At 51.9% G+C, this 57,671-nt stretch carries 46 protein-coding genes, 1 tRNA gene and 1 pseudogene (1 of these 48 running past the window's edge); 25 read left to right on the top strand and 23 right to left on the bottom strand.

What is annotated here, in order from left to right; translation table 11 throughout:
• Positions 1-292 carry the final stretch of a radical SAM protein gene (locus AB1656_12510; protein ID MEW6236199.1) on the top strand. Its footprint begins 1,184 nt before the window's first position, so the window shows 292 of its 1,476 coding nt (coding positions 1,185-1,476); its start codon lies beyond the left edge, outside the window; its stop codon occupies positions 290-292.
• 10 nt (positions 293-302) lie between these two features.
• On the opposite strand, the gene AB1656_12505 is transcribed toward AB1656_12510, so the two are convergent.
• Together AB1656_12505 and AB1656_12500 are read right to left on the bottom strand one after the other, a co-directional pair.
• Positions 303-821: a DoxX family protein gene (locus AB1656_12505; protein MEW6236198.1), complete on the bottom strand. Its 519-nt coding sequence runs from the start codon at positions 819-821 to the stop codon at positions 303-305.
• 290 nt (positions 822-1,111) lie between these two features.
• On the bottom strand, positions 1,112-8,308 hold the full coding sequence (locus AB1656_12500; protein MEW6236197.1) for a choice-of-anchor Q domain-containing protein: 7,197 nt from the start codon (positions 8,306-8,308) through the stop codon (positions 1,112-1,114).
• Positions 8,309-9,040: 732 nt separating this feature from the next.
• Here AB1656_12500 and AB1656_12495 point away from each other — a divergent pair.
• A complete protein-coding gene (locus tag AB1656_12495) occupies positions 9,041-9,853 on the top strand; it encodes a cytidylate kinase family protein (GenBank protein ID MEW6236196.1) in 813 nt (270 codons plus the stop codon).
• A 12-nt stretch (positions 9,854-9,865) separates the two neighbouring features.
• Here AB1656_12495 and AB1656_12490 read toward each other — a convergent pair whose 3' ends face one another.
• The 5 genes from AB1656_12490 to AB1656_12470 form a co-directional block, all read right to left on the bottom strand.
• Complete coding sequence (locus AB1656_12490) at positions 9,866-10,282, bottom strand: response regulator (protein MEW6236195.1); 417 nt, start codon at positions 10,280-10,282, stop codon at positions 9,866-9,868.
• Between the two features lie 124 nt (positions 10,283-10,406).
• A complete protein-coding gene (locus AB1656_12485) occupies positions 10,407-13,043 on the bottom strand; it encodes a PEP/pyruvate-binding domain-containing protein (protein MEW6236194.1) in 2,637 nt (878 codons plus the stop codon).
• A 10-nt stretch (positions 13,044-13,053) separates the two neighbouring features.
• The gene (locus AB1656_12480; protein ID MEW6236193.1) at positions 13,054-13,845 is read right to left on the bottom strand and encodes a TIGR02186 family protein; all 792 of its coding nucleotides are present in this window, start codon (positions 13,843-13,845) and stop codon (positions 13,054-13,056) included.
• On the bottom strand, positions 13,846-14,775 hold the full coding sequence (locus AB1656_12475) for a sulfite exporter TauE/SafE family protein (GenBank protein MEW6236192.1): 930 nt from the start codon (positions 14,773-14,775) through the stop codon (positions 13,846-13,848).
• A gap of 2 nt (positions 14,776-14,777) precedes the next feature.
• Positions 14,778-16,331 carry an ATP-binding protein gene (locus AB1656_12470; GenBank protein ID MEW6236191.1) on the bottom strand — a complete coding sequence of 518 codons (1,554 nt, stop codon included), beginning with the start codon at positions 16,329-16,331 and terminating at the stop codon, positions 14,778-14,780.
• 975 nt (positions 16,332-17,306) lie between these two features.
• Here AB1656_12470 and AB1656_12465 point away from each other — a divergent pair.
• The 6 genes and pseudogenes from AB1656_12465 (at position 17,307) to AB1656_12440 (ending at position 20,117) form a co-directional block, all read left to right on the top strand.
• A complete protein-coding gene (locus AB1656_12465; GenBank protein ID MEW6236190.1) occupies positions 17,307-17,687 on the top strand; it encodes a hypothetical protein in 381 nt (126 codons plus the stop codon).
• Between the two features lie 19 nt (positions 17,688-17,706).
• Positions 17,707-18,588: a sigma 54-interacting transcriptional regulator gene (locus tag AB1656_12460; GenBank protein MEW6236189.1), complete on the top strand. Its 882-nt coding sequence runs from the start codon at positions 17,707-17,709 to the stop codon at positions 18,586-18,588.
• Between the two features lie 18 nt (positions 18,589-18,606).
• The gene (locus AB1656_12455) at positions 18,607-18,900 is read left to right on the top strand and encodes a helix-turn-helix domain-containing protein (GenBank protein ID MEW6236188.1); all 294 of its coding nucleotides are present in this window, start codon (positions 18,607-18,609) and stop codon (positions 18,898-18,900) included.
• A 237-nt stretch (positions 18,901-19,137) separates the two neighbouring features.
• Positions 19,138-19,623: pseudogene (locus AB1656_12450) on the top strand (AAA family ATPase).
• A 75-nt stretch (positions 19,624-19,698) separates the two neighbouring features.
• Positions 19,699-19,863 (top strand): P-II family nitrogen regulator, encoded by a 165-nt coding sequence (locus tag AB1656_12445; GenBank protein MEW6236187.1) that lies wholly within the window; start codon positions 19,699-19,701, stop codon positions 19,861-19,863.
• Entirely contained in the window at positions 19,854-20,117 is a 264-nt protein-coding gene (locus AB1656_12440; GenBank protein ID MEW6236186.1) for a hypothetical protein, read from the top strand. The genes AB1656_12445 and AB1656_12440 overlap by 10 nt, the downstream gene beginning before the upstream one ends.
• Positions 20,118-20,184: 67 nt before the next feature.
• On the opposite strand, the gene AB1656_12435 is transcribed toward AB1656_12440, so the two are convergent.
• The 3 genes from AB1656_12435 to AB1656_12425 form a co-directional block, all read right to left on the bottom strand.
• Positions 20,185-20,820 (bottom strand): hypothetical protein, encoded by a 636-nt coding sequence (locus AB1656_12435; GenBank protein ID MEW6236185.1) that lies wholly within the window; start codon positions 20,818-20,820, stop codon positions 20,185-20,187.
• 9 nt (positions 20,821-20,829) lie between these two features.
• The gene (locus tag AB1656_12430) at positions 20,830-21,213 is read right to left on the bottom strand and encodes a hypothetical protein (GenBank protein MEW6236184.1); all 384 of its coding nucleotides are present in this window, start codon (positions 21,211-21,213) and stop codon (positions 20,830-20,832) included.
• 111 nt (positions 21,214-21,324) lie between these two features.
• Positions 21,325-22,200 (bottom strand): hypothetical protein, encoded by an 876-nt coding sequence (locus AB1656_12425; protein MEW6236183.1) that lies wholly within the window; start codon positions 22,198-22,200, stop codon positions 21,325-21,327.
• Here AB1656_12425 and AB1656_12420 point away from each other — a divergent pair.
• A complete protein-coding gene (locus AB1656_12420; protein ID MEW6236182.1) occupies positions 22,188-22,436 on the top strand; it encodes a hypothetical protein in 249 nt (82 codons plus the stop codon). The genes AB1656_12425 and AB1656_12420 overlap by 13 nt on opposite strands.
• A gap of 631 nt (positions 22,437-23,067) precedes the next feature.
• Here AB1656_12420 and AB1656_12415 read toward each other — a convergent pair.
• The 3 genes from AB1656_12415 to AB1656_12405 form a co-directional block, all read right to left on the bottom strand.
• On the bottom strand, positions 23,068-23,304 hold the full coding sequence (locus AB1656_12415) for a type II toxin-antitoxin system HicA family toxin (protein MEW6236181.1): 237 nt from the start codon (positions 23,302-23,304) through the stop codon (positions 23,068-23,070).
• On the bottom strand, positions 23,301-23,555 hold the full coding sequence (locus AB1656_12410) for a type II toxin-antitoxin system HicB family antitoxin (GenBank protein MEW6236180.1): 255 nt from the start codon (positions 23,553-23,555) through the stop codon (positions 23,301-23,303). Before AB1656_12410 ends, AB1656_12415 begins: the two co-directional genes overlap by 4 nt.
• Before the next feature lie 158 nt (positions 23,556-23,713).
• Positions 23,714-23,787, bottom strand: a tRNA-Pro gene (locus AB1656_12405).
• A gap of 280 nt (positions 23,788-24,067) precedes the next feature.
• On the opposite strand from AB1656_12405, the gene AB1656_12400 reads away from it, so the two are divergent.
• Positions 24,068-26,119 (top strand): thioredoxin domain-containing protein, encoded by a 2,052-nt coding sequence (locus tag AB1656_12400; GenBank protein MEW6236179.1) that lies wholly within the window; start codon positions 24,068-24,070, stop codon positions 26,117-26,119.
• 217 nt (positions 26,120-26,336) lie between these two features.
• On the opposite strand, the gene AB1656_12395 is transcribed toward AB1656_12400, so the two are convergent.
• From AB1656_12395 to AB1656_12380, 4 genes are all read right to left on the bottom strand, one after another.
• A complete protein-coding gene (locus tag AB1656_12395; protein ID MEW6236178.1) occupies positions 26,337-27,626 on the bottom strand; it encodes a Gfo/Idh/MocA family oxidoreductase in 1,290 nt (429 codons plus the stop codon).
• 111 nt (positions 27,627-27,737) lie between these two features.
• Complete coding sequence (locus AB1656_12390; protein MEW6236177.1) at positions 27,738-28,025, bottom strand: PGPGW domain-containing protein; 288 nt, start codon at positions 28,023-28,025, stop codon at positions 27,738-27,740.
• Complete coding sequence (locus AB1656_12385) at positions 28,015-29,007, bottom strand: TerC family protein (protein ID MEW6236176.1); 993 nt, start codon at positions 29,005-29,007, stop codon at positions 28,015-28,017. Before AB1656_12385 ends, AB1656_12390 begins: the two co-directional genes overlap by 11 nt.
• A 220-nt stretch (positions 29,008-29,227) precedes the next feature.
• Positions 29,228-30,943, bottom strand: a complete 1,716-nt coding sequence (locus AB1656_12380; GenBank protein MEW6236175.1) for a sodium:solute symporter family protein — start codon at positions 30,941-30,943, stop codon at positions 29,228-29,230.
• A 338-nt stretch (positions 30,944-31,281) separates the two neighbouring features.
• On the opposite strand from AB1656_12380, the gene AB1656_12375 reads away from it, so the two are divergent.
• The 13 genes from AB1656_12375 (at position 31,282) to ftsZ (ending at position 47,070) form a co-directional block, all read left to right on the top strand.
• Positions 31,282-31,848 (top strand): hypothetical protein, encoded by a 567-nt coding sequence (locus tag AB1656_12375; protein MEW6236174.1) that lies wholly within the window; start codon positions 31,282-31,284, stop codon positions 31,846-31,848.
• 5 nt (positions 31,849-31,853) lie between these two features.
• A complete protein-coding gene (gene rsmH, locus AB1656_12370; GenBank protein MEW6236173.1) occupies positions 31,854-32,810 on the top strand; it encodes a 16S rRNA (cytosine(1402)-N(4))-methyltransferase RsmH in 957 nt (318 codons plus the stop codon).
• Positions 32,811-32,895: 85 nt separating this feature from the next.
• Positions 32,896-33,342, top strand: a complete 447-nt coding sequence (locus tag AB1656_12365; protein ID MEW6236172.1) for a hypothetical protein — start codon at positions 32,896-32,898, stop codon at positions 33,340-33,342.
• 162 nt (positions 33,343-33,504) lie between these two features.
• Positions 33,505-35,673: a penicillin-binding protein gene (locus AB1656_12360; GenBank protein ID MEW6236171.1), complete on the top strand. Its 2,169-nt coding sequence runs from the start codon at positions 33,505-33,507 to the stop codon at positions 35,671-35,673.
• Positions 35,674-35,862: 189 nt separating this feature from the next.
• Positions 35,863-37,338: a UDP-N-acetylmuramoyl-L-alanyl-D-glutamate--2,6-diaminopimelate ligase gene (locus AB1656_12355; GenBank protein MEW6236170.1), complete on the top strand. Its 1,476-nt coding sequence runs from the start codon at positions 35,863-35,865 to the stop codon at positions 37,336-37,338.
• A gap of 4 nt (positions 37,339-37,342) precedes the next feature.
• Positions 37,343-38,458 carry a phospho-N-acetylmuramoyl-pentapeptide-transferase gene (gene mraY / locus AB1656_12350; protein MEW6236169.1) on the top strand — a complete coding sequence of 372 codons (1,116 nt, stop codon included), beginning with the start codon at positions 37,343-37,345 and terminating at the stop codon, positions 38,456-38,458.
• A gap of 25 nt (positions 38,459-38,483) precedes the next feature.
• Positions 38,484-39,875, top strand: coding sequence for a UDP-N-acetylmuramoyl-L-alanine--D-glutamate ligase (gene murD / locus AB1656_12345; protein ID MEW6236168.1), 1,392 nt, complete (start codon positions 38,484-38,486; stop codon positions 39,873-39,875).
• Positions 39,872-40,999: a putative peptidoglycan glycosyltransferase FtsW gene (locus AB1656_12340; GenBank protein ID MEW6236167.1), complete on the top strand. Its 1,128-nt coding sequence runs from the start codon at positions 39,872-39,874 to the stop codon at positions 40,997-40,999. Before murD ends, AB1656_12340 begins: the two co-directional genes overlap by 4 nt.
• 27 nt (positions 41,000-41,026) lie before the next feature.
• Entirely contained in the window at positions 41,027-42,142 is a 1,116-nt protein-coding gene (gene murG, locus AB1656_12335; protein ID MEW6236166.1) for an undecaprenyldiphospho-muramoylpentapeptide beta-N-acetylglucosaminyltransferase, read from the top strand.
• A 5-nt stretch (positions 42,143-42,147) separates the two neighbouring features.
• Positions 42,148-43,545: a UDP-N-acetylmuramate--L-alanine ligase gene (gene murC / locus AB1656_12330; protein ID MEW6236165.1), complete on the top strand. Its 1,398-nt coding sequence runs from the start codon at positions 42,148-42,150 to the stop codon at positions 43,543-43,545.
• Positions 43,542-44,453 (top strand): FtsQ-type POTRA domain-containing protein, encoded by a 912-nt coding sequence (locus tag AB1656_12325; GenBank protein ID MEW6236164.1) that lies wholly within the window; start codon positions 43,542-43,544, stop codon positions 44,451-44,453. The genes murC and AB1656_12325 overlap by 4 nt, the downstream gene beginning before the upstream one ends.
• On the top strand, positions 44,450-45,688 hold the full coding sequence (gene ftsA, locus AB1656_12320; protein ID MEW6236163.1) for a cell division protein FtsA: 1,239 nt from the start codon (positions 44,450-44,452) through the stop codon (positions 45,686-45,688). The genes AB1656_12325 and ftsA overlap by 4 nt, the downstream gene beginning before the upstream one ends.
• 62 nt (positions 45,689-45,750) lie before the next feature.
• The gene (gene ftsZ, locus AB1656_12315; protein MEW6236162.1) at positions 45,751-47,070 is read left to right on the top strand and encodes a cell division protein FtsZ; all 1,320 of its coding nucleotides are present in this window, start codon (positions 45,751-45,753) and stop codon (positions 47,068-47,070) included.
• A 328-nt stretch (positions 47,071-47,398) separates the two neighbouring features.
• Here ftsZ and AB1656_12310 read toward each other — a convergent pair whose 3' ends face one another.
• The 5 genes from AB1656_12310 to AB1656_12290 form a co-directional block, all read right to left on the bottom strand.
• On the bottom strand, positions 47,399-48,778 hold the full coding sequence (locus tag AB1656_12310) for an aspartate aminotransferase family protein (GenBank protein ID MEW6236161.1): 1,380 nt from the start codon (positions 48,776-48,778) through the stop codon (positions 47,399-47,401).
• Positions 48,779-49,263: 485 nt separating this feature from the next.
• A complete protein-coding gene (locus AB1656_12305; protein ID MEW6236160.1) occupies positions 49,264-51,312 on the bottom strand; it encodes a hypothetical protein in 2,049 nt (682 codons plus the stop codon).
• Between the two features lie 529 nt (positions 51,313-51,841).
• Positions 51,842-52,090, bottom strand: a complete 249-nt coding sequence (gene csrA, locus AB1656_12300) for a carbon storage regulator CsrA (GenBank protein MEW6236159.1) — start codon at positions 52,088-52,090, stop codon at positions 51,842-51,844.
• Between the two features lie 30 nt (positions 52,091-52,120).
• A complete protein-coding gene (locus tag AB1656_12295; GenBank protein MEW6236158.1) occupies positions 52,121-52,711 on the bottom strand; it encodes a flagellar assembly protein FliW in 591 nt (196 codons plus the stop codon).
• 12 nt (positions 52,712-52,723) lie between these two features.
• Positions 52,724-53,479 carry an ABC transporter ATP-binding protein gene (locus AB1656_12290; protein ID MEW6236157.1) on the bottom strand — a complete coding sequence of 252 codons (756 nt, stop codon included), beginning with the start codon at positions 53,477-53,479 and terminating at the stop codon, positions 52,724-52,726.
• Between the two features lie 659 nt (positions 53,480-54,138).
• Between AB1656_12290 and AB1656_12285 the strand changes: the two genes are divergently transcribed.
• Together AB1656_12285 and AB1656_12280 are read left to right on the top strand one after the other, a co-directional pair.
• Complete coding sequence (locus tag AB1656_12285) at positions 54,139-55,242, top strand: hypothetical protein (protein ID MEW6236156.1); 1,104 nt, start codon at positions 54,139-54,141, stop codon at positions 55,240-55,242.
• A 131-nt stretch (positions 55,243-55,373) separates the two neighbouring features.
• Complete coding sequence (locus AB1656_12280; protein MEW6236155.1) at positions 55,374-56,471, top strand: hypothetical protein; 1,098 nt, start codon at positions 55,374-55,376, stop codon at positions 56,469-56,471.
• Between the two features lie 352 nt (positions 56,472-56,823).
• On the opposite strand, the gene AB1656_12275 is transcribed toward AB1656_12280, so the two are convergent.
• The gene (locus tag AB1656_12275) at positions 56,824-57,606 is read right to left on the bottom strand and encodes an HAD-IA family hydrolase (protein ID MEW6236154.1); all 783 of its coding nucleotides are present in this window, start codon (positions 57,604-57,606) and stop codon (positions 56,824-56,826) included.
• Between the last annotated feature and the right edge of the window lie 65 nt (positions 57,607-57,671).

The raw sequence follows: 57,671 nt of genomic DNA, 5'->3' as shown, positions 1-57,671 counted from the left end.
CTTGGAGCCGGAAGATTTCGATGATGAAAAGCATTTCTTTATGGCGAAATGGCCCTATCTCAACCAGAAGAACATCCCCCGCGAGGAGTTTTACGTCTATTACATGATCGGGAAGAAAATGGAGAAGATCGTCGATGAGATGACGCGGATGCGCCGCCAGATCGGCGGCGGCGACGGGCGTCCCGATCTGAAATACATTTCGGAAAACGTCTCCTTCTCCTCCATCGCTAAGGAAAAGGTCAAACGCAAACTGCGCGCGTTGATGCCTACGCGCCGGGATCCCCTACTGTAGGAACCATTCATTATTCGTCGATAAAGGAAGACGAAGCGGTTTCGGATGGCGGCGGATTTGTCCTGTTGCGCGCAAGCCTGGCATCCAATGACCATGCGCCTGCACCCTCCAAGATCAGGTACAGCGAGCCAAGCCACATGCAGAAATCCGTCCGGGCCTCATGAGCCATGCTCCAAAAACCAAAGCGGTCCATTTTGGGCGGCGCGAACGTCCAAAAACCATGCCCCAACAGGATCGGAATTTTCGTGGAAAGAATGGCCACGGAAATGTTGATAAGAAGCAGCAATGCCGCCGGTCGCGCGAAGAATCCCAGGATAACCAGCGTTCCGCAGACGATCTCGACGATGCCGACGAACGGCCCCATGAATTCCGGCGCAGGAATGCCGATGCGAATAAAACGTCCCGCTCCCAACTCGGAGGAAAATAGGAATTTCTGAAGACCCTCGGAAAGAAACACCGCTCCTACTAACGCACGGATCAATAGGATCGATGCCGGGGCGCTCGTGCGTTGCAGTTTGTCGATAAACATTCGATCGCTCCCTCCCTCGTAAATCGGATTAAGGCGCGCAAAATAAAGAAGGCGCGCCGCACGAGTCCGGAATACAAGCCACGCCCGTTCGCTGTTGCCACTGGCGCGTTAAACGATATCGAAGATCGTTATCGTTTTTCGATATAATATGCCAATCTTCTTATCCAAGAATCCAATGGATTTGCTAAATGCTGCAAAAATATCCGGATTGAAAGACTAAAGAAAAGCCTATTCTCCGTTTCTTTTTCTAGGAGACTGGAATTTCTTCCGCTCATATGCGCATTCCCAGATCAATACCGTTTCGGAGGCGTCGGCGTCGGCAACGCCATCGGCGGCGGCGTACTCGTTGGTTCGGGCGATAAATATCCTCGCAAGGCCTGTTTGCTAATGCTCTTCTTTTCGATACGTATCCCCCAACTTTTCGCGAAAAGGAACAATTCGTCCCGATCCACGCCGCCGTCATGATTCAGATCGAATATTTCAACGTATCGATCGAAAGCATTGATTAACATAAGCAAATCCCGGCGATCCACATAGCCGTCCCGGTTGAAATCGGGACTGAGGATCGGCCCCGCATGGAATGTCCATATCGGACCTTCGGTTTGTCCCGCGGCATTCTTGCTGACGACTTGCCACTTGTATTCCGTATAATTTGTCAATGAAGCGGAAGGATAGAAATGACTCCAGATTAAATCTCCGGCATATGGCTGCGCCGGTTTTGCTTGCGTAGAGGGCCACACATAAAGATCGTAAGCCGCCGCTCCCGCCGTCTCGTCCCAGTTGAAGTGCGTTTCCGGCTTGATTCCCTCGGATCCATCGGAGGGATAAGGATTGCGCGGTGCTTCCGGAGGCGAAGCGACGATCATATTCGTAACGGCGTTCGTAAGGATGGGTTCATTGACATCGAAAACAATCTCGGCGCTGTTGGTTATTTTCGTTCCCGTTGGAATATCGCTCTTGGCTCGAACGGAATAGACGACGTACCCTTGTCCCCGCCCGTACCCTTCCTGATCTTTCGCTGTTTCCGGGGGGAGGAATCCGGCGTAGGGATCCTCTAGAAAATCTTCCGTAGCTGGATCCAGGCAGGTAAAAGTCCATTCCGCCATTCCCGTTCGGGCATCCACGGAAGATTCGATATCCAGAAACGCTTCGCCGGAGACCGCCCAGCTGTTATCCGCAGCCGAATAGGTCCAAAGGTCAACCATTTCGCGCGTATAATGATGATCCAAGCCAGCGGGGACGGCGATGATGCGATCGCCGAAAGAATAGGATTTCATTTCGACGGTAGACCAATCCAGTTTGGAATCGAGCCGATCGGCGATACGCACTCGCGCAGCGGCCGCTGAGGCTGTGGATTGATTTTCGAAATAGACGATATATTCCAAGGGTTCGGTAATGGCGACGGCATAATCGGGAGCGCCTGCGCCCAACGGGCCAACTTTTTGGTTAGGATCTTTGGAGGCGACGACGCCGGGATTCTTTTCGTCTTTCTGATTGCTAGGTTCCCCTTGTTTGGGATCTTTGGGCGTCGGCGTCGGCGTAGGAGTTAAGCAGCACGTTGGGTCGGCTGGTTTATAGTCTAAAGGTTGTATATTTACAGAGAAGGATTGAACATTCGTCTTTGTTACGATCGCCGTTTCTACATTATCGGTAGGAATAATTTGGGGAGCAGACCATTTTCCATCCCACACGGAATAATATAATTTTGCGATATTGTTTTCCGTCTGTTGAGACCAAATCGCGATGGCTTTGTCATCGATGAATGCGCAAACCGGCGCGCTGCAAGCGGTCGAATCCGATATCATCTGAGGCGCCGTCCATTGGGAGCCATCCCAGATGGAAGCCATAATGATCGTCGCTTCTTCGGAATGAATATTATTCCAACAAGCCGCTACTTTACCTGCCTTATTGCTGGCCAGCTTGACGTCATTATCCGTTCCATCCAATTCCGCTAAAAGTTGCGGTTGAGTCCATGCGCCGTCGATCCGGCGGGAATAATAAAGATCGGATTGTTGAAAATTATCGAGAATCTCCTGCACGGGAGAATCGAGAGTTATATGGGCTTTGGCCTTCGACCAGACAATCATGGGCGTCCGATCGTTTTCATAGACGATAAACGGCTCCTCGTTGAAGTCTTTGTAGGAATCCACTTCAACAGGCGCACTCCACTTGCCGCCGTCGAAGGAAGAGAGCAATAGGGCGCCGCCGAGATTGGCGGCTGGATTAGGCGAATCTTTAACCCACGTCAATAAAATTTCACCGCTCCCGTTGATGGCTGTGGAGGGAGAGCCGTCATTTTTAAGATCGTTTCGGATATCTTCCAAAACGGGATCATATCCATAGACATTTTCCGTACCCGTAGCGTCTTTTATCGTATAAGTAATAAGTTCGTCCACGGGCTGCCCATCGATCATTATGATATTTCGGATGGTTGAATGATGAGGATCCCGCGCGATTTTTCCGACAAAATCTTCACCGGGGGGCGGGCATCCCGGACCGAATTGATATTGATAGGTACCTTCCCACCAGCCCTTTAAAAGACCGAATGAGAAAGTTATTCGAAAGCAATGTACGCCCTTAAGTCCTTCCTTGGAAACTTTTACGCCGGAGGTCAATAATAATCTAGCGATAATATAAGACCCCTTTAAATACTTCATCTTGGCGATACCTTCGCCTCCTACGCTGCCTGTTAAAGTGGCTGCTCCTTCATCCGGTTTAGTTAAAGGCCAAAAAGAAAAACCATTGTTCCATGTTGCATTAACGACTAAGGTTGCATTTAAAAATAGGCCGAGACGGTAAACAAAAAATTTAAATGGCGATTCCGGCGTCACCCATTTTCTCGTCCCGCTGACGCCGATGCTCCAGGTTGCCTTTCCAGGAACAAATACACACTTCGATCCAATGGTTTGGGCAGTGAACTCTTGTTGCGCTTGTCCCATTCCTCCAAAGGAAAAGGCGTCGCCGCATTGCACGTCTCCAATAAGTTGCGCTGTATTGGCAAAGGAACATAGCGACGTTTCGTAACAATATTCATCGATCAGTTTAAAGCCATATCTTCCCCCTATTTCCGGAAAAAGGCGAGGAATTTCGTATCCCTCTTCGCCGCCCCATTGCAAAGCCACGCACACTCCATGTTTCCCGGCCGCTGGATATTGACGAACAGGCCATTCCACGCGGTTCATCGCTTTTAACGAAGTCCACTGCATTTGATTGTAATCGGGATGAAGGACGACATAATAAAGATCCGTATCGTCTTGCGTTTCCCAGTCTTGTTTTTGAAAAACTAACAAAAGGGAGCCGTCTGCGGCGATCAAAGCGTCCATATTGCCGTCGCCATAGGAATCGTCCGTGATTCTTTGCGGAGAACTCCATTGGTAAGTTATTCCATCGGCTTTAGGGCGTCCCAAGCAGTACCATAATTCAGAATTGTTCAATACTCCATCTTGCCAAAAGACGGCGCACCCTTTATCGTTGTCCGGAATAAGGCGCTTATCGGATTTTACGATCAAGTCGGCGCCAGTGGCGTTAGGAATGGCGCCCGTAATTTTCCATTCGTTCCCTTCAAAAACCGCATGCCAGGCATCCTCTCCATGTCTCCACGCCAAATGCGCCTGTCCGGAAGAATCTGCGATTAAGGAAGGATCGGAGTCCGAGACAGTCGTTGGAGTAGGAATCGGAGTAGGCGCCGGAGTGGGATTCGGCGCAGCATAAAGAGTAATCCCGTTAATATCCTGACCGTCCGTTAGCGTTACCAAAAGGGGAGTAGGCTGATAATAATCAATAATGGAAAACGAATATTCTCCTGGCGGGAGAGGCTTCAGTTGGAAATATCCCCCCGGCGAGGATAATGCAAAGGCATTGTTTTTATTGCTCGCATCAAACGCGCCGAGAACGACATTGCCGATAGGTTTTTCGTCGGTGGCGGACCGCACCCAGCCGGATATGGCGCCGACTGGATTCCCCGCCGCCAGATCGATGGAGAATTGTTCTAGGACGGATAGGTTGTATTCCAGTTTTCCCCGCCGAGCCAATCGATTCGCCGAATAAAGCAATAAATCGTAGTATTCCTCAAAATTCGTCCAGGTTGTATTAGACCAAAAACTATCTTTGAAACCTTCCACAAGATGCAGTTGAAAATTGGTTGGCGACGTTGCGATGAAATAGATGGGAATTCGGTAGGATTTTCCGGCGGCTAGAACATCGGCGGCGCCTTCCTGGCCGACTCCCAAAAGCCAAACGGGATTCGCATCGATGGGGCCGCCGGGCGAGAGAGACATCAGGGTTCCGCTGGAACTGGATATGGAGAGAATAGGGGCGCGCATATCGCTGTCGCCCGTATTGGCGTACTCTACCCATAGAATATATTTCATCCCGACCCGCAGCGGATCGGTTACGCTGAGCTTCGCCTCCAGGCGCGGTCCGATGGAACCTTCGGATACGTTAAAGGCATTAGCCAGGGTAACGGATGCATTGTCCGAGAGCCGGAGAACTTCCAAGTCGTAGACGCCTAAGGGGGCGTTGGCGAGAGAAAACCACGCTTCGATTTGTTGGTTGGATGCTATATAATAATCGGAACTTGCAATTTGATTTCCACGGCTATTTTTCAACTTGATTTCCAATTCGCCCGTAAAACCGGCGCCCTTGATCGTGCAGGATTTATCGCCTCGGTTCACGGCGGAATTGGGCGAAATGCTTGAGAGATAAAGATTGACGCAATCGGCCTTCATGGAATAATTGACCGGTCCCTCCGGCAAATTGACGCCATATAACATCACATGCCAAGGTTCGCCGGACAGGCTTTTGGACAATATCAATTCCTGGCGCGGATTGCCGCTCGTCTGCGCATCGTAAACGTCATAATGAAAGCGCGTGGGCGCTTTACCCAACCGGGCGTACATTTCAACCTGTCCTTCCAGAAAATAGCTATCTAAAGTCAATAATACGTTTTCGCAAGAGGGTTCGATGAGATATAGCTGCATCCGATCGACCGTCGATAGAATGCCGGTTGTGGTTTCGCCGATCGCCAACGGCAAGGAAGGAATTTCCGGTTCTTCCACGGGCTGTATGTATTCTTCGATCCAACCGCAGTTCAAGGGGCCGCCATAGACTCCCATATCACTTCGGTTGGTTCCGTATCCCGGAGGACGGCAACCGTCATTCGCCGCAATATCCGGATTGCCGGCGTCGATGCATGGGGAGGCAGGCAAAAAGTGAAAATCGCCGCCTGCGCCATCCCAAGGCTTCACAAATTGCGGATCGCCGTCAATATTGCCTACTCCTTCATAACCGCCTCTAACGTCGCTCCACGAAACGGGAATTAAATCCATGCCGGGGCCTTCGCCTACGTTGGATAAGATTTCATCGGGAAAATTCCCCCAGATAATCGAATGGCTGATTTCCATATTGTTTCCATTGTAAACAATGGCGGCTCGATTCGGCATAGCTGTGTCTTCGTTTAAGACTTGGTTGTACGCCATGACGCAATAGGCAATCTGTAAGATAGTATTCGGTTCCGCGCAATTGCTATAGAAAGCGCTTCCCAGCATACCGGCGATATTGCCTGCCATGATGCTGTTAGAAATGGATAACGAGCTTTCATCGCTGTAGATTGCGCCTCCTGTCGATTCGCTTTTGTTGCCAAGCATATATGTATATTGGATAATAGGCGACGATGCGGGATAACTATAGATTCCTCCCCCCGAATTCCGAGATTCGTTTTTGGATATAACGCAATGGCTGACAAACGGCTTGGAATTTTCGAAGCAATAAATTCCTCCGCCTTGCGTAGCGATGTTTTCCGTTATTGTGCAGCTGACGATAACGGGAGACGATTCTTTTTCGCAGAATACGCCGCCGCCATTCCCTACGAAATAGGTCCGAGACGGATCCACGAACTGATTCGGATCGTATAAATTTGTATTGCCACGAATCATGCAGTTCGCAAGCGTCATGGCGGCGCGCTCGCTACAGACCACGCCGCCATTTACGCTGCCGGTGACGACAAAACCATCTAAAGTGGATTTGTCCAATAGAATGGCGGCCGGTTTATCGTTCGCCAGGGAAGCGTCGATGACGGTTTCATGCAAGTTCCAATTTCTCTCGTTGCGTTGGCTTTCCATGCCGGAGAAGCCCCCCAAGAGAGTAATGCGGGGATCGAGAATAAGATTTTCATTGTATCGTCCGGCGGCGGCCCATATTTCCGTATCTCCATCCGCTTTTTCTATGGCCTCATGGAGAGAGGAAAACGCATTTTCCCAGCTAAGGCCATCGCCTCCTTCCATCGCGTCTGCGCGCACGTAGTAAATATTCGGCCCGATCTTCGACCAATCCGGCTTGAAATCGGCGGGGGATTCATAGGCTCCCATATCCACTAATTCGTCTTTTCCCGGCCGGTCGTTCCCTTCTAAATCGGTCGATGGGGCGATGGAGGTTAATCCCGCGTGAATGCAGGGAGAATGATTCTGAAGACGATAATCGCCGTTGGTTGAATCTACAAAAAGAGGGTAGGAATCAAGATTTCCATCGCCCGCCCATCCCCCGGCAATACAACTGCAACTCGCTTTAATAGGCTCCGTCTCGTCGTATCGTACGATTTCTTTGCCGGAATTCCAAAAGATGGAATTAGTTATTTGCGCGGGAGTATTCGAGAGCCATAAACCTCCCGAATAACTTACGGCCTTATTGTCCGCCACCGTGCAATTTACAATGGATAACGATTCGCAGTCTTTACAAAAAATCCCGCCGCCATCCAAAGATTTATTTTTCGCGATCACGCAATTCGTCAAGCGGACGGAGGCGCAGGATTCGCAATAAAGCCCACCGCCTCCCGCATTGCTTTCATTCTCCATAATAAGACAATTCTCTAAAACGATCGCGCCGCTAAAAGAGCAAATAATTCCTCCTCCCATTCCCAATGATTGATTTTTTGAAATCGTACAATTCGATAAAGTTAAAGAGGAACCTAAACCGCCGCAGCCGACGCCTCCGCCTTCCCCCCATCCGCTTAGCAAGGCATAACTATTTTCCGTAATCGTACAATTCGCTACGATAGCCGAGGAACCGTTGCAAAATATACCGTATCTTCCGCTTCCTTTTACGGTAAAACCGTCAAGAGTTATGCCTCCATTCGCGATTTCAACTCCAAAGGAACTTGGATCGAGGGCATAAATAATCGTTTCGTTCTTCGACGCATTCCTCTCCTCTCTCGATTGTTCCGTTCCCTGGAAACCGCCATAAAGCGAGACCTCAAAGGTGGAAATTTGGAGGTTTTCCTTGTAGACGCCCGACGCCGCCCAAATTTCATCGCCCGTCTGTAATTTGGAGATTCCTTCGGTAAGATTTTGGCAAGCATTGGCCCAACTCGATCCGCTATGGTCTCCTTGGGCTTTTAAGTCCACATAAACGACATCCCCGCGGCTGGAAGAAATCATGGCAAGCGCAATGATGTATGGAAGCGCGGTAAAAAACGATTTCAAATGGTTTTTCATTTTCCCCACTCCTTCCGCAAAATATAAATCGAAGTGCTTATAAAATTCCCTTCTTCTTCCCCTTATCTTAGGGCAAGTTAGATAGGAGTTGTTTTAAGTTTAATAAAATCAACTTTCATCTATCTTCCCCCCGTTTTGAGAAAGAATTTATAGCAAGCATCATCATTTGCCGATCGATAGTGATCCTCTGCGCCGCAAGGGATTGAATTTAGAAATAATAGGAAGGAAACAGAACGTCTTTTCAAGGAAAGCCTCGCCATTCGCAAAACCGGTTATACGACAACCGATGGATTCGATCAATTGACTCATGGCGCTGATGGGACATCATTTTATCGAAACGAATAAGAAAAATCCATGAAAAATTCATTTTAGGTAAATTATTTATTTTGTGGGGTAGGCGAAACCGCGAGAAAGGGATGGAAGAGGAGATGAGCGCCGACTGGATTTGCTTCCATGCTCAAAACAATCATCTTTAATAACGACAGGATAGCCGTAAGTTTAGAATAAGGATCTCTAAGTTCTTTTATCTACTCTCTCAGAACCAGCAACTTTGAAAATATTTATTGAAAGAAGCGGCTATTGACTTGGTAGAGATGGACAAACCAATTATGTTTGTCTTCCTTAACGCGCGCTGTATGCGCCGCATTGTCAAATTCAATTTAAATTCGTACACTGGCAGATGTTTAAGAAGCGGGCTATTCTTGCGATAGGGCGTAAGAGGAGGCGAATATCATGGCTATTATTACGATATCTCGCGGCACATGCAGCGGCGGCAAGGAACTGGCGGAATGCATCGCCAACCATCTTGGATACAAATGCGTCAGCCGAGAGATAATAGTCGAGGCTTCCCAGAAGTATGGTGTTTCGGCGGAGGCGTTAGCCTCGTCCCTGGAGAAAGCTCCAAGATTTTTCCAACGATTGAAGAGAGAACGCGACCGATATCTCGCCATCATCCGAGCGGCGTTGTGCGAATACGCGCTGGATAACAATCTCGTTTATCACGGCAACGCCGGCCACTTTCTTATTGCGGGGCCAAAGCATGTCATCCGCATCCGCGTCATCGCGGATATGCCTTTCCGCATCGACGCGGCGATGCGGCGGCTCGGCCTCAACCGGGATAAAGCGATCAAGTATATCAACCGCGTAGATAAAGAACGAATACGGTGGACGAAATTCCTTTACGGAGTGGAATGGCAAAATCCCCAGCATTACGACGCCGTATTGAATCTGGAGCGCATCAGCATCCCCGGCGCTTGCGCCATTGTCTGCCGTCTGGCCGAACTTGACGATTTCCGTTGGACGGAGGAATCGCAACAAGCTCTACTTAACCTTACCATCAGCAGCCGCGTTCAGGCCGCCTTGCTCAGCGACGATCGCACCGCATCCAGCTCTTTGGAAGTGATCGCCGATAAGGGCGAGGTAACCATTCGCGGGAGCGTCAAATTGCAGGAAGCGGCGGACGCGATCTCCGAAGTAGCCGGGAAGGTTAACGGAGTGACCAAAGTGAATTGCGAAGTCGGCCTTTCCGCCGGAATTCTGGCCTAGCGGGCTTTCAACCTACAAAGCGTCATCATTGCGGGATTCGGACGACGCCAATCCAGTTTGGAATTCGCGGGCGATTCGACGGACGATATCGCGGAGTTCGCTCATCTTGAAAGGTTTGGCGATAAAATCCGCCGCTCCGCTTTTGATCGCTTCGCGCGCTTTATCGACCGTAGCAAATCCTGTGACGATGATCACTCGAGTTCTGGGAGAATTTCCTTTAACAAACCGCAGCACATCCATCCCATCCGGAGCGTTCATTTTCAAATCGCTGATGACGATATGGAAATGATGTTCCGCGAAGCGGTCGAGAGCGGCTTGACTCTCTGTAAACGTCTCCACGTAGAATCCCAATTTTTCCAACGAGGACTTGAGACGATCGCAAACGATGAATTCGTCATCAAGTACGAGGATTTGAATTTTATCCTTCATGATGTACGTCAAAATCCCCTTATAGGCGGTTTTCCATACTCGCCCTTTATTTTAGCGAGAGAAATACTTTCGAACGTCATAGAATCCTCATTTCATCGATCCATCCAGAGGCCTGACGTCTTCTTCAAATCGAATCGTCTCCGCGAAGCGCGTCCGAGTGAATATTCTTCTCGGAATTGTGGGCATCGATCGATATTCTATTGGCTTGAAAAAATTGATTCAGATAATACTCTACCAAGCCATCGCCCTTGAGCAAGACGTCCAACTGACGCGTGAAGCCAATCAAGCGCCCTATCATGACGAGCCTGTTTTGCATCATTTCACGAGATAGATTTTTTACGCGAGCCACGACCAGATCGCCGCGAGCGTCGGTAACGAAATCGAATTTTTCCAGAATCAAGCCGATCAACCGCGTGCGGCGGGAACGCCGGGTAAGGTCCGTCATGCCGCCCGTGAATCGAAAATAGATATAGTTGTCGCTGCGTTCGCTGGACATATAGCAATCGATCACATTGAAATGGTAGCCCAATTTTAAACTCAAATTCAGGTATTCGCGCGAAAGGATGGCCAGATTGAACTGTACGGCGGATGCCGCAGACGAATCCGGTGAGCCGGGACCCGTAGCGCTGGACATGAACGCGCCAAAATCCACGCCGGCGGGTTGCGTCGCCCAGGCGCCGGGAGAGGTAAGCCCCTCCAAAATAGCGCATAAAGGTTCGCAGGATATCTCTTCGGGAGCGAGTATCGTCTTGCGCGATCCTCTCGCCGGATCCTCGTCGATATCGATAACCAGAAGATCGATGGGAAGATCAAGGTCGAGCTCGCGGCAACAAGGAAAACGCCGCGATATCTTACTGACGTTGTGGGAGGCGACGTCGACCACAGCCTTTTCATGGGCGAAACGAATGATGTCATGGTACGTAGCGCAGCAAGCGGCGCGAAAATCCTTCGAACGGGGATCGAGCAGATGCAGTGGAGCTACATTCTTCAAAAGACGGCGCAGGATTCGAAATTCGGGAGCATCGCTATAAGAAGAGCTTCTCAACAACTGATAATGCAATAATTCCAGCGCAAGGCCTTCATAGACGATATTTTCTTCCGCATCGACGGTAATCTCGATTCCTTCCTTGAGAACCGTCATGGCTATCGCCGCGTCTACGATAGCTGGTACGCGATATTCGCGCGCGATCGTCGCCAAATGCCCGGCGGCTGTCCCTATATCCGTTATTACCGCATTTGCTCGCGGAACGAGGGCGGACAATCGCGGAGAAGCGTTCCTGGCGACCAATACCGCTCCGTCGGGAAAACGCATCCGATCCTCATCCGTTCTGACGATGCAAACCGGTCCCGCTCCTATCCCTCGGTAGGCGACTTCGCCCCGGCCTTTTAGGAGAACAGGATATTTATTCGCCATATCGCCGATAGGCTCGACATCCAGCTCGATTCCAGCCATCAGCCGCAAGGGACGGGTCTGCAATAGAAATACGTTCCCCTCCGCGTCTTGAGTCCATTCGATATCCTGCGCGCATTTCGCGAACCGCTCGACGCTCATAGCCAGATCGGCCAGCTGAAGAAGCGTATCGTTGGAGACGCTGGATTCGCATTTCTTATCATCGGAGATCGCGATGGACGCCAAACCGTTTTCGGAGCGGGAAACGTACATCCGTTCTTTCGCCGCGATTTTTTGGGACAATATTGTCCGCGGCGTCTTGCGAGAAACCGTGAAGCGATCCACGCTATGATCGCCATCCACAATCGATTTTCCGTATCCCGGCGCCGTTGCGATAACGAGATAATCCTCGTTGGGTTTCAAGGGATCGATGGTGTAGACGACGCCGCTGGCGGCGGCGGGAACCATGACCATGCAGCCGACTCCCATATAGGCTTGGGTAAGGGAGACGTTATGGCGCCTGCGATAATCCAGCGCCGTGGTTGAGAAGAGACTCGCCACTACCGATTTGTAGGCATCCAGCGCGCCTTCTCTAGGGATATTCAGAAACGTGTCATGCAAACCGGCGAATGTCAGATCGCCGTCTTCTCCCAAAGCGCTGCTGCGAACGGCGAACAAGAGTTTCCGTTCTCGCCGGGGCTTCTTCCGTTCAAGAGTTCCGATCGACTTATCAATGCTTCGCGCGATATCGCGAGGGATTTTCGCCTCCTGAATCGCCTTTCGTATTTGCGCCGCCGCTATTTCCAGCGAAGCCGGATCGACATCGTTCTTTCCTAAAGACGACTCGATCAGCTCGGAGACGCCGTTTTCCTCCAGGAACCGGCGGCAAGCGTAAGCGGATACGGCGAAGCCGGGAGGAACATGCGCAGGGAAAAGGCGGTAGAGGTCGCCGAGACGGGCCATTTTTTCGCCGACTCGATCGCTGAGGTCCTGGCTGAGAGCGGAGAGATCGAAGACGAGTTCTCCCTCCGAAATCGAATATCCCTCATCAAGGCAGGCGCGCGTTTGCCGCCTCAACCGTTCGAAAACCGCTTCAATATCCGTGTACCGGTCGCCGGTCATGCAATTCAAATCGTAAACGATCCGGCGAACGGCTTCCTCCAGCTCGTCCACCAGCCCACGCAGGTATTGGCTATCGAAGAGGTAGTCTCCACCAAGTTTTTCCCCGGCGTCGGCGATCAATTCCAAAGCTCTATTATTGGCCGCCAACAGATCGCGGAACCTTTCGATCTTCGATCGGACAAGAGCGAATTCTTCCGACGCGCTACGCCGGCCAAGAAGTTTTTTCCAAAGCCGACTTCCTGCAAACATAACCGCCCTCTCAATGCGTTTTACTCGATCGCCCGCTGAAAATCCACCCCGTAAATAATCCCGCCATCAGCGCTAGAAACACCGACGCGCAGCCGTACGCCAGACCGTGTTCTTTCGCCGCCGAGGCGATATGCGCAATCGCGCCGGTTTTGGCTAAAACAAGAGAACGCAGGGATTGAACTTGAATCGTTTTTTGCCGCAATCCCCATATCATTATTTTATACTCGGCCGGAGGCGCTTTGGGAGGAAGGAAAAATCTTCCCTTGATCTTCTGCAATCCTTCTCCCGCCGGTTCCGCGACGATTTCGCCTTCGCCGATATGGAACAAACCATCTTGCTCTTTCAGTTTGATCGCTTCCTCGAATAAACGGCCGCCTTGGTTCTCCGGATCGCCGCAAACAACGCGTTTCAAAAGCGCGGGATATCCCAGACCAATCCCATCGGGCGTGGCTTCGGGAGCGATATCCGTCAAAGGCCCGGACGAAAGAAGAATATAGAGAGAAGGAAAACGATCGAAAACCAGGTCTCCTACATTCATCCACAAAACGCCCCATGCTTTGCCTTTTTTCTTCAACTCCAATCTTTCTTCAGGTCCCATACAAACCATGACAACATCAAGACCGACGGGCGCAACCGCTTCCGCTGCGATTTCGGCGCCGCGATAAAAAAGGCCAATCTCGACGCGATTTGCGGAAATATCGAGTTGCATAGCGCCGGGGAGATTGGCGGCTCTGCATGGATAGACGATTCCCGCCGCGGCCGCCAAAGCCAGCGCCCATCTTATGAAACGAGTCCCCGGCATCTAGTGACCTCCTTTATAATCCACGAGAATGTCCGGCTGGATCAGGAGTCCCAGCAGCATTTTCACCATGACCAACAAAACAATGATGGACATTAAGATTTTCAATTGATCCGCTTTGAGCCTTTTGCTGACGCGGGCGCCGATCTGCGCTCCCAGCACCGAACCGATCAGCAAAAGCAGCGCCAGCGAGAAATCTACGGTATGATTTACGGCGGCCTGCAGGATTGTCACGTGGATGCAAGTGAAAAGGATTTGGAACAAGCTCGTTCCGATGACGACGTGCATAGGCATCCGCAGAAGATAGACCATGACGGGGACCATGATAAAACCGCCGCCAACGCCCATGATGGCCGCCAGAACGCCAACCAAACCGCCGAAAAAAAGAGGAATAAAAATGGAAAGGTCAATCCGCGAGCGGTCAAAATGGATTACGAACGGGAGCGCCGTCGCGATGCGGTAATAGATCGACGCGCGCGGTTTCGCATCATCCTTCAAGCGCGATTTTTTTCCGATAAGTTCTTTGAGGCTATCCTGGAACATGTACGATCCGATTCCCGCAAGCATGACCACATACACAACCGTTATCGCAAAGTCCGCTTGGCCGAATCGGCGCAAAATCTTGATGAATTGGACGCCGACGGAACCTCCCAGAATTCCGCCGATAAGGAGCAAGACTCCCATCTTATAATCGACGGAACCCGCCCGGGAATGCGCCACCGTTCCCGAAGCGGAAGCGGCTACGATCTGATTGGAGTCGGAGGCGGCAGCGATCGTCGGAGGGATGCCAATCATTATCAACAGAGGAGTGAGGAGGAAACCTCCGCCCACGCCGAACAGGCCGGAGAGAAAACCAACCATACCCCCAAGACCCACCAGGAGAAATATGTTTACGCTCGTTCCAGCGATGGGAAGATAGAGATAGAAATGCATCATTACGATCCGTCCATCTCCTTTGGTTTTTGGGCTTGATAAGGCAAAAATACGGAGAAGGTCGTGCCTGCGCCTTCCTGGCTTTTCGCTAAGATCTTCCCCTTGTGTTTTTGGATAATCCGGTAGCTGACCGAAAGTCCCAAACCCGTTCCCATCCCCACCTCTTTGGTCGTGAAGAAGGGATCGAATATCTTGTCGAGATTGGCGGCGGGTATTCCGACGCCCGTATCTTCCACGTCGATCTGGACAAAATGTTCATCGACCGGGTTCGCCCGGATCGTCAAGGTCCCGCCTTCCGGCATGGCTTGGATAGCGTTCAAGCCGATGTTTAAAAAAACTTGTTGCAGATTGCGGGGATTTCCCTCAATGAGCGGCAAGTCATCCTTAACGTCCACGCGGATATCCACATGATTCAATCCCGCCTCGTTCGCGATCAATTTCATCGTTCCGTCGATCATATCCTTAACGCGGATGGCGACGAACGCCGGTTGTTCAATCCGGGTAAAGTCAAGAAGATTGCGCACCGTTCCGCTGGCGCGCTCCACCTGCGTGGAAATATCGCGCAGCATATCCTTCTTTTGATCGTCGCCGTAATCGCCGAATTCTTCGAGGAGCGATTCGACGGTGAGGCTAATATTGTTGAGAGGATTGTTGAGTTCATGAGCGATGCCGGACGTGAGAGTGCCTACGGCCGCCATCTTGCGCGATTGCGCCAGCTCGTCCTGATGGATTTTGAGTTCGTAAATCATCGCGTTCATCGCCATAGTCAGATTGGAGAATTCGTCGCGGTACTTTCGCGCTGGCGCAATCGGCGAGAAATCTCCCCCCGCGATCCGCTGAGTGCATTTCTCCAGCCGGCTCAACGGCCGCATAAGTTGCCGAGCGAGAAAGCTCGCCATGTAAACCATGAACAAGAGAAGAAGGCCCAACGATACGGCGGCGGTCGTAATGGAAGAGTGGATGAGGACGTGCATACGGTTGCGTTCCTCATCGATGGCGTCTTTTGCGTAACGCAGAATATCCGCACCCGCCAATCGCAGATCTTGTTCAATGAGTTGGCGGTCGGGAATTTGGCCGGGTGGAGCGTTCGATTGTTGGGAAAAAAGTTGCTGCAAGCGCTCCTGGTAGCGCCCCAATTCAGCGCGAAGCTGCTCGAAATTCTTGCCGCCGATCATGGCTCGGATTTCATCCGCATTGGTTTTCAAGATCGCGGCGGCTCTGGCGATTTGATCCAGCGCGTCGTTGAGGTTGTCGTTATACAAGAAAAAATTCTTCTCGAATCGGCGCGCCAGCAGAATTTCGATTTGAAAATTGGAGATGGTTTCGAGGAATTTTTGTTTCTCCGAAATCCTTAGAATAAGCGAAATCAGAGATACGGTGATGGCGGAAGTTAGAACGAAACAAAGAAGAAAGACCAAAGATATGCGCAGACGAACGCTTATCCGGGGACGGTCGATTAAAGCCCGTTCTGCGGCTTTCGCGATTTGTTCCGCTTCCGAGGAATAGGGGAAACCGGAAAAATCCCCGTTGGAAGCATTGGATTCGTGCTCGTTCATGACGTTTTCCCAAAGACCGCGATATTCGTCTCTTCAATGCGAACGTCATATCATAATAGAGACAACCAGATTCTAAGCTTGCCGTCAAGCCTATAAGTTCCCTATTGTCATGATGAAACGCAACAGGAGCTGGGCGCTGCGGCCTTCGCAGGTTCCAGCATGGAAACTTCAGGTTTACGGAACTGCTGGGATTAAGATTCATCAATGCGCTAATACCGTTTGCTGAGGTATAAGCCAACATCATTGAGGAGAGAGCGAGGCTCCTGGCGAGCAGCATAGATGCAATGGTTTGCCAGGAGGCTTGCCCTCCCATCTTTTCCCTGATCTTTACCCACAAGTCGAGGGGATTACTCAAGGGCAGAAACAACCTTGGCCTTGGCGCCCCATTAATCAAGGGCGGAAGGAGGTTTCATTTTTTACGTTTCCGAATCACGAAAACACGAAAGGGCGCGAATACCACGAAAATTTCAAATCGCAGATTTCACGAACGAGTCGGATTCTATGGAGTTAACATGCGTTTTTCTCTCCCAGCCTTGAAAGGCTATTATCAAATGCCCCTTGAAAGGGGCAAACAACAATAGTCCGCCGTTTTAACGGCGGATTGACTAACCAACTTGGTTATTCTTTATTCCCGACAATCCCGATTCAGGCATTCATAATTCCTCAATACTTGTGGGTAAAGATCATTATCCTTTCCAGGGCAAGTGCATCAAACTAATCGGCGGATCATAGGCGCGCATTTTATCGGGGAACCAATTTTTTGCTGGGGCGCCGATTACAACGTTTGTCTTAGGTTCTTTTCTGGCCTGAATATTGCCCAATATTAGGCGAGAGATCGTATTGTCTATCGAGGGCGTGCGACGAAAATTTCTATGTTTACGCAACTTAAGACGTTTGCCGAGCGATTTTCAAACTCTCGAAAGTTCTTAAGAATGTTCTTATTTGGACATGGCAGGAGCGAGGAGTTGTTGAAAAATGATGGGTTATGAAATCCCACTTATCGATAATAATAACCTGATTCCCCATTTGGAGCGGCACGAACGCGAGTTGAGCGTCTTGTATTCGATTGCGCGTATTTTGGGCGCTCCTTCCGGGCAGAAGGAGATGTTGGTCGAAGTGCTGGATATTATAGAAACGCAGTTGGAAATGCAGCGTGGAACCATCTTGCTTCTTTCTTCGGATGGAAGCGAACTAGTAGTGGAAGCGGCCAAAAACATACGGACGCCGGAGAAAAAAAAACGTGCGTTATCGGCGGGGCGAAGGCATCGTCAGGCGCGTGCTTCAAACCGGAAAATCGGAAATCGTTCCAAGAATATCCCAGGAACCCGAATTCCGCGATCGGATTCATCGCCGTAAAGAGACCCTTCAGGAAGAAATGGGCTTCATTTGCGTTCCCATACCGATTGGCTGTGAAGTTGTGGGTACGCTTTCCGTGGATGTTCCCCATTGCAGCCAAGAAGCCATGCTTGAGAACAAGCGGACATTAAGCATCGTAGCCAGCCTGATCGCTTACGACGTGAAGGCGCGCCGGCATGCGAAATTGGAACGGGATGCGTTGGAAGCCGAAAACATCCGCTTACGCAATGCTCTTGAAGAACGATTTCGCCCTGAAAATATCATCGGCAATTCGAACGCCATGCGGATGGTGTATCAGAAAATCCACCAGGTTGCCAAGAGCGACGCTAACGTATTGATCCGGGGCGAATCGGGAACCGGCAAGGAATTGACGGCTTCTGCGATTCATTACAATAGTATGCGGGCTTCCAAACCCTTTATCCGCGTCAATTGCGCCGCCTTAAGCGAAAATCTGATTGAAAGCGAACTCTTCGGGCACGAAAAAGGCGCTTTTACCGGCGCCATGTTCCACCGAATCGGCCGTGTGGAGGAAGCGGATGGGGGAACCCTATTTCTTGACGAGATCGGCGACTTCTCCGGAGCGGTTCAGGTCAAGCTTCTGCGAATCCAGCAGGAAGGCGAGTATGAGCGCGTGGGAAGCAACAAAACGTGCAAAGCCGACGTTCGAATTATCGCCGCGACCCATAAAAACCTGGAAAAAGCGGTGGAAGAAAGAGCTTTTCGGCAGGATTTGTATTATCGCATCAACGTCTTCCCGATTTTTCTTCCCCCTTTGCGAGACCGGAAGGACGATATTCTTTTATTGGCCGATTTTTTCGTGGAACGATATTCCGCTAAAATGGAGAAGCGGATCAAGCGGATCAGTACGACCGCCATCAATATGATGATGGCCTATCATTGACCGGGTAACGTTCGCGAATTGGAAAACTGCATTGAACACGCCGTGCTCTTAACGCACGACGATGTGATTCACGGATACAGTCTTCCTCCAACCTTGCAGATGCCCGATCGGGTGGACAAAGCCTCTCCTGGAAGGTTCAAGCAACGAATCGAATTGATCGAGCGCGATTTGATTATCGACGCTCTCAAGCGCTCGAGCGGGAATGTAAACGCCGCCGCGCGCGAAATGGGCATTACCCCGCGAATGGTTCATTACAAAATTCAAAAACTTGGCATCGACAATCAAACCTACAAAATCCCTCAAAACAAGTAATTTCCCAACTGCCGATATTCCAATTCATTCACGCCTCCGCATAACAAAAATGTAATTTTCGAGTTTGAGAGACAACATTTTTGCGCTATTTCCGTAAGTTGATTTTATACAAGCAGTTAGGACGCAAATTGATATTTTTCCCCTTCTTGTCTCTGCCTATTCGGAACAATTATTTCGCTGCATTGACGAATGGATTAGAGGTAATACGAACCATAATTCAAATAGCCCTTTTTTGTTATGGATTTCATTTTCTTGACGTTACAGCATCAATTCCTCTTAGCGCCCAAAGTAAATAACAATCTACGCAAGTTGGCATGTCTTTCGCGGATAAGAGATAGAAACTTATTGCATTTGCAAGCATACATTTTCCAAAAGGAGATCGTCATGAGAAAAATCGCCATATACGGAAAAGGCGGAATCGGCAAGTCGACGACGACGCAAAACATCGTTGCGGCGTTGGCCGAAATGGGGAAGAAAGTTATGGTTGTCGGCTGCGATCCCAAAGCGGATTCGACGCGCCTTTTGATGGGCGGTCTGGCGCAGAAAACCGTGCTGGACACTCTCCGTGAAGAAGGCGAGGACGTGGAATTGGACGACATCCGCAAGATCGGATACGGCAGCGCGCTCTTCACCGAATCGGGGGGGGCCGAACCGGGCGTCGGCTGCGCGGGACGGGGGATTATCACTTCGGTGAATCTGTTGGAGCAATTGGGCGCGTATGACGATTCGGTGGGTCTTTGGTCAGATCGCGGCCTAAGGCGCGATATCTCATCCTGCAGACTGGAAAGGCAAATCATCATGATTATGATCCGAGCGATCATCCGGCCCGAAAAAGCCGACGAAGCGATGGCCGCGCTAATGTACGCCGGATTCCCGGCCGTCACCAAGATGGAAGTCTTTGGCCGCGGAAAACAGCGGGGAATGAAAGTATGGGGCGATAGGCGTTGCCAGTCTTGCAGCTAGCCCTTTGGTGCTATTACTGCTATTCATTCTGGCAACCGCATTATACCCGCCTCATGCGTCTGGGCGACATCCTTCTCGGCGGCGTCTTGTTTCCTTCATTTATTATCTGCGTCGCCATCCATTTTCTGACGCACGGTTCTTTGGGGATGCGGGAACATGCCGTTTTTCTGGCTTATCTGTTCTTTCCCGTGGCCGCGAGTCTGCTCGTTCATTACGAGGCGGTTCCGCTGCTGTCCAATTTAATCTTCCTCTAGCTGACCGCCTTGGCGATGGAAATCGCCGCGCCGCTGTTCGCCGCCGTCCGCTCTTTGTCTCAATAATTTATTGTTCCCATCCTTTAAGTTTTCCACCAACCGTTTTGACTGCTTCGAATATTAGTTCACGAATTTGAAAAAGAAATAAATTTGCTTCAGATTCAGGCATTACATTAGGAACAGGAACTGCTTCTCCATATATTGTTATGATATCTCTAGCCCTGGACCATGTCGAACCAGGACCTCGATGGTAATAGGCTTCTTTCCATCCGCCTACACGTTCTTCTAAAATCCGTTGTCTTGATAAATCATGCAATTTTTTAAACACTTCCTTCTTGATCGCATCAATAGATTCTATTTTATCTGTACTATCATCATGAGGCTCCATTGGATCCCACGTAAAAGGATTCGAAAGGAACTGGCTTACGTGAATTTGTAACAATCTGATTAAATCGGCTACCGGCCGAAGCGTGTCGTATTCGTCTATCTTGAAAATTCCTAAACGGCGTGAAAGCGCTTTCACTCTTGTCCAGTGCTCAGGTCTGACGACTGATATCGATCTCATGCCAAGAATGCCATTCCATCTGTCATGAAATTCCTGCGCTGCTTTCTGAATAGCTAAGACAAGGTTTGCTACATCGTACACTGGTTTGTATTGAATCGGTTTAGGAGGAATAATCGACGACTCAATTGTATTCAGCAATCGCTTGAGTTATGCGATTGTAAACTTAGCTGAATCAGGTAACCTTTTTTGGATATTTGCTAAAAACACTAAGCGCTCAGGAATGAGATGTCTAAGGGGTATTACAGCTTCGCGACTGACATTCTTACTTATATCGTTAACAACTTGGTCAAATGAACCTATAATATGATCCTTTTTTGCAGTATTCCCGCGCAGGTTATCTCCCTTTACCTCATCGAAGTGAGTGAAAGCTATTATCAATTTAGATTCATGACCGCTGATCGCAAGAGAATGCAATACAGCGCAAGGTCCTGCTTGCATAGGTTGGGCGGCATTGTCGACCAGAACAATCGCATCGGCGATGTCGAATTTGCTCGTTATTGTTGTGGACAGGCTTGAAGTATTATCCGCCATGTGTCCTATCCCCTGCCCATCCATAAGCGCTAATTTCAGTGAAGAATTGTCATTCCATTCTGGCCGGAATGGCCCAGCAACACGAATGCCTTCTACTAAAGGCGTTAGCAGTCAACCAAAATTTGGAGCATAGTTGCTTGAAAATTTATTTACCAAGCGAATAAACTCTGAACGGTCTGAATTTTTATCCTCGTATGTCCATTGGATCGGCCACCCGTCTCTTCCTCTGGCGATTTCTCCTTTTGACAACAAATCAAATCGAGACTCAACATCGTCAATAATTTCGTCCACAAGGCGGTGAAACTCATCCATCATTGTTACATGATCATCAACAATCTCTTGGATAGTAACTTGGTCTTCCGGGGAGGCTTTCTCTAAAACTATGTCTAATTCATGGGCTGTATTTTTCATTATTAATTTGTATTCATCCGTGAGTCGACTGATAGAATCGAAATATTTATTTAATGAATCCAAGCGTCTTTTACGTTCGGTTTCATTTATTTCTTGTTCATATTTTGAAGTTGCTTCCGAGTCATCATCCTCAAGTTCCTCTGTTTCGGATTTTTCAAGCAAAATTGGATTTCCAAGGATATAACTCAATCGAAATCTCTGCTCACTATGTTCAAGAAAGCGTCTGAATACATCCGGTTTCGGCGCACCTTCATATTTTGTGATTACTGATGAAAGAACGCATTCAGCAATGTATTGGCGTATACATTCACGTGGGATAAACGTAACAACCGCTTTGAAATGACCATTATCTAGTACTATTTCAATGTCGCATATAGTCGTTTTTGCGGCTGAAATTGATGGAAACCTTTCGCATTCAGGATCGGTTCCCAATAACTGCCTGACAATGGTCGTTTTTCCGGCGCCTGTAGTCCCAACAAATAAAACCCTTGCATATCCATCAGAGGAGTTTTTCCCGCCAGGAAGGGGGATGAAATCCTCACGACTTTTCCACGGATCATAACTTGAAGGAGACATCGGATCATAAAACGCGCGTAGATTTATTGGCCAAAGCCATCGCCTATCTCCAAGATAGCGGGAAGCAAACTCTCATTACTTTCGTCTGCGCCGACGCCGCCAAAGCGAACGCTCTCCAAAAATTCATCAAACAGGGATTCCAAAAAAAAGGTATTCCCTTTTCTGCGAATCGAATGCAATTTCTCCCCGCCTATCGTGATTTCCAGGAGGAAAAAACAAGACAGCAAGAAATCTGACTGACAGCCCATGTTGATATAAATATGGTTTATCCCCAAACCTTCTTTTCAGAAGGATTTTCATGATGAAGCGCCCCTCGCTCTTCCGCAATCGCGAAGCGCGCCACCCATTGCATACGTTCGTCTGCAACCGATGCTAACGCGAATTATCAAGCGCGATAAAAAGAGAATGCCAACGATACGGCGTCGCCCTATGCGACGATTGTTGGCAAAGAGAAGAGCCGCTGGAATTTCGGGAAAAAATCTACGCCTGGGTTAGAGACGGCAAAGTTGTATACCGGCGCCGGCAAGCCGCCGCACTGAGGCAGACTATGAAAAGCAGCGATCGGGAATTCTGGCGATAACCTATCTCCTAAAAATGCCTACTTTTCTGGTCGTCCCATCGAATCCCATTACGCCATATTGTTCAAATGGAAGGCAGTGATGACGCAGTCCGCTGTTTCGATGGGCGAATTCGGATTCGCCCGCATTTTGACGCATTCCAGAAAATGGCCTAATAAGCGTCGCTTTCGTTGATCATCTCCCATGTTGAAATTGAAGAATGTATTTGCGGAAATAGAGGAAGAAAATCTGTTCCGCGCTAGGGCGGTTTAGATCTTTGGAATATCGCATCCGGAGCGTTATGTTGCTTCTACAACAATCCCAAACGCTCCAAGTCTTCTTCTTTCCATCCCGCATCGTAAATCATCCCTTTGAGCGTACCGATAGGAAACAATTCGCCGGGATTATGGTAAGAGACGGTAACGCAATGGCCTGAAGGGTGGCGATAACGCCGATGGCTTCCCCTGATTCGGATGAGAACGAATCCCTCCTCAACCAGAGACTTCACGAACCGGCGGGCGGTTATTTCTTTCGGAGCGCAAGTCATAGGTTGACTACTACGGAAGGGAAAGCCAATTCGACGACGCCCTGAGAAGGATCGACGGGGACGGGCTGGCCGGTTTCCTGCATATCCGCGATGCATATCTCGATGACTTCCCGGATATTCGTAAGGGCTTCATCGTAGGTATGCCCCCACGTCCTGCAACCTTGGAGAGCGTTGCAATAAGCATGATAGGCTTTGCGTCCATCCTCAAAGCGATCCTCTTCGATAACGACGGGAAAAGCGTAAGTTTTCATAATCGAAACCTCTCCTTTATTATCCACGACGGACGCAAAAAGAAAAACCCAGGAAGGATAATTCTACCGGGGTGTTTTTTTGTTCTGAGAGTAGCTTTTGAGTAGCTTTTTTAAATCTAGCGCTTAAGGCGATTGACGGAAATCCAATAGAATGAGTGTCGGGGTGACTGGATTCGAACCAGCGACCCACTGCTCCCAAAGCAGTTGCGCTACCAGGCTGCGCTACACCCCGAATAAAAACAATTTTAGTGCGTTCTTCTTAATGGCTCAATCCATGCGCAGGTTGTCCTTTAAGGTTATTTCTCTTCTGTTGGCGCTGTCCCGCCTTCACGGTTTGCGGAGTTCTGTAGAAGAAATGAGGGCTATTCATCGTAGGAGAATGGTTGCGATGATAGCGCTACTCATTTTCTAGTCAACGAATTCGCTCTTTTTCCATCATTATCCGTTCTCGGACGATTTATAATTTTTCATTCGCTAATATTTCGCGCAATACTTTGGAAATGGATGGAACGATGTACGCCGCTAATCGATTAATCAATGAAACCAGCCCCTATCTCTTGCAGCACGCCTACAATCCCGTCGACTGGCGTCCTTGGGGCGAAGAGGCGCTGCGTTTGGCGCAGGAGGAAGACAAGCCCATCTTTCTCAGCATCGGCTATTCCGCCTGTCATTGGTGTCATGTTATGGAGCGCGAGTGTTTTGAAAACGAGCCGATCGCCGATTTCATGAACGAGAATTTCGTCAACATCAAAGTCGACCGCGAAGAGCGTCCCGATCTCGATGAGATTTACATGACCGCCGTTCAGTTGCTCACCGGCTCCGGCGGCTGGCCACTTTCCATTTTTTTGACGCCCGATTTGAAGCCGTTTTACGGCGGAACCTATTTTCCTCCTAACGATATGTTAGGACGTCCAGGATTCCCATCGGTACTGGTCAGCGTGGCCAATGCTTATCGAACGCATCGGGATCGAGTGGCGGAAAGCGCTGAGCAAATGGCGCAGCATCTGATAGAAGCGACCGCCGTCAAGCCGGGAAGCGGCGAATTGAGTTACGATCCCATCGACGCCGCCGTCGAAGAGATGAAGCGCCGCTTCGATTCTCGCCACGGCGGATTCGGCCCCGCCCCCAAATTTCCCCATAGCATGGACCTATCGCTGCTTCTCCGCGCCTATCGGAGTACGGGCGAGGAAAAGACGCTGCGCATGGCGAAATTCACTTTGGATAAAATGGCTTGCGGCGGCATGTACGATCTTCTCGGCGGCGGATTCCACCGGTATTCCACCGACGACCGCTGGTTGGTTCCCCATTTCGAGAAGATGCTCTATGACAACGCTTTATTAGCGCGAACTTATCTCGAAGCCTATCAGATGACGCAAAATCCCTATTACGAACGGATCGCGCGCGAAACGTTGGATTACCTCCTACGCGAAATGGCTGCGCCTGAAGGCGGATTTTATTCCAGCCAGGACGCCGACAGCGAGGGCGGGGAAGGGGCTTTCTTCCTATGGACTCCACAGCAAATCGCCGAAGCGGTGGGCGGCAAGGACGCTCGCGCCGTTTGCCGCTATTACGGCGTCGATGAGATCGGTGATATCGATGGCGGCAACGTTCTCTGCGCGGCGGACGAGGAAAAAAGCATCGCCGCTCTATTGCTCATCCCCCAGGAGCCATTGGCCCAAACTTTGAGGAACGCCCGCGAGAAACTTTTCGCCGTCCGGGAGAAGCGAAGCAAGCCGGGACGAGACGAAAAAATCCTTGCGGATTGGAATGGATTAACGATTTCGTCTCTCGCCCTGGCGGATGCAGTACTCGATGAACCGCGATACCGGCAAGCCTCCGAAAAAGCCGCCGATTTCTTATTGGATAAACTCGTCCGAGACGGCGTCCTGCTTCATGTTTATAAAGACGGACGGATGCATACTCCCGCTTTTCTCAGCGATTATTCGTTCTTGGTCAACGCTCTGCTCGATCTTTATGAAACGACGGGGACGATGCGCTGGCTGCGGGAAGCGCTGCTTTGGAATCGACGCACGATCGAACGTTTTTGGGATGAAAAAGACGGCGGTTTTTTCTTCACCGCCGAGGATGGGGAAAGCCGAATCGTACGCAGCAAGAATCCTTTGGACAACGCCGTTCCTTCCGGCAATTCCATCGCCATTCTCGCCCTGGCGCGCTTGGCGGCCATGACCGGAGACGGCGGCTTGCGCGAGCGGGCGGAAAAAAGTTTGCTCGCATTCTCCGGCGCTTTGAATCGTATGCCCTCCGCTTTTCCTCAGATGCTGTGCGCTCTCGATTTTCTGCTCTCATCGCCGAGAGAGATCGTGCTGGCGGGCAAGAAAGAAGATTTGCATTCCTACCGAAAATCTCTCTTCGCTTCGTTTCTGCCTAACAAAGTCATACTCTACGCTTATCCCGAAGCCGTGGAGGAACTTGTTCGTCTGGCCCCGGCGGCGCAGGGGAAAGCGCCTTTGAATGGCAAGCCCGCTGCTTATGTTTGCCGTAATTTCGCCTGCCGTCAGCCGGTGGTTTCCGTGGAGGAGTTAATGGAGCAATTGTTGGAATGATGAATGATGAATGATGAATGATGAAAAAAAGCCGGATTAGTCGCAAGGATATCGCAAGGGCAGAAACAACCTTGCCGTTGGCGCCCGTTGACCTCGGCCCTGGCGTCCGTTGCATAATTTCGATGGGCAAAAAACGAGAAACAACCATCATTTCATTCTTCAATGCAAAAGGGGCGGCTTTTTGCCGCCCCTTGCGATTTGAGGGAGTTCGTATAATTCAGGATTTTAACTTAAACGCCTTTGAAGTGACGCGGTGATTTTTTTCGTTGAAAAAGAGCACTTCGTTGCGGCGGTAGGCTTCCACCGACATGGCGATGGGAACCATGACGATATAGCCGCGCAGGGCGTTTAAATGCGGCTGTTCCCGCGTTTGGACGCAGGTGAGGAAATTCGCCTGGTGGCCTTCACGCTTCTCCGGCTTGACGACGAATTCCTTCGATCCGTTCAGTTTTTCGAATTCCGCGCCAAACGGCTCATCGGCGACCACGCGCAGGTGATTGGGTTCGGGATCGTCGCAGTAGATGGTTCCGCAATTGCCGCGGATAATCGTAGGCAAGCCTATATTGCTGGCCATGGACGAGGGCATGATGACGGAGCGGTTGGAGGGATAGTCGATATTGGTGAAGAAGGTGTCGGGCACTTCCCGCGAATCGCTCTGCACCCAGATGCCGCCGGTTCCCGTAACCCGATAGGGAAATTCGTCGCCACTGCAAACGGTGAGAGCGGCGAGTTTGTGATAGAAGAGATCGGTGGCGATGCCGCCGGAATAATCCCAGTATTTGCGGAAGCGGAAGTAGCGCTCGGGATCGTAATCGACGTTCGGCGAGGCGCCGAGCCACATCTTCCAGTCGATATGATCATCGCCGCCTTTGTCGGGACCGGCGTTCATGTCCATAGGCCAATTCCATTCCCATTCCCGCGAGTTGCGGCAGTAGGTCCCTTGCGACCAGACCTGTTTGCCGATGCGGCCTTCTTCGATGATTTTGCGCGCCTGCCAATTCATATCCATCGAAGCGTATTGGCTGCCCACTTGTATGATGCGTTTCAATTTCTCGCTAGCCTCATAAACCTTTTTGGCTTCTTCAATGGTTTTGGTCATCGGCTTTTCGCAGTAGACGTCTTTGCCCGCTTCCATGGCGTCGATGGAAATCTTGGCGTGCCAATGATCCGGCGTAGCGACGACGACAGCGTCTATATCCGAGCGCATCAATACTTCATGATAATCGGTATACCCCGCCGCGTCGCATTTTTGCGCCTCTTCGTTTTTGCGCCGTTCCCACACGTCGCAGACGGCGACGATCTTGCATCGTTCTCCCAGTCTTAAAAATTCGTCTACCAATGCCCCGCCGCGTCCGCCCACGCCGATCATTCCCAAGTTGATCTTATCGTTGGCGCCGATGATTCTTGCGTTGGCTTTTCGGGGCCATAGGGAGGCCGTCATCGCCAAGCCGGCGGTTTTCGCCGTGGATTGGAGAAAGGTTCTTCTGCTGGTTTTTTTGTTTGGCATTATTATCTCTCCTTTAAAGCGGTTTCTTGCCTTAAGGCAAGAATTTCGTCGATAAAGGCCCTTGCCTCCCCTGACAACTCAGAGCCTTGATTCGTCTCATTATGATATCCGTTATTGTTCTTTTTTATATGCGTTCGAATCGCTGCGGCGGAATTTTCTTAGGCGTTGCTTTATCCACTGCAAGAGCCGGTAAGCCAGATATTTGATCTTTCGAAACAGTCTTTTCGCCCATTTGAATTCTATGCTAAGAATGGCCACGCCCGCAGGAATCACAACCAGAGCGGGGCCTGGCGTGAACAGTAAAATCACGCCCACCAATATGACTACCGATCCGGCGATCAGAATAGCGATCTTCCGAAAGGGCTTCCAAGTATATTCCATCGCTTCTTTAATTTTCATGGGAGAAGGGAATCTCCAACTGTTTCGCTTCCCGCTTGGAAACGAGAATGGAGGCGAGAATGCCGGTTCCGAGAATGCCGCCGATAACCATCAACGAGATATGCGCAGGAATGGGGTAGTGATGGGAAAGAAGCATTTTCACTCCGACGTAGGCCAGCAGGATGACAAGACAAATCTTCAAATAACGAAAACGATTCAGAATGGCGGCGATAGCGAAATAGAGCGACCGCAGCCCCAAAATGGCGAAAACGTTGGAGGTGAAGACGATGAATGGATCGCTGGTGACGGCGAAAACGGCGGGAATGGAATCGACGGCGAAGAGAACGTCGGAGCTCTCCACCAAAATCAGAACTAAAAACATCGGCGTAATGGCTCTGCGACCGTTCAGCGTCGAGAAAAAATGGTTTCCTTCCAAATGCGGAGTAATGGGATACAGTTTTTTGGCTAGACGGTAAAGAATATTTTTTTCGGGATTGATCTTGTCGTGCTGATGGATGAGCATCTTAAAGGCGGTGAAAAGCAAAATCGCCCCGAAAACATAGATGATCCAATCGAAGCGCTGGATGAGTACTACGCCCGCCGCGATCATGATTCCCCGCAAAATCAACACTCCCAAAATGCCCCAAAACAAAACCCGATGTTGATACATGGGGGGAATTTGAAAATAGGAGAAAATCAACGTAAAAACGAATAGGTTATCCAGGCTGAGCGACTCTTCCACAATATAGGCGGTAAAAAAATAAAGCGCCGCCGTTTTTCCGTCGGAGACATGTCCGGCTCCTTCTCCTATGCCCAACCAGTGATTTTCATAGATAAAGTAAATCCCGACATTGAACAACAGCGCCAGCGATACCCAGAAAGAAGTCCAGCCGAGCGCTTCTTTGATTCCAATGGCGTGAGCTTTGCGGTTCAATACGCCCAAATCTAGGGCCATCATGAATAGGACAAATACAATGAAGCCGATCCATAGCCATATCGTCATAGAACTACTGCTTTCTTAAAAAATAAAATGCGTTGAAAATTGGTTATTGTAGTACGCTTGTCATCTTACGATAAATGGCGCCAAATAACCAAAAAGAGAGCCGGCAAAGCGCGACCCGATCCCTACGTTCTTTAGTAACGTTCATGAGATTATAATTGTTACAGCGTCCAAATCTCAGCCGGATGGAACGATATCTTTCCCATTAACATAAGCAATATTTTTACCCTTGCGCGATCCAATAGACGCTTCCAATTAAAATTCCCACAAAAACCCAGACGACGAGAAAACCGATCCAACTCGTTCTATTCGGCCAAACGAATTCGAAATCGGGATGGGGGATGATTTTGACGGTCTTATCCGGTTGGGAATTTTCCGGAAGAGAAAACGGTTCCATCGGCCTTTCTCCGGGAACGATAGGCGTGCGCAGGCAACGGAAAAGCCGGTCCAGTTTGGCAGAAGCGGTTCGTTGGGTAAACAAACTGACGAAAATCATGGTTATCGATCCGGCGGCAAGATAAGCGAGCATCTGGAAGGGCAGCCGGAATTGGCCATTATAAACCATATAGGCGGGTAAATAGTCTTCAGCGAAGCGGTTCATATCGAAAATTCCCGGCAATAAGTTCGCCGTGAAGATCGCAACGGCGAACGCAATCAGGGTGGACGCCCACGCCGCCGCCGCCGTAGCGCGTCTCCAAAAAAGCCCCGCCCAGAAGGGAATCCCCATCATGGCTTGGATTTTCCAAAACGTTTCCAGCCCAGTGATGACGCTCTCCAGATACAGCGCATACAGCACCGCCGCACCCACCAATCCCCCCGCGAAGACGCGGCCCACGAGAACGTAATGCCGCTGGCTCTTGCCCGGCGCCAGAAAAGGGCGGTAGATGTTTTCCGTGAAGAGCGCCGAACATGCGATCATCATGGCGTCGCACGAGGACATCACCGTGGCCAGCATAGAAGCGAGGAACAGACCCAACAGTCCCGGCGCGATGGCGGGCAGCAGGTCTCTCGCCATGAGGCCGTAGGTTTGGTCGATTTGGCTTTGGGCCGTTAGGCCGGGATAGAGGGCGATGGCGCACAGGCCAGTGAGCATCCAGGCGATGGTGCATAATCGTTTAATCATGTTGCCGTAGGTGAAGCCTACCCGTCCGTCCATTTCCGTCTGTCCGGCGGCGCAATTGCCCATGATGTGCGGCTGCGTCCCGATTCCGATGAGGCCGTTGAGGGCGATGACGGCGATGTAAAACGCGGTGATGTCCGCCGGGGCCGCCAGAGCGAACATGTTGGGATCGTGAATCGACGCCTTCAGTCCCGCCATTCCGCCGACTTTATCCAAAGCGAACGGCAATACCATGAAAGAAAAAACGATCGTCAGCAAGCCTTGGATGAAATCCGTGACGATGGCGGCGTTCAGCCCCCCCGCTATGCCGTAAACGACGAAGAGCATGGTCATGATTCCTACAGCCAACGCTTCGTTGACGGCGCCGCCCGTAATGGCCGTCGTCATTGCTCCGCAGCCTTTCAGCATGGTGGCGATGTTGACGATGATTTGAGTTATGGCTACGCCCGCGAAAAGCGCGGCGACGGATTTGGAATAGCGCAATTCGAAATAATCGCCGGTCGTCAGCGCCCGCATCCGCCGAAAAAGAGGCGCGATCAGCCAATAAAAAGGCGTACTGAACAGCCAGAACCATTGATACCAGATTCCCGACAATCCATTCGTATAGGCTTTCGACGCTACCGATACCGCTTGGTCCGAATGCGTCCCGGCCCCAAAGGCGAAGAAGATCATGTAGGTCTTGCGAAAGCGCCGTCCCCCCATGAAAAAATCCACGGTATCCTTCACCATCCGTCCCGACCAGACGCCAATCGCCGTGATTCCAATTAAGTAACTGGTCAGGACGATAAAGTCGAAAACATTCAATCCGGCATAATTCATAATCTTCTCGCTTCATTATCAAAAAAAATAGTAAAGCCATTGCTTGAAGCAGACTCTAAGCGGATTGCCACCCGCCAAATCCTGTAATTGGAAATAAATGCCAAAAGAATCCATTATGGATTCAATATTACCTTGCTGCGGTAAGATAATATATTTTACTGAACATAAGTTCAATATTTTACAATATATAAGGAAGTTTACAATTTTTTTATAAAATATACTTGATCCCTTTGCTTCTAAATGCTAGAGTATCCCAATAAGTCCCAAAAAAACCCAAAAAAATCCAATTCAGTAAGTAAAAGTGGGACTTGAAATCTGGAATGCGATCTTGACGAATCATGAATAGGACGGTAGGGACATTGGTCGGCAATGCCGCCGGCGCTGAGCCGGTAGTCTCTCCCTTTGTCAAAAAATTAATTGGATCGTTCGAGCGGAATATTGATTCTAAAAACCGCATTGGCCTGCCTCATCAATTTCGCGACAAAATGGAAAATTCGCCCTTGATACTCATCCGCTGGGTGAAAAGGTCATTGGCGATTTTTCCGGAAGAGAATTGGCTTCCCTTTGCGGATACGATCGGCCGTCTCGAATTGTATACGGATATCGGGCTTACGGTTCGCCATCAGATGTTCGCTCACGCTTGCGAAGTAAGCCTGGATAAAGAAGGCCGGATCATTATCCCATCCGATATGGTGAACTATGCGCGGCTGGATGGCAAGGTCATGGTCTTGGGCGATTGGGACAAAATTACGGTTTGGAACAGCACTTATTATAAGGATCAAGTAGCCGTGGACGACGTAACGCTTTCGGAACGCTTCCCGGAAGTATGGCAGCTGGCCCAAGGCCGGAAAACACTGGAGGCCTTCGAGGCCGAACATTCCGCCATCCAGCCCAAGGCGGAATGAATCCAATGAACGGCGATGAAATCGTGCTCCATAGAGCGGTGATGGAGACGGAGGTAGTGGAGATGTTGCGGCCTCGGAGGCATGGAACGGTATTCGTCGATTGCACCATCGGCTACGGCGGCCATAGCGCCGCCATAGCTTGCGCCTTCGATGCGTCCGATTGCCTGATCGGCATCGACCGCGACGCCGCCGCCGTCGCCTATTGCCGCCAGCGTTTTGCGAACGTTCCCTTTTCCTGCCGTCTTCGCCAGCGGGGCTTCGATGAATTGGGGGCGGTTCTCGACGAGGAGGGGGTAAAGACAGCGGATCGTTTTCTCTTCGATTGCGGCTTTTCCTCTCCACAAGTAGACGATGCGGGGCGAGGCTTCAGTTTCATGCGCGAAGGTCCGTTGGATATGCGTATGGATCAGAGTCAGCCGCTATCCGCTTATGAAGCCGTCAATTCCTGGAGCGAGGACGAATTGACGCGGATATTCAAAATTTACGGCGAAGAACGCTTTTCCCGCAAAATTGCGCGGGCGATCGCCAGACGAAGAGAGAAGGCGAATGTCGAGACGACGCAGGAGCTGGCGGATATCGTTCTGCAAGCGATTCCGCCTTCTTATCGCCATCAAGAAGGCATTCACCCGGCAACTAGGGTTTTCCAAGCGCTGCGCATCGCCGTGAACGACGAATTGGGCATGTTGCGAAGAGGCCTCGAGGCGGCGTTGCAGCGGCTGCGGCCAGACGGACGAATTGGGGTTTTAAGTTATCACTCATTAGAACATCGGATCGTGAAGGAACTTTTCCGGCAGTATTGCGGCGAAGTGGTTCAGCCGCTCGGTCCGGCGCAATATGCGCCCAAGCCACCCGCGAAGGGCGCCATTTTGACCAAGAAGCCTATGCTTCCCTGTGCGGCGGAAAAAGAGATCAATCCGCGTTCGAGAAGCGCTCAGTTTCGCGTTTTGGAACGATTGAGTTGAAGAGGCTTCCAGCCTCTTGATCAAAGAAAGAAAGAGCCAGGATGGCTCTTCAACTTAAAAAAAGAAGATGCGGAGATGAAGAATCATGAATCAGGCGGCTGCGAACGATTATCGATCGATGGTTCCTCACGTGCGGGGAATCATCGGTTATTTTTGCGTGATCGCCATTTTCGGCTGCATTTCGCTGATCGTGCACGCCTCGTTGGAAGAAAAGAAAATCCGCTATCGCATGACAGAAAAGAATTTCGAGAAGATGCGGCTGTTGGAAGAGATTCGCCAGCTCAACAACCGTATCGGCGAACTGGAAAGTTACCAGCGCATCGCTGGATTGATTCAAGAACAATTGCCGCAGCTAGGGCCGCCGCGCAATCCCGCCGTCGAATTGGCTGCGCCTGGATTGAGAAGCGGCATCGGATTTTCGGATTACCTGCCGATGCCTCCGGAAAAAGAAGGATTTTTCGACGGCCTGCGGCGAGGGTGGGATATGACGCGAAAGGAAACGCGAAGCTGGCTGCAAAGTTTGGTGGAATAATGTCTAGTTTACTTAAGAATGAAACTTACAAGTTTCTCTCCTGCTGGGAGAAGGCAAGGGGTAATTAACTTAATGCCATCAACCCTCACCTAACCTCTCCCAATCTTGGGAGAGGGATGGGAAAAGCAGCAAATTTATAAGGATTCAGATGAGGAAAAACTGGTGAAGGGCGAGAAAACGACGTTCTATAGAATAGGGATTCTGATGCTTGGCGCCGGAATGGTATTCGCCGCGCTAATCGGCCGTCTCTATTTTCTGCAGATCGTCAAGGCCGACTATCTGACGGAGGTCAGCAAAAATTCCCGCACGTATGTCGGCATCAGCGGCAGAAACGGGTGGCTGCCTCCCAGCCGGGGATTGATTCTGGATCGCAATGGCCGGGCGCTGGCGCAAAACCGTTATCAATACACCGTTGTCGCTAATGAGGCGACGATCACAAACGCGACCGATCCCATCTTGCAGGAAGAGGAAAAGAAGCTCCAGGCGGTGGATACAATTCAACGAGCGGGCGCTATTTTGAAAATGAGTCCGCTGGAGATGGAAAAACAGATCGCCGCTTTGCAATCGCCTAAGTTCAAGGCGAGAGAAATCCAGCGAGACGTTCCAGAATCCATAAAAGACAAACTTGAAAAAGCCGATGTCCCCGGCATCTCGTTTACGGCCCAATCCATCCGCTTTTATCCCGAAGGGTTTTTAGCCGGCCATGTTATCGGCTATACCGACGCCTACAACAATGGCTTGGCGGGCATCGAACTGGTTTGCAACGAAATTCTGGACTCTTCTCGCGCCGCAAAAGTGGTTGAAGGCGAGAAAGACAAGAGCGGCAAACTTCTCGCTAATGAAGATTACACCAAAAAAATCACCAGCCGGGTGGATGTTACACTCACGATCGATTCCTATATTCAATACGTCGTCGAACGGGAATTGGCGAAAAAAGTGGTGGAAGTCGACGCGAATTACGCCAACGCCGTCGCGCTGCACGCCAAGACCGGGGAAGTGTTGGCGATGGCGAATTATCCCGCCTTCGATCCCAACGAGTATTCGAAATATCCCGAAGAAATCCGCCAAAATCAGATGCTCACCGGCGTGTACGAGCCTGGATCCGTTTTGAAGCCGTTCATTCTCGCCGCCGCTCTCGATAAGAAAGTCGTATCTCCCGATACGGTTTTTTATTGCGAAAATGGTTCTTACTATTTTCGAGGCAAAACCATCCGCGACGATATTCATCGTTTCGAAAATTTATCCGTCCATGACATCATCGTCCATTCCAGCAATATCGGCATGGTGAAAATCGCGGCGCGTCTCGGCGCCGGGCCGGACGATTGGAAAGGCCAGGCCCGCATCCTCTACGATTATCTCACCCGCTTCGGTTTCAAGAATGGCAGCAAATATCCCACATTCGAACTACCCGGCGAAAGCGGCGGCATTCTGCGAACTCCGGAAGGTTGGACGGCGGCTTCGCTCGGCGCCATTCCTTTCGGACAGGAAATTTCCACAAATACCCTCATCATCGCCGCCGCTTACGGCGCCATCGCCAATCGCGGCCTTTATCGCAAGCCTCATATCATCAAAGGCTATAAAGGGATGGACGGCGTCTTCTATCCCCAGCCGATGAAAACGCCCACCCGCATCGTTCCCAGCGAAGTCATGGAAGAGATCGTCAAGATGATGGTGGACGTAACGGAGATAGAAGACGGGACAGGCCGCAAAGTCCGCATACCCGGCTTCCATATCGCGGGCAAATCGGGCACAGCTCAAAAATACGATCCCCAAGCCGGAACCTACGGTTACAAGATGCGCATCGCTTCTTTCGCTGGATTCTTCCCGGCGGAAGACCCTCAGGTTGTTATCGCCGTTATGGTGGACGAACCCAAAAAAGCCAAGTACGGCGGCGATGTGGCTGGACCGGTTTGGAAGACGATCGCGGAAGAGATCATCGCCTATTGGGGGCTTACGCCAACCAATAAAAGCGATCCTCTGTTGGCTCTGGGCGGGGAGAGTCCCCATGCGAATGCGGAGACGAAGACGGATATTCCGGCGCCCAACACGTTCGGCGTGACGCGAGTGCTTCCCGCGCCGCCTGCGGAACCATGGGACGGCGGCCAGGGCGTAATGCCGAATCTGCTTTCGTGGCCGCTGCGCGACGCCGTTGTGCGCTTGACGAGTTTGGGATTGCGCGCCTCATTTCAGGGAGCGGGAAAAGTCGTCGAACAGGAAATTCCTCCAGGAACGCCATTGGGCGGAAAGCAGGACGTTGGCGTTATCCGATGCGAACCGGTCTTGACCGATTCCGGCGTCGCCGCCGAATCGAAATTGGTAGTTCAACGTTAACGGCATTTTATTGTATATTTTTTTTATTGACGATGCAGTACGAGCGCATAGACATATATGGCGGAGGCGGGCGACTCTTCACGATTCGCCGAAAAGGGCGGGCCTCTGCAGGATGATTTGGCAGTTTTGCAATGATCTCAACCTTTGAGACGCCGCGTTGAGAATGAATTTTCCTCTTAAGAGGAGACGATGGTTGAGGGTAAGGTAGTGTTCGCAAACGTATCCGTTTTGGAAACGAGGGGATCGATTCCCTCGGAATTGAAAGCGCTTGTCTGCGATTCGCGGCAGGCGGCGCCGGATTCGTTGTTCGTAGCGCTTAAGGGCGCGGCGTTCGACGGCCATGATTATATTCCCGAAGCGGCGGCGAAGGGCGCGGCGGCCGCCGTGGTTCAGGAATGGCGCGAACCGATTTCCCTGCCCCAAATCCGCGTCGCCGATACTTTAGCCGCGCTTCCCCGCCTAGCGGCTAATTTCTACGGCCATCCCGCCAAAGAACTTCACATTACCGGCGTTACTGGGTCCAACGGCAAAACCACGACCACGCATCTTTTGGAACAAATTTGGAAAGCGGCGGGCGAGGAGGCGGCGGTTATCGGAACCATCGAGTACCGTTTCAAAGGCGGACGGATCGACGCTCCCAACACGACGCCTTTGCCGCACGAGTTGCAGCAACTCTTGCGCCGCATCGCCGACGCGGGAAACAAACGCCTGGCGATGGAAGTTTCCTCGCACGGCCTGGCGCTGCATCGCGTGGACGAAATCGAATTCGACGCCGCCATATTTTGCAATCTCAGCCAAGATCATCTCGATTTTCACAAAACGATGGAGGAGTACTGGCGCGCCAAACTGCGCTTATTTACGGATTACCTCAAGCCCGATGGCTCTGCCGTTCTCAACCGGGACGACGAGTCGGGGCGGCGCATCGAACAAACCTTGACTAGGCGCCGGATTACGACTTTCGCCATCGATGGCGAGGCCGATGTGCGCGCGCTGGACGTGCGCCTGCTGCTGGATGGAGTGCGATTCCGCCTGCGCTTTCCCGGCGGCGAAGAATGCGAGATTCATACGCCGCTGCTTGGACGGCATAACGTGGAAAATATTCTAGGAGCGGCGGCGGCGGCTTACGCTTGCGGCGTCTCGCCGGAGGCGATCCGCCTGGGCGCCGAAACTCTGGCCGCCGTGCCCGGACGGCTCCAATCCATCCCCAACGGCGTAGGCGCTCAGGTGGTTGTGGATTATTGCCATACGCCCGACGCGCTCGAGAAATGCCTGGCCGCGCTGGCGGCGCTGCCTCATAAACGAATCGTCACTCTCTTCGGCTGCGGCGGAGACCGGGATGCGGGCAAACGGCCCATTATGGGAGAAATCGCCCTGCGCCGCAGCGATTTCGTCATCGTTACCGACGACAATCCCCGCACGGAAGATCCAAAGAAGATTATCCAGGATATCGAAAAAGGAATGGCCTGGGCCAGGGATCGCTATATCATTGTTCCCAACCGCCGCGAGGCGATAGCGGCGGCAGTAGCGAAATTGCAAACGGGGGACATCCTCCTTCTTGCGGGCAAGGGCCATGAGACCTATCAACTGATCGGGCGAGTGAAGCATCCCTTCGACGACCGGGAAGCGGCCCGGCAATGTCTGCTGGAAGCAGGGAAAGGAGCGTAGGGGCATGGCATTGTATTTTCTATTTCCTTTGTCGGAAAGATATCCGGAATGGCTCGGCGTGTTGAACGTGCTGCGCTATATCTCCTTCCGCTCCGCGATGGCGGCGGTGACGGCGTTGATTGTCGGCGTCTTCATCGGCCCCTATTTCATCGCCTGGCTGCAGCGGATGAAGATCGGACAGACGATTCGCGGCGAGAACATCAAAGACCTTTACGAACGCCATAAAGGCAAGGCGGGAACGCCCACGATGGGCGGAACGCTGATTCTGGCATCGATCGTTTTTTCCATTCTCCTTTGGGGCAATCTCGGCAACGAGTTGGTTTGGACGTGTCTCATCGTTACGCTGGCATTGGGCGCGCTTGGCTTTCTGGACGATTATACGAAATTGAAACAGAAAAAATATCATGGCGTGCAGGCGCGGCAAAAAATGATCGTGCAATTGACGATCGGCTTAACGTTGGGCTTGCTGCTTTACTATTGCCATCCTCTCATCCATGAAAAACCGTACGACATCCCGCTGCCCTTTTTCAAAAACGCCTTTATTCCATTGGGGATTTTCTATATTCCCTTCGTGGCGCTGGTGATTACCGGATCGTCCAACGCCGTGAATTTGACGGATGGACTCGACGGCCTCGCCAGCGGCTGCACCATCATCTCTTCGCTGGCTTTCGCCGTTTTGACGTACATCGTGGGACGCATCGATACCAGCGCTTATCTCGATATTCTCTACGTTCCCAAAGCGGGAGAGATCACGGTTTTCGTCATGGCGATGGCGGGCGCTTCCATGGCGTTCTTGTGGTTTAACGCCCATCCCGCCCAGGTTTTTATGGGCGACACCGGCTCCTTGGCCATTGGCGGGGCGTTGGGAACGATCGCCGTTTTGATCAAGCAAGAGTTGTTGCTTTTCATCGTGGGCGGCGTTTTCGTTTTGGAATCGCTATCGGTCATTCTGCAGGTGGCGTCGTATCGTTGGCGGGGGGGCAAGCGCATCTTTCTTATGGCGCCGCTGCATCATCATTACGAAATGAAGGGTTGGTCCGAGACCACGATCGTGGTCCGGTTTTGGATTTTAGCGGCGGTGTTCGCCTTTATCGGATTGGCGACGCTGAAACTGCGGTAGCGCCAGTCAATGGGAAAAAAAAGCGATGACGATCATGGTTGAAAATGAAATCCGCTCTCGTCTCACTCGTCCCGCGCCCCGATTGGCGGGGCTTTGCGCGCTGGTCGTCGGCATGGGCGACAGCGGCCAGTGGGCGACGGAATTGCTGCTGCGGGAAGGCGCGAAGGTTCTGGCTCACGATAACGACCGCGCCAAACAGGCGGCGTTGCGGCGACAATGGGAGCCGCGCGGCGTGCGATTTCATTTCGACGCGTTGAAGCCGATGCATGGAGTGGACTTTTGCGTTATCAGTCCCGGCGTTCCGCCTTTCGGCGCTTTCTATTCCTGGTTGAAGCAAGCGGATATTCCTCTGCTTGGCGAGATGGAATTAGCCTGCCGATTTTTGAATCGCCCTATTCTCGCCGTAACCGGGACGAATGGCAAAACGACCGTGACGAACATGATCGAGCATATTCTCAACCGATGCGGCTATCGCGCTGAAGCGGCGGGCAATGTTGGGCGGCCCGTTGCTCAGGTTGCCGTCGAGGGCGTGCGGGAATGCGGCGATCCGCTGGTGTTGGAGGTCAGCAGTTTTCAGTGCGAGACCTTCGAGCAGTTCCGGGCGCAGGCGGCGGTCATAACCAACCTGGCGCCCGATCATCTGGACCGCTATGCGTCGCTGCGCCAGTACTATGAAACGAAATTTCGCATTGCGATGAATCAGGCGCCTGATGGGGCGTTGTGGATGGGTCCCAGAGTTGAGGGCGACTGTCCGGAGTGGGCGCCATCGAGAAGAAGAACTTTCGCCGTGGATGTGTTGGGACCTGACGGCGTCTTCTACTCGAATGGCGAAGCAATCCTCCGCGACGGTTCGAAAGAGGAGCGCCAATCCTGGCCCTCTTTTGCCAAACAATTGCCTCAGCATGTTTTGAACGCTCTGGCCGCCGCGGGCATGGCGGTTTCGTTCGGAGCGCCGCTGCTGGAGGCGTTACGCGCTTTGGATTCGTTTCAACCCTTGCCTCACCGGTTGGAATTCGCCGGCGAGGTCAAGGGAATCCGCTGCTACGACGATTCCAAAGCCACTAATGTTCATGCGGTGGAAGCTGCCCTGCGATCGCTTCCGCCGCCGATCCGGCTTATCGCCGGAGGCCGCGCCAAGGGCGATTCGCTGGATCCGCTTCTGTCGTTAATACGGGAAAAAGTCATCGCCGTCTATCTCATCGGCGAAGCCGCCGAAGCCTTCGCGCGCGCGTGGGAAACGATTACGCAAGTCCATTTGGAAAAGACGCTGGAAGAGGCCGTCCATCACGCTTTGCGGGACGGGCGGCCGGGCGAAAGTTTGCTTCTCTCTCCCGCCTGCGCCAGTTGGGACATGTTCAAAAACTACGCCGAGCGGGGCGAGCGATTCAAACAAGCGGTGAAAGAGTATAAGGAATGAGAAAAACCAGTTCTTTCATTAATGGGACGTTGTTGGCGCTGACCGTGGGTTTGATCCTGCTCGGCGTCATCATGGTTCTCAGCTGCAGCCAAAGCGCCTTCTCCACGAGTCTGGACAGCAACGTCTATGAGAACATGGGGAAGCAATTGATATGGTTCAGCCTGGGATTGGCGGCGCTTCGCTTCTTTTCCAGTACGGATTACAACGTTTGGGAGCGCTACTCTCGCCCGTTGATGCTTGTTACTATAATTATGCTGGGCATGGTTTTTCTCTTTCCCGAAGTGAACGGCGCCCGGCGTTGGATTCCCATTGCGGGACAAAAAATCCAGCCTTCCGAGCTCGCCAAGATATCCATCATCATTTATCTATCCTCCGTGTGGGCGGACCGGCGCGAGCGTTTGGCCTCTTTCATCAATGGCGTTCTCTATCCCATGCTTTTCGTGGGGATCGCTTTGGCGTTGATTTTATTGGAACCGGCGCATAGCGCGACTTTTTTCATCGGACTGATTGCGCTGACGATCTGGTTTGTGGCGGGGGGGAGGTTATTGCATCTTGCGCCGGTATTTGCGGCGATGACGACGGGCATCGCCGCCGCCATTTATGCGAAGCCCGTTCTTTTCAAGCGCATTCTGGCTTTTCTCCATCCCGAAGAACACAAATCGGACAAATACTACCAGGTTTGGCAATCGCTTATCGGCTTTGCTCATGGCGGCTTATGGGGCAAGGGATTGGGCGAGAGCAACGTCCAGACTCCTTTTTCCGAAACCGATTTTATCTTTTCCACGATGGGCGAAGAATTGGGTTTTATGAAGTGTTCGCTCGTCTTGATCGCTTTCTTGTTGCTTATATGGATTGGGTACGGCATCGCCCTCCGCTGCCGGAATCCTTTTGGATCCTTGTTGGCTGTGGGATGTACGACGGCCATCGGCGTTCAAGCCGCGCTCAACGTCGCCGTAGTTACGGGAAGCATTCCCACGACGGGAATCGCTCTTCCCTTCATCTCGTATGGCGGCTCGTCTCTTTTGGTGAGCATGTCGCTGATGGGCTTGTTGATGAGCGTGGCGAAGGACGCTTTCGACGAGGAATTGGAAAAACCCCGGCGCCGCGCGCGAGCCATAGCTTAAGAGCGCCGCCGTAAAGGACAAGGCATTATGACGGCGGCGAATCGTGCATCGGAAGAGAGGCGCGGCGGGACGGTCGTCGTTACGGGCGGCGGGACCGGCGGCCATCTCTATCCCGCCATCGCCGTAGCCCAAGCGCTTCGGAGAAAAAGACCGGTGATCGGAATTCTCTTCATCGGGCGGGAGGCGGAAAAAGACCGCGCCGAAGTGGAAAAAAAAGGAATCGATTTCGTGGGATTGAAATTGGAAGGTTTGCAGCGCCGGATTTCCTTGACGAACCTTCGTTCCCTCGCCTACGCAGCGGGGGGACTGTGGCGCTGCCTAAGGATGATGAAGCGTTATCCCAAAGGCGTGGTCTTCGGCGTCGGCGGCTATGTTTCCGCCCCGGCTATGGTAGCGGGAAAAATACTGGGCTGGCGGGTGACGATGCACGAGCAGAACACGATTCCCGGCCTGGTGAATCGGATCATGGCGCCTTGGTGCGCTTCCGTTTTTATAACGTATGAAGAGACGAAGAAATGGCTGAAGGATACGGCGTGCGAATGGACGGGATTTCCCTTGCGCCGCGAATTGATCGAACGCCGCCGCCAAGCGTCCGTCGCCGCGAAGGAATGTCCCGGAATCCTCGTTATAGGCGGCAGCCAAGGCGCGCGTAAATTGGTGGAAACCGGCCTTGAAGCCCTGAAACGATTGGATGAAGCAAATCTGCCCTATCGCGCCGTGGTTCAGGCCGGCGAACGCAATTACGAATGGGCGCAAACTCTCGGCGCTCCCCAGCGGGCCGAGTTGGTTCCTTTCATTCACGATATGCCAGAAGCTTACGCCGCCGCCGATATCGTCGTCAGCCGCGCCGGTTCCGGCTCGTTGGCGGAGATCGCCTTATGGGGCCGGCCGTCGATTCTCGTTCCTTATCCATTCGCCAGCGAAAACCACCAGCAAAAGAACGCCGAAGTTTTCGCGCAGCGGGGAGCAGCGCGATTGATCCCGGAAAACGAACTCACAACGGAAGCGTTAAGCGAAGCCTTGGCGGGGCTGCTTCGAGATGAAGAAAAACGAAAGACGATGAGCGCCCGCGCTTTGGAATTGGCTCGGGACGATGCAGCGGACCGGATCGCGGAGGAAATACTCCGTTGGCTTGAGGCTTGATGGATATGAACGAAGCTAACGTTCTCCAACCATTCAATCATATCCACCTCCTTGGGATCGGCGGCGTGGGCGTAAGCGCCCTTGTTCCCGAACTGCTCCGGCGCGGCCATAAAATCACCGGTTCCGATCCCGCGTCCAACGAGTTAACCGCCCGCCTGGAAGCGCTGGGCGCCGTTATCCGCCATCGACACCAAGCAAAAAATGTGGAAGGCGCTTCTCTCCTGGTAGTTTCTTCGGCGGTTAAGGAATCGAATCCGGAAATCGCAGCGGCTCGCGAACGCGGGATTCCCATATGGCCGCGCGCGAAGATGCTGGGCGTTTTGCTGGAACGATGGCGTTCCATAGTCGTTACGGGCGCCCATGGCAAGACTACGACCACGTCGATGTTCGTCCACGCCCTGACGGAACTTGGACTCGATCCTACGGCTTTCATCGGCGGCTCCGTTCCCGCGTTTGGCGGCAATGTCCGTTTGGGCAATGGAGAATGGGCCGCAGCGGAAGGAGACGAGAGCGACGGTTCGTTTACGCATCTTCATCCCGATATCGCCATAGTGAACAACATCGACGCCGATCATTTGGATTTCTATAAAAATATGGAAGAAATCGTCGAAGGTTTCCACCTCTTTTTAAATGGCGTCAAGCCGGACGGCTGGATTCTTCGTTCCGCCGATTGCCCCTATTCGCGGGCGTTGAGAGCCGGGAAATATAAAACTGCGACCTACGGCTTTGCGGAAGATGCCGACGTGCGCGGCGTAGACTACGTTGCGGGCCGGGAAGGTTTGCAATGCGGGGCAATCGTCAAAGGCCGCCGCGCGGCGGAATTGAAATTGCGCCTGAACGGCCGCAGCGCCGCCCACAACGCCCTGGCTGTCATCGCAGCGGGGGAAGCGCTGGGAATTCCATACGGGGATTTGGCGCGCTCGCTGGAGACGTTCGAAGGCGTCCAACGCCGGTTGGAACGCAAAGGCGAAGCGAAGGGAATCGCCGTTTTAGACGACTACGCCCATCATCCCAACGAAATCCGCGCCGCCATCGAAGCCCTGCGCGAACGCTATAAGGGAAGGTTGATTGGCGTATTTCAACCGCATCTCTATTCCCGCACATTGAGTTTGCTGGAGGAATTCGGGCGGGCTTTTGCGGGACTCGATTTGCTGGTTTTAACCGATATCTATCCCGCACGGGAAGAGCCGCGTCCCGGCGTCAGCGGCGAGCTGCTGCTGGCTCCGGTCCGCCGCAGCGGCGTTCAAGCCGTTTACATTCCCCGTTTGGAAGAAATCCCCGCTTTTCTGGAGGATTCATGCGGGGCGGGCGACGCAGTAACGACCATGGGAGCGGGCGACGTTTGGAAAGCAGGCGAGCATTTTCTGAAAATTCTTAAGGCGAAGGAGGCAGCGCAGCCATGAAGAACTTCTTCGCCCGCCTTGCGGATTCGTTCGCTGGATTGATCCGCTATCTTTGCCGCGTGGTCCTCTTGGGCGCGACGCTGGCGGGATTGATTTTGATTGCGTTCGATCTCGCCTGTTATTTTTTCGATTCCTCCGATTTCACCGTGCAGCAGATAACGATCGAAGGCAACGAGCGGGTCGGCGAGGCGGAAATCATCGCCCAGGCGGGCATTGCTCCGGGCGCCAACATATGGCTGGTGGATATGGAAACGTTGGGGCGGCGCCTCGAGAATCATCCCGCCATCCGCCGCGTCAGCGTGCAGCGCGTTCCTCCCAAGCGGATTCATATCGTTATCGAAGAACGCTATCCCGTCGCTTTTCTCTTGAACGCCGAGACGGGATTGCTTCACGGCGTAGATGAAGATGGTTTTATTCTTCCGCCCTGCTTCGACCGTTCCTATAACCGGAAGACGTTGACGGAGCAGCAGGCGGATATCCGGCTGGTTCTCTCTTCGCCGCTCCTGAGCGGCCGCATTCCTAAGACGTTCGCCATTGGAGAGCAATTAAACGATCTGCAAATTCGCGGGGGGCTTCGATTTCTGAAGCAGCTTCATGGGGGCGCTCAGGAATTTTTCGCCGAAATCGCCGAAGCGGAATGGCGAGAGGACGAAAACTTCGTTCTTCATCCCCGCCGCCGCATTGGGGTAATGGTGCTGCGGGATTTGCTTTCCCCCGATTTGGATAAGAAAATATCTGCTTTTTGGAAAGCGTTGACCAAGGAAAACCTGCGGGCGATATACGTGGACGCCCGTTTTCCCGAAAAAGGGTTTGCCGTGCGATTCGACGAAAGCGAGGGGTTGCAGTGGAAGCGGCTGTACCAGCCGGACGGCCGCTATCTTACAGGAATAGAGCGGCGAAACGGATGACGATTTGGAACGACGGAAACCATATACTCGCCATTGACATCGGTTCGACCAAGGTATGCGCCATCGCGGCCCGGAGAAACGAACGCAAGGTGATCGAATTGTTGGGCCTGGGGCTGCAATCGTGCAATGGATTTTCCGCCACCGGCATCGTGGATTTGGAAGAGATCGTCGCTTCCATATCCAGCGCTTGCCGGAAGGCATTGAGCCATGTTCCCGGGGTGGAAATCCGTTGCGCCGCCGTCGGCGTTTCGGGAACTTTCATTCAAAGCCAGAACACGACCGGCTCCGTCGTCTTGTCGCGCCACGGACGCACCGTCAATCAACGCGACATCGAACAAAGCCTGCAGGCGGCTATCGAACGCTCCGTGCCCAAAGATTACGAAGTGATTCATCCCGTCCCGCGATGGTTTCGCCTGGATGAGACGCCCTACATCCGCGATCCATTGGGAATGGAGGGCAGCGTGCTCGAAGTGGACGTCCATCTTATTACCGGACGCCAGACGATATTGAAAAACTTGAAGCGCTGCGTGCAAAAAGCGGGTTTCCTGGTGGAATCGATCGCCTGCCAGCCCATCGCTTCCAGCCTATCCGTCTTGACGCAGGAGGAGAAGGATACCGGCGTGGCTTTGATCGACATCGGCGGATCGACGACTTCCGTTCTCGTTTTTTACGAAGGCGGAATCCTCCATAGCGAAATCATTAATGTGGGCGGCGAGGATATCACCCGCGATATCAACCATTATTTCCAGACGCCCGTGGACAATGCGGAGAACTTGAAGAAATATTCCGGCTCGGCGTGGTCGGAAGCCATCGATCCGGACGAACTGCTGGAAATCGTCCGCTTTAAAAACCGGCGCACCATCGTCGTCAAGCGGCGCAGGCTCTGCGAGGTCATCGAAGCGCGCGTGGAGCAGATTTTAGAAGAGGTCATCCGCTCCCTGCGGGCGAGGGATTTGTTGGGCGTTTTGTTTGGAGGCATCGTATTGACCGGCGGCGCTTCGCTGATGGACGGAATGCGCGAGAAGACGCAAAGCCTGGCGCAAAAAGAGGCGCATATCGGCTATCCCAACGGCGTAGTTGGCTACGAAGAGATCGTCTCCAGCCCCGGCTATTCCGCCGCCGTCGGCCTTTTGCATTACGCCTTCGATCGGCGGGACGCGCGCATCGCCGTTTACGGCACGGGGATGAAGCGCGTCATGCGGAGATTGTTTCAGTGGATTCAGGAAACGTTTTAGGGCCGAGCCAAAATTCGGTCCGATAAGATGGATATAAAAGAAAGAGACCGGAGGACAGGAAAATGGGCATCGAACTCGCATCGGATCAAGATTACGGCCGCGATCGCGGCCGCGCCAATATGGAGCAAAGGAGAAGAGAGATGATCGAACTGGCCGAAGACGTGCGCCCGGAGCAGGGCAATGGCCCCCGGATTACGGTCGTGGGAGTCGGAGGCGGAGGCAGCAATGCCGTCGATACGATGGGCGACGGCTCGTTGGACGGCGTGGAATTCATCGTCGTGAATACCGACGTCCAAGCCTTGCAGCGCGCCCGCACTCCCCGCAAGATTCACATCGGAAAAAGCGTCACCAAGGGACTTGGCACCGGCGCCAATCCCTTGCTGGGCGAACAGGCGGCCAATGAAGACCGCGACTTGATCCGCCAGGAACTCGGGGGCGCGGACCTCGTCTTCATCACCGCCGGTCTAGGCGGCGGCACCGGCACGGGCGCTTCTTCCGTCATCGCCGACATCATCAAGGAAATCGGCGCGCTCTCCGTGGCGATCACCACCAAGCCTTTCGATTTCGAAGGCTCCGTCCGCCGGGGACACGCCGAAAAAGGGCAGCAGATTCTGCGCAAGAAAGTCGACACGCTTATCACCGTGCCCAACCAGCGGCTCATCAACGTCGTCGACGAAAACACCACCCTTATCGACGCCTTCAAGGTCTCGGACAACGTCCTTAAGCAATGCGTCCAGTCCATCGCCGATTTGATTACGCGCCCCGGCCTGATCAACCTCGATTTCGCCGATATCAAGGCCATTATGGACAACTCCGGCGGCACCGTGATGGGCGTGGGCTACGGCCAGGGACCGAACCGCGCCGAAGAGGCCTTCAAGCAAGCCTCCAGCAGCCCCCTCATGGAGGAGCAGGTGATCGAAGGCGCCAAAGGCATTCTAATCAATATCACGTCGGGGACGGATGTCAAATTGCTCGAACTCGATAAGGCCATCACGCGCCACGTCCGCGACAAAGCCGACGGCGACGCCAACGTCATCTTCGGCGTCGTCATCGATCCCGAAATGAAGGACGAGATGAAGGTTACGATCCTGGCCACCGGCTCCGCTCACACCCGCCGCAACGAATTCGACAAGCGGCGGGAAGAGGAGCGGCCCAGCGTGCAGGACCGTCAGAAGACGCTTAAAACCCCCTTGCCTTACGTCGCTAAGAAAGGATTGAGCGAGACCTTCGACGGCGAAGAGGAAGAAGTTCGGGAACTGGCTTTCGCCGGGGAACGGACCGAAACGGCGGCGATGGCGTCGCGCTCTCAGTCGGATAATGGCAATAAGGGACTGCCGCCGCTGGGGAAATCCATCTTCAGCAACCTGAAGAAAGAACGCTGAGCCGCCGTCGGCGAGCGCCGCGTTGGGCTGCGTTGAGGTTATGAAGGAAACGGATCTCTTCCGCGCATCTTCCATCCGCCAAAACGGAGGGAGAGGGAGAAACCTTTGGTTAAGCGAATTTATAGAAACGGATTTGATTGGAAGTTAACTGCCCGAACCTGAGCCTCCGCCAGCCAAAACTCCGTTGGCTGGTTCATAACAAGGATTGACTCCCTTGTCTCTGGGTGGGCGTCTCGCGGCGCTCGCCCCTTTTTTTGCTTTTTTTTCCACAGGAGGTTAATGTAACAAAATTCCTCACCCGTATCCTTTCCCAGAGGGCGAGGGAATTCTATGCGTTAATCTTTATTGGAATTGGGGTCATGGCTTCAATTTCCGTTCTGACGCATTCTTCCAAAACGTCCAGGCCTTCCAGCAGCGCCTCTTCCGAGATGCACAGGGGCGGATTGACTTTGATGGTTCCGCCGCCGACGCCCACAGGAGCGAACAGCAAGAGTCCTTTTTCCACGCAGCGCCAGACGACGCGTTTGGCCAATTCCTTGTCCGGTTCCGTTCCGCCGGGGATGACGAATTGCAGCGCCGCGACCAGCCCCTTGCCGTCCACGGCTCCGATATGGTCTTGGGACGCCGCCATGATTTCGCGCGAGCGTTGCAAAAGCGGTTTCTCCAGTTGCGCCGCGTTTTCCAGCAATCCTTCCCGTTCGATAATGCCGATGCTGGCCAGGGCCGCCGCGCAACAGAGAGGATTGCCGGAATGGGTGCTGGTCATCTCGCCGGGGCCGTACATGTCCATGATATCCGCCCGTCCGATCACGGCCGACAGCGGCAGCCCGCTGCTGACGCCTTTGCCGCAGCAGACCAAGTCGGCGCTTACGCCGTAATGCTCGAAGCCGAACCAGCGTCCGCAGCGTCCGAATCCCGCCTGCACTTCGTCGAAGATCAACAGCGCCTCATGTTCGTCGCACCAGGCGCGCAATTTATGGGCGTACTCCACCGGCATGAACGCGGCGCTGGCGCCGGGATAAGTTTCCACCAGAACCGCCGCCGTTGCCGCGCCGGTTACGCCTTTCTCCTGCAGCGAACGCAAAAACAGATCGAACGAAACGTCTTTCGTGCGGAATCCGTCGGGGTAGGGAACTTGCGCCATATTGGGATCCAGGTTGACGATCCATTCCTTTTGCGCTTGGAATCCCCCCGCCATTTGCGAACCGAGCGTGCGTCCGTGGAAATCGTTCACGAATCCGACGACAGTGATTTTCGAATCGCCAAAACAGCGTTTGCCGTAGGTCCTCGCTAATTTGACGGCGCATTCCACCGCTTCCGAACCTGTCGTCAGGAGAAATACTTTTTCCAAAGGCGGCGGCGCCAGCGACGATAGTTTTTTCGCCAGTTCGAAGCGGGGCTTATTCAAAAAACAATAACTATGCAGCAGGCCGTGGTCGATTTGTTCATGCAAGGCTTCCCTCATCTCTTTGCGCCCATGTCCGGCGTTGGTTACGAGAACGCCGCTGGAAAAATCGATCCATTGGTTGCCGTAAGCGTCCCAGACTTGAAAGCCCTCCGCGCGGTCCCAGACGACCGGCGGCTGCCCGCCCATTGAGCGCGGTTCGTATTTCGCCAATTCGGAAAAAAATGCCTCGCTTTCAGGGACGGGAATCGGCGATGCGATGCGGCGGTATTGGGTCTGGATGGGGGAAAAATTTAATGGCATAGTTGCGATGCTCCTATTAATAAGCCTATCCTTTACTAACTCATGTTACGCGCGAAGAAAAACTTTAAGGCAATATTAGGATCGTCGATTGAATCACGAAAACTCGAAAGAATAATGAATAACACGAAAAAAATCAAAAATCAAATAAGCATTTGGATCACGCCATAAAAAGGATTCTTCCGTGAAATCCCAAAAAATCCGTGATATTCGTGATTCGAAAACGCAACAAAAAATAAAACCTATGCGCTGCATTGGAACTGTGTCTCCAAACTGCGGGCGAGACGCCCGCGCTCCCAGGATGCGTAACATGAGTTACTAAGCATGCAGCCGAAAGAGATAGATTGCTTAGCCAAGATATACTTTCCGCGCGCAAAGGAGAAGCGGCATATGCGCAGGCGATTGGCGCAGGGCGTAAAAAAAGGCGGGAGCGATAAACGTTCCCGCCTTGTTATGAACAACCAACGCGGTTTGGGCGCCATCTTGATTTAGAACAATTCCCAATCTCCGACGGGAGCCGCCGGATCGTATTGAACGACTTCCACGTTATCGAGAGCGACCCATTCGTCGCCGCCATCCTGCGCCGAGCTGTAAAAGACGAAGCGCACTCTCTTTCCGGCGGCGGCGTCCACTTTAATCGCTGGAGAGAGGCAATAAACAACGGAGTTGGTGCGTCCCTTCATAACGCTGTCCGCGTAATCGGCGCTGACATTGCTGAATTCGTAAATCGTAGAAGTGGCGCCGGCGGCATCCTTTAAGTCTACGGCGAAAGCGACATTATCGTTGCCGGTGCGGACGGAAACGTCGAACAACAAATAAAGCGGTTGCGTGCTGGCGCTGTTGTTGATTTCGGGAGTCGTGAGGTCATTAAAAGATCCGCTTTCCGAAACCATGACGTTGCCGCGGAATCGGCCATGATGGCCGCGGCCGTCCGGTTCGGTCGAATTGGCCGCCGAAAGTCCCGGCTCCACGGCTTTATTAGCGATCTTATAAGCCTGTTCCGGATTGTTGTAGAAAAGCTGATAAACGCCAAGAGAAGCCACATCCCAACCTTGGAAGCCAAAGAGGCCGTTCCAACCTGCGGGAATCGTATCCGCTGGATCTTTCACGTCGGGATCCTGGATGCCGTCGAAATTCTCAGCGAACAACGATTTGCCGGGAATGGCGCGCACCGTAAAAGTCTGTTCGTCAGACCAAGGCGAAGACAAGAGATTAACGTCCCAGTAACGAACCCGCCAATAATACTTGATGCCGGGACGCAGCATATTCGCCGGGATCAACTGTTCCGTCTTCTCGCCGAATCCGTCGCCAGTGGGTACGGAAAGTTGAGCGGCTGGATTGGGCCGATCGCGCAGCAATGCGCCGCTCCAAACGCCGCCTTCGCGCCAAACGTAGGCGCCGTTGGAATAATGATTGGGTTGAATGCCGGTATCGACGACGGGATACAGTTCGCTGAACGAGTGATCCGTGTAGTCGACGAGCTGGCCGTAAGTTCCCGCATTGTCCCGAATCTGCCATTGAGTAAAGGCGTGAGCGGCGGCGCCGGTATAGGCGCTGGCTTTTAAAACAACATCCTCGCCGGAAGCGATCGGTCCCACGGGCGAAACCGCTTGGGGTTTGGCGGGACCGTCGGCGGGTTCTGCGTCGTAGCCGGTTACTTTAAAATCGTCCATGCACAAATACCAGGAAAAATTGCCCTGTTGGTACCATAAGCAGCGGAGAGTTTTCGCTCCATCGGTCTTCACGACAAAGGACGGTTCTCCAAGATAGTTGTAATCGTCGCCATGATAGTGCATGCTGAAGCGCTGCAAGGTTTGCCAGGGACCGTTATCCAGTTGAACGTAGGCGGCGCATTCGCTGTCCTGGTTTTGTTCGACCTGATATTTGTAGGAAACCCGGGCGTATTTCGATCCCTTCAAATCGACGGCGGGAGTGATAATTGCCGCATTGTAATTGACTCCGCCGTATTCGTCGCTGTCGGAGACCAATACTTTTGCGTTCTCGTCAATCTTGCCGGTTACAGGATCGGAGCCGAAATTGGGGTAGGGATATTCGTTGACCCAGGGAGCGGTGCTCCCTCCAGCCCGCGTGCGGGAGACAGGGGCGTTGGCTTCGGGTGCGGTCCATACGAACTTATCGGTTCCTGGCATGATGGCCGAAACCGGGGCTTCGGGAATCGGCTCCCCCTCCGCATCCAGGGCGTACTTGCACCAATAATCGCGGAGGCCGTCAGTTCCCCGGTCGGAATCGTAAATCGAAAAGCGTTTAACCTCGGTGACTTGCCAGTCGACTTCCGGATTGCCGGTTTGCGCCCAGGCCGTACTTTCGGGAATTCCCCATTGATGGACGCTGTCGCCTGTCGGCTGCGGCTGCAACGTATGGAACCAGCCTGGCGTATACTCCCATCCCGCCGGACGGCCTTCGCGCGCGATGGCGTCGAATGTTTCTTCGAACAACACCGTCTGGGCCGGAGCGCTGGCCGCGCAGAGAAGCAAGGCCAGGATAATAAGACCTTTTCTTTTGAGACAATTCAACATAGTTATTTTCTCCTTTGTTTCATTGAAAATTTGTATAGTGCGCAGTAGGTTTACGATTCTTATTTGGATTGCGAAAACAAGTGCGCAATCCAATTTTTCTCCCCATTGGAGAGAACAAGAGCGTAGAGATTTTCGGAAAAATTCTCCACGCCGATCCCAAACCGCTTGAATAGAGTATCAATCGACGAAAGGCGCGCGATGAATTAATGAGGAAAGGAGCGATTCCCTTTCGCCAGCGGCTTTCCCAATTCTTGGGAAAGAAGCTCGTCAGAGAAAGATGGTTGATTCCATCCGTTAACGCCTCCTTTTCAATGAGGATTAATCTGGTTGCGCAAGGATGATTCAAGGCCAATTTTCGAAGAACGACCTGAATCATACCAAAATAAGAATAAAAAAATAATGTTCTTTTTTTATTTGCTTCGTATTTATTTTCGATGAGCTGCCGCAAGCGGGAAAAAAGAGGAAACTACAAGAAGAATTTATATGTTCGCGAGAAGCGAGAGGAAATTTCCGTGCGAAGCGCTGGATATCAAGAGGCGGGTTGCGATTGTTTTTTTTGCAGAACTTTGACCAAACCGCTCAGATTTTGAACCTCGGCTTTGGCGGCGGCGAGGTTTTCTTTCTGAATGGCTTCGTAGACTTCTTTGCGATGAATAGAGACGCTTTTGGGAGCCGTGACGCCGATCTTCACTTGTTCTCCCTTGATATCCACTACCGTGATGACGACGTCATCGCCGATAATGATGCTTTCGTCTCTCTTGCGGCTTAGAACCAGCATATGGGCCTCCAATGCCCGAATCGGATAGCTTTAATCCCCTGCAATTCCGGCTTCCTTTGGCGAATGTTCATCGCTCGTCGAACGATCGTTCTTCTCGTTTCCATGGTTTCTATTTATTTTTTCGCCGGACTTTTTTTCCGGGGGAGATGCCAGATAAGGTGGAATATCCTTCAATAAGGAATGTTTGGTGTTGTAGCGGTCGTCGATCAACACCAATTGTTTGGCCAATTTCGCTTCCACGTTGAAAACCAAGGGGCCGCGCAGATTGGCGGTCAACTCCATAGGATTAGGGGGAATGGTGACGATCGTTAAAATTTTCGCTTTGGCAATGTCTTCCACTTGAACAGAGGACAATTCCTGTGGTTTGACTTGGACTTCGTATCCGGGGAAAAAGAGGAAAGGATCGACGATCACGAACGCCAGGTCGGGTTCATCCACCGATTGCAGCCATAAAAACGGCGCTTGTTCCGGATCTTCCAAAACGATATAGCGGCGGAAAAGATTGAATCCGAGCAATCCCTCCGGCAGAGTGACGATATCCGAAGGACGGACTTCAATCTCTCCGAACCGGGTGGTGAGCAATTTATAAGCGGCGTCTTGGCCGGTTTGCATGGCGTTCATTGGTTTAGCGGATCAACTCTCGTCTTGTTGTTCCGTTAGTTTAAGGAATAGCGACTCCAGGCGCAAGTCGGAAGAGCCTTCTTTCGCTTGTTGGCGCAATTCTTCCATCGTTCCCAACGCGATCAACTGACCCCGTTGAATGATGCCGATCCGGTCGCAAAGTTCTTCCGCGATATCGAGCGTGTGGGTGGAAAGAAAAATCGTCATTCCTTCGCGGCTTTTTTGTTTCAACAAATCCTTTACTAGGCGGCTGCTGCGAGGGTCCAAACCCACCATCGGCTCGTCGACCACCAATACTTTAGGATCGTGAACCAAGGCGCCGGTCATCACCACCTTCTGCCTCATGCCATGCGAATAGGATTCGATCAAATCGTGAGCGGCGTCCAGCAGTCCAAAGATGCGGAAATAATCCTGAATGTGGGCATCGATTTTTTTCTCCGGAACGCCGTACAATCCTCCCACGAAATGAATGTACTCATATCCCGTCAACTTATCGTAAAGATAAGGGCTGTCGGGAATATAGCCCGTAATCGCCTTGGCTTTTTCCTGGTCGGCGGCGATGTCGTATTCCTCCCCGTCTCCGCCGCCCAAGGCGATGCGGCCGGAGGTGGCCCGCAAAAGCCCTACCATGATTTTGATGGTTGTTGTTTTTCCGGCGCCGTTAGGCCCTAGAAAACCAAAAAATTCGCCGCGGCGGATATCGAGGGAAAGATCGTTTACCGCATGAACTTTTCCATAGTATTTTACAAGGTTATTGATTCGTATCATTTTCTGCGTTTAAATGATGTTAGGCCTACAATCCAATGCCCTGACCAGACGATTCAAGTTTTCATATATTAAAGGATTATACAACAGTTATATAAAGTTCTTCCGTCTGGACGCAGGATAGCGCGTATTTATTTACAGTATTTCTCTATTTCCTTTTCATCTCAAGGAGAATAAGAATCCTAAAAGCAGCGATAAGCGGCGAGTCTCTTTAGCGAGGAAATGGAATTGCGCAACTTGAGTTATTCATCGGAAAGCCATTACATCCCTCAAAATTTGCAGATATGGCGAAAAAAAATTAAATTAAAGAAAGAATTGAATCGATTATAATATGGAAGCCTTTAAAAATATAATTCATTATGCAACTATCAATATAATATATTTTTAATCGCGCGTAAGGCTAATTATCCTTTCGATTACGGAGAGGGGGAAAACAAGTTTGCGAGAGAGGGTTAGGGCATCTGGTTTATTAATAATTGGGCGACGCGAGCGAAGAAAAATAACTACTTCCGATCCAAGTAGTTGTCATCTCGCCGCCGCCGTTTCGTGGATTTGATGGATCTATAGAAAATATAATTGGTTATTTATTGATTAATTCATGGATTCGCCCCTATAATGATAATAAGTCTAAATTCTTACGGAAGACAAAGGGAATCCAACCGATGAGTTCTCGAACAACAGGCGCCGTAGCCATGGATTTTAACGCTCTCTTTGACGAAAACGGGAAAATATCTATGGAGCGGGTGGAGGCATTTTTAAATAAAGCGACGCAAATCGCCTCCGAACAGGCCAGAGTATACCCCAACCATTTAGTGAAAGTCGTTCACGGGGGCAAAGTGACGTGGATGACTCAAAAACAAGCTTCCGAATTCCTTGAAACGTCGCATACTCCCGAATTGCAGCGGGACGTTCAGAGAGCGTTGAAAGGGGAGTTGAAGATCATCCGCCAGGAATTGGAAATCTTGCTGGCTATCGCCAACTATACTCTTCAACAATTTAAACAAAAAGAACTGGTCCCCAAAAACGAAATCGAACGGCTTGAACCCAGTTTATTTCGCCGTCAGAAGGAGATCAGCGAAGGCGTCGCCCAATCCACCGAGTGCGAAGCCATTATGGCGGAAAAACGGCGCAAAAGTCCCCTGCTTGATTATTACGAGCAAATGATGGGCGAGTTTATGAATGCGAAAGACAACGGCAATATAACCCGCGCCGCCGAATTGGCGAAGCTTCTGGCATCTAACAAGCGGCAATACCTCCGCATTGCGCGCGCCATCGAACCGGACGTGCAGACGATGTATTACCATCGTTTGAATTTGCAAAAAACGAAAAAACGCATCATCAGTTCCCAAAATGAAATCTGTTCCACCCGCAAAGACGCCTTACAGCTCGAACTGGAACAGTTGCGGGAAAATATCCACTCCGTGCGGCAATCTCTGGAGTCAGCGGAAGAAGAAGGACTCGATGCGGCGGCGGCGCAAATCGACAAGCTTCGCTTTTATGACGCCGATAAAGCAGAAGAGGAGATCATGGAAAAATCCGGCGAGTTGGAAGCCCTCACAAAAGAGACCTCAATCCTCGAACGGCAGGAAAACGAGGTGGACGTAGTCATTCAACATATATCCGAAAATATCCTAAAGGAGTCGGAGATCAAGGTCAATCTCGAAGAGATTCAAAAAACGCCGCGCAAATCGGCGGCCCAAATGCAGCCATCCCACCAAGCCGAAATGGTTAAGAGTCGCGGTTCCGGAATGCACTTCAAGCATTGAGGGATTTTTGCAGGGGCTTGATGTTGAAATCGTTCGCTTCATCGTTAATGGGGGAATAAAATATTGCCATTCACGTCCAAGGACAACAAGAATCGCCGCTCGCGCTTCCGGCGCCGATGTAAGGTTTACGCATGACGAACAACGACGCTATTTCCATCACATTCGAGGATATTCTCGGTTCCTCCACCGACAATTTTTCGATGGAAAAACTTTCGTCCTTTTTGGAAAGCGTTGTGGAAAATACGTTTCGCCAGCGGGATTGCAACGCCGCCGAACTGATCCGCGTGGTTCAAAACGGAAGGATTTATTGGATGACCGCCGCCCAAGCGGACGCTCTTCTTCGGGAAAAGGAAGAGACGGCGGACTCCTTGAAAAACAGCGTCCAACAAAGCCTGCGGGGGGATTTTCGCGTCATCGCCCAGGAATTGAAAATCTTATTTCTCCTTGCGCAACATACCCTGAATATGTATCTGAAGCAGCATCTCATTCCTGCCGGAGAAGTCCAGTGGGCGACGCCCCATGTAACCCGCCTGGGAAGGCAAATCGTTTTTTATATGGATAAACTCTGGCAGGTGGAAGAGAAAATGAAAAAGACGCGGATGGAGAATCCCGTTCTGCGCGAATTCGAAACCAAGATGAGCGAATTTCTCGAATGCCAGAAAACGGGAGACAGAGAAAACGCCATGCTCCTGGCTAAAGACCTGGCGGTCAAAAAAGCCCAATATGTTCGAATCAGCCGGGGATTGGCCAGCGACGTTACTGAATCCAGCCATCTGCGCATCGATCTTCAACGCCAAAAAAAATCCATCCTCAGTTTCCAGAAATACCTTCTCGCTCAGCGCCAGGGCGTGTTGCAATCCCAAGTTCAGGATATGCGCAAGACCGTCGAAAATCTCAAAACGTTGCTTGCCCGAAGCGAGGAAGAGAGCAAGAAAGAACGTTGCCGGAAAAATCTCGAGGAACGAAACGCCGTATTGCAGCGACAGGAAAAAGAACTATCCGCCCTGGATAAAGAAAGCGCAGTTTTGGATAAGAAAGAAAAAGAGACCGATCAGTTGATCTCTACTATGGAAGCGCATCTCCAGGTCAGCGATGCGGCCGCCAAATCCAAAACGGAGAGTCCACCCGCAGAAGAAAAAGCCCCCCACATGCCCGATAGCCTCGATAACGAGGAATCAACCTCCAAAACCCACCGTATGATTACGATCGAACGGCGGCACAGGAGATAATGCCGCGCAGACGCCTTATGCAAATATCGTTCAGGGTAAAAGAAACCTTGCTCCTTGCCGCCTGATCCTAATAAGGGTATGCTGAAAACCTTTATTGCCACAAGGAAAACCCAGCCTTAAAAGGCTATTATCAAATGCCCCCTTTTAAAGGGGCAAATTTCATTAAACCGCCGTTTTAACGGCGGGAGCAAGGCGATGGGTGAAGGAGTTTTTAAATTCGGAATTGCTTGTGTGCAATGGTTTTGTAAGATACACGCAGATTCTCTTGTGCATTTCTTGAGAAATGCATATCATAATATGCATGTTTGTCAAGACTTATGCTAATATCAGCAACCCCTAATAGGAATTGGCATTATTCCGATCCATCGCCGCCGTGACGCATAAAATCTTCTTCCAAGGCCATGGTCAGCGCCGCCGTGCTGAGGCTGGGCACTACGAAATCGGCTCCCTCCACATCTTCCGTATTGCCGTAATAATCCACAAGGACCGTTTTCATGCCTAATTTCTTAGCGGGTTGAATATCTATGTCCAATTGATCGCCGATAAACCAGGATTGATCGCCCGTCGTTCCCGCCCGTTCGAGCGCCAATTGAAAAATGCGCGGATCCGGCTTCGCCACTCCTTCCCGGCAGGAAACGACGATTACGTCGAATAAATCCGTCAATCCCATGCGTTCCAGCAAGGGATCGAACGTGCGATCCCAATTCGTTACGATTCCCAAATGGAATCCGGCCTCCATCAACATGATTAAGGCGGGAATGGCGTCGTCGAACAGCCGCAGCCTCCAGCCTTCTTCCCATTCATGCCACAAATCGTCAACGTAAATCGCCATTTCCTCTCCCGGAAAACCGAGGTCCTCCAGCACGCCCTGATAGAGATTCCGGAAGTATTTCTCGAATTTCTTTTGCGACGTCAGATCGGCGCGCGAATGGGAGGTCAGGTAGCGGCGCGCCGCCGCTTCGATGTCTTCGATATCGATATCGATTTCCGCATGGTGGAAACAATCCCATATCGCTTCGTAAAGAGTCGGAAAGGCGTAGATGAAGGTGTCCCCGGCGTCCATGAACACCCAAGGACGCTCCAACGAAGATTCCTCATCTTTGTGATGGGATAATTGGATTACTTTGCTTTTCATAAATTTCCTCCATGCGTTGGGATTGAGGATTGAGCACTGGTAACGCGGTATAAGTCTACAGCGTC

It is taken from the genome of Candidatus Omnitrophota bacterium (assembly GCA_040755155.1).
Classification (GTDB): domain Bacteria; phylum Hinthialibacterota; class Hinthialibacteria; order Hinthialibacterales; family Hinthialibacteraceae; genus JBFMBP01.
Note: the sequence above shows the minus strand (reverse complement) of the source record. Positions and strands in the feature narration are given on the sequence as shown.

Coding starts and splice junctions, on each gene's coding strand:
- AB1656_12505 (MEW6236198.1), bottom strand. CDS start 821: ATGTTTATCGACAAACTGCAACGCACGAGCGCCCCGGCATCGATCCTA.
- AB1656_12500 (MEW6236197.1), bottom strand. CDS start 8,308: ATGAAAAACCATTTGAAATCGTTTTTTACCGCGCTTCCATACATCATT.
- AB1656_12495 (MEW6236196.1), top strand. CDS start 9,041: ATGGCTATTATTACGATATCTCGCGGCACATGCAGCGGCGGCAAGGAA.
- AB1656_12490 (MEW6236195.1), bottom strand. CDS start 10,282: ATGAAGGATAAAATTCAAATCCTCGTACTTGATGACGAATTCATCGTT.
- AB1656_12485 (MEW6236194.1), bottom strand. CDS start 13,043: ATGTTTGCAGGAAGTCGGCTTTGGAAAAAACTTCTTGGCCGGCGTAGC.
- AB1656_12480 (MEW6236193.1), bottom strand. CDS start 13,845: ATGCCGGGGACTCGTTTCATAAGATGGGCGCTGGCTTTGGCGGCCGCG.
- AB1656_12475 (MEW6236192.1), bottom strand. CDS start 14,775: ATGCATTTCTATCTCTATCTTCCCATCGCTGGAACGAGCGTAAACATA.
- AB1656_12470 (MEW6236191.1), bottom strand. CDS start 16,331: ATGAACGAGCACGAATCCAATGCTTCCAACGGGGATTTTTCCGGTTTC.
- AB1656_12465 (MEW6236190.1), top strand. CDS start 17,307: ATGATGGGTTATGAAATCCCACTTATCGATAATAATAACCTGATTCCC.
- AB1656_12460 (MEW6236189.1), top strand. CDS start 17,707: ATGGGCTTCATTTGCGTTCCCATACCGATTGGCTGTGAAGTTGTGGGT.
- AB1656_12445 (MEW6236187.1), top strand. CDS start 19,699: ATGATTATGATCCGAGCGATCATCCGGCCCGAAAAAGCCGACGAAGCG.
- AB1656_12430 (MEW6236184.1), bottom strand. CDS start 21,213: ATGGCGGATAATACTTCAAGCCTGTCCACAACAATAACGAGCAAATTC.
- AB1656_12425 (MEW6236183.1), bottom strand. CDS start 22,200: ATGTCTCCTTCAAGTTATGATCCGTGGAAAAGTCGTGAGGATTTCATC.
- AB1656_12415 (MEW6236181.1), bottom strand. CDS start 23,304: ATGACTTGCGCTCCGAAAGAAATAACCGCCCGCCGGTTCGTGAAGTCT.
- AB1656_12410 (MEW6236180.1), bottom strand. CDS start 23,555: ATGAAAACTTACGCTTTTCCCGTCGTTATCGAAGAGGATCGCTTTGAG.
- AB1656_12400 (MEW6236179.1), top strand. CDS start 24,068: ATGTACGCCGCTAATCGATTAATCAATGAAACCAGCCCCTATCTCTTG.
- AB1656_12395 (MEW6236178.1), bottom strand. CDS start 27,626: ATGCCAAACAAAAAAACCAGCAGAAGAACCTTTCTCCAATCCACGGCG.
- AB1656_12390 (MEW6236177.1), bottom strand. CDS start 28,025: ATGAAAATTAAAGAAGCGATGGAATATACTTGGAAGCCCTTTCGGAAG.
- AB1656_12385 (MEW6236176.1), bottom strand. CDS start 29,007: ATGACGATATGGCTATGGATCGGCTTCATTGTATTTGTCCTATTCATG.
- AB1656_12380 (MEW6236175.1), bottom strand. CDS start 30,943: ATGAATTATGCCGGATTGAATGTTTTCGACTTTATCGTCCTGACCAGT.
- AB1656_12375 (MEW6236174.1), top strand. CDS start 31,282: ATGAATAGGACGGTAGGGACATTGGTCGGCAATGCCGCCGGCGCTGAG.
- rsmH (MEW6236173.1), top strand. CDS start 31,854: ATGAACGGCGATGAAATCGTGCTCCATAGAGCGGTGATGGAGACGGAG.
- AB1656_12365 (MEW6236172.1), top strand. CDS start 32,896: ATGAATCAGGCGGCTGCGAACGATTATCGATCGATGGTTCCTCACGTG.
- AB1656_12355 (MEW6236170.1), top strand. CDS start 35,863: ATGGTTGAGGGTAAGGTAGTGTTCGCAAACGTATCCGTTTTGGAAACG.
- mraY (MEW6236169.1), top strand. CDS start 37,343: ATGGCATTGTATTTTCTATTTCCTTTGTCGGAAAGATATCCGGAATGG.
- murD (MEW6236168.1), top strand. CDS start 38,484: ATGACGATCATGGTTGAAAATGAAATCCGCTCTCGTCTCACTCGTCCC.
- AB1656_12340 (MEW6236167.1), top strand. CDS start 39,872: ATGAGAAAAACCAGTTCTTTCATTAATGGGACGTTGTTGGCGCTGACC.
- murG (MEW6236166.1), top strand. CDS start 41,027: ATGACGGCGGCGAATCGTGCATCGGAAGAGAGGCGCGGCGGGACGGTC.
- murC (MEW6236165.1), top strand. CDS start 42,148: ATGAACGAAGCTAACGTTCTCCAACCATTCAATCATATCCACCTCCTT.
- AB1656_12325 (MEW6236164.1), top strand. CDS start 43,542: ATGAAGAACTTCTTCGCCCGCCTTGCGGATTCGTTCGCTGGATTGATC.
- ftsA (MEW6236163.1), top strand. CDS start 44,450: ATGACGATTTGGAACGACGGAAACCATATACTCGCCATTGACATCGGT.
- ftsZ (MEW6236162.1), top strand. CDS start 45,751: ATGGGCATCGAACTCGCATCGGATCAAGATTACGGCCGCGATCGCGGC.
- AB1656_12310 (MEW6236161.1), bottom strand. CDS start 48,778: ATGCCATTAAATTTTTCCCCCATCCAGACCCAATACCGCCGCATCGCA.
- AB1656_12305 (MEW6236160.1), bottom strand. CDS start 51,312: ATGTTGAATTGTCTCAAAAGAAAAGGTCTTATTATCCTGGCCTTGCTT.
- csrA (MEW6236159.1), bottom strand. CDS start 52,090: ATGCTGGTTCTAAGCCGCAAGAGAGACGAAAGCATCATTATCGGCGAT.
- AB1656_12295 (MEW6236158.1), bottom strand. CDS start 52,711: ATGAACGCCATGCAAACCGGCCAAGACGCCGCTTATAAATTGCTCACC.
- AB1656_12290 (MEW6236157.1), bottom strand. CDS start 53,479: ATGATACGAATCAATAACCTTGTAAAATACTATGGAAAAGTTCATGCG.
- AB1656_12285 (MEW6236156.1), top strand. CDS start 54,139: ATGAGTTCTCGAACAACAGGCGCCGTAGCCATGGATTTTAACGCTCTC.
- AB1656_12280 (MEW6236155.1), top strand. CDS start 55,374: ATGACGAACAACGACGCTATTTCCATCACATTCGAGGATATTCTCGGT.
- AB1656_12275 (MEW6236154.1), bottom strand. CDS start 57,606: ATGAAAAGCAAAGTAATCCAATTATCCCATCACAAAGATGAGGAATCT.